The sequence below is a fragment of the Pseudomonas salicis genome, assembly GCF_057128705.1.
Window position 1 is genome coordinate 112,190 of the sequence record NZ_JBSKHU010000002.1, and the last position, 57,671, is coordinate 169,860.

49 protein-coding genes and 1 pseudogene (2 of these 50 running past the window's edge) are annotated in these 57,671 nt (G+C 59.7%); 18 read left to right on the forward strand and 32 right to left on the reverse strand.

All coding sequences use genetic code 11. From position 1 onward, the window contains the following. Window positions 1–635: the 5' portion of a response regulator gene (locus ACWKWE_RS06560; RefSeq protein ID WP_166596691.1), read on the reverse strand. The gene continues 49 nt to the left of window position 1, outside the view; only the first 635 of its 684 coding nucleotides appear in the window; it begins with the start codon at window positions 633–635; its stop codon lies off the left edge, out of view. 170 nt (window positions 636–805) lie between these two features. On the opposite strand from ACWKWE_RS06560, the gene dsbD reads away from it, so the two are divergent. The 4 genes from dsbD (at window position 806) to ACWKWE_RS06580 (ending at window position 4,848) form a co-directional block, all read left to right on the forward strand. Continuing rightward, entirely contained in the window at window positions 806–2,542 is a 1,737-nt protein-coding gene (gene dsbD / locus ACWKWE_RS06565) for a protein-disulfide reductase DsbD (protein WP_483850052.1), read from the forward strand. After that, window positions 2,542–3,375, forward strand: a complete 834-nt coding sequence (locus tag ACWKWE_RS06570; protein ID WP_483850053.1) for a TlpA family protein disulfide reductase — start codon at window positions 2,542–2,544, stop codon at window positions 3,373–3,375. Before dsbD ends, ACWKWE_RS06570 begins: the two co-directional genes overlap by 1 nt. Further along, complete coding sequence (dsbG, locus tag ACWKWE_RS06575; RefSeq protein ID WP_371928572.1) at window positions 3,372–4,139, forward strand: thiol:disulfide interchange protein DsbG; 768 nt, start codon at window positions 3,372–3,374, stop codon at window positions 4,137–4,139. Before ACWKWE_RS06570 ends, dsbG begins: the two co-directional genes overlap by 4 nt. Before the next feature lie 142 nt (window positions 4,140–4,281). Further along, a complete protein-coding gene (locus ACWKWE_RS06580) occupies window positions 4,282–4,848 on the forward strand; it encodes a TetR/AcrR family transcriptional regulator (protein WP_166596688.1) in 567 nt (188 codons plus the stop codon). Window positions 4,849–4,909: 61 nt separating this feature from the next. Here the strand turns inward: ACWKWE_RS06580 and fabF are convergent, their stop codons facing one another. The 17 genes and pseudogenes from fabF to mtnA form a co-directional block, all read right to left on the reverse strand. Then, window positions 4,910–6,184 (reverse strand): beta-ketoacyl-ACP synthase II, encoded by a 1,275-nt coding sequence (fabF, locus tag ACWKWE_RS06585; protein WP_483850054.1) that lies wholly within the window; start codon window positions 6,182–6,184, stop codon window positions 4,910–4,912. Between the two features lie 43 nt (window positions 6,185–6,227). Beyond that, window positions 6,228–7,034, reverse strand: coding sequence for an SDR family NAD(P)-dependent oxidoreductase (locus ACWKWE_RS06590; RefSeq protein WP_483850055.1), 807 nt, complete (start codon window positions 7,032–7,034; stop codon window positions 6,228–6,230). Window positions 7,035–7,217: 183 nt separating this feature from the next. Beyond that, the gene (locus ACWKWE_RS06595; RefSeq protein WP_166596685.1) at window positions 7,218–7,550 is read right to left on the reverse strand and encodes a ComEA family DNA-binding protein; all 333 of its coding nucleotides are present in this window, start codon (window positions 7,548–7,550) and stop codon (window positions 7,218–7,220) included. Window positions 7,551–7,737: 187 nt separating this feature from the next. Continuing rightward, window positions 7,738–9,732, reverse strand: a complete 1,995-nt coding sequence (locus tag ACWKWE_RS06600) for a polysaccharide biosynthesis protein (RefSeq protein WP_166596684.1) — start codon at window positions 9,730–9,732, stop codon at window positions 7,738–7,740. 103 nt (window positions 9,733–9,835) lie between these two features. Next, window positions 9,836–10,852: an MraY family glycosyltransferase gene (locus tag ACWKWE_RS06605; protein ID WP_166596683.1), complete on the reverse strand. Its 1,017-nt coding sequence runs from the start codon at window positions 10,850–10,852 to the stop codon at window positions 9,836–9,838. A 114-nt stretch (window positions 10,853–10,966) separates the two neighbouring features. Then, the gene (locus tag ACWKWE_RS06610; protein WP_483850056.1) at window positions 10,967–12,340 is read right to left on the reverse strand and encodes a phosphohexomutase domain-containing protein; all 1,374 of its coding nucleotides are present in this window, start codon (window positions 12,338–12,340) and stop codon (window positions 10,967–10,969) included. A 262-nt stretch (window positions 12,341–12,602) separates the two neighbouring features. After that, a pseudogene (locus ACWKWE_RS06615) lies at window positions 12,603–14,044 on the reverse strand (MBL fold metallo-hydrolase RNA specificity domain-containing protein). Window positions 14,045–14,228: 184 nt separating this feature from the next. Next, entirely contained in the window at window positions 14,229–14,468 is a 240-nt protein-coding gene (locus tag ACWKWE_RS06620; protein ID WP_166596680.1) for a lipopolysaccharide assembly protein LapA domain-containing protein, read from the reverse strand. Between the two features lie 19 nt (window positions 14,469–14,487). Then, window positions 14,488–14,787: an integration host factor subunit beta gene (ihfB, locus tag ACWKWE_RS06625; protein ID WP_166596679.1), complete on the reverse strand. Its 300-nt coding sequence runs from the start codon at window positions 14,785–14,787 to the stop codon at window positions 14,488–14,490. A 255-nt stretch (window positions 14,788–15,042) separates the two neighbouring features. After that, entirely contained in the window at window positions 15,043–16,728 is a 1,686-nt protein-coding gene (gene rpsA / locus ACWKWE_RS06630) for a 30S ribosomal protein S1 (protein WP_081567543.1), read from the reverse strand. A 121-nt stretch (window positions 16,729–16,849) separates the two neighbouring features. Then, window positions 16,850–17,539: a (d)CMP kinase gene (gene cmk / locus ACWKWE_RS06635; RefSeq protein WP_166596678.1), complete on the reverse strand. Its 690-nt coding sequence runs from the start codon at window positions 17,537–17,539 to the stop codon at window positions 16,850–16,852. After that, window positions 17,536–19,743 carry a bifunctional prephenate dehydrogenase/3-phosphoshikimate 1-carboxyvinyltransferase gene (locus ACWKWE_RS06640; protein WP_256665304.1) on the reverse strand — a complete coding sequence of 736 codons (2,208 nt, stop codon included), beginning with the start codon at window positions 19,741–19,743 and terminating at the stop codon, window positions 17,536–17,538. Before ACWKWE_RS06640 ends, cmk begins: the two co-directional genes overlap by 4 nt. 40 nt (window positions 19,744–19,783) lie before the next feature. Continuing rightward, a complete protein-coding gene (gene hisC / locus ACWKWE_RS06645) occupies window positions 19,784–20,896 on the reverse strand; it encodes a histidinol-phosphate transaminase (protein WP_483850057.1) in 1,113 nt (370 codons plus the stop codon). 138 nt (window positions 20,897–21,034) lie between these two features. Further along, complete coding sequence (gene pheA / locus ACWKWE_RS06650; RefSeq protein WP_166596675.1) at window positions 21,035–22,129, reverse strand: prephenate dehydratase; 1,095 nt, start codon at window positions 22,127–22,129, stop codon at window positions 21,035–21,037. Beyond that, window positions 22,129–23,214: a 3-phosphoserine/phosphohydroxythreonine transaminase gene (serC, locus tag ACWKWE_RS06655; RefSeq protein ID WP_483850058.1), complete on the reverse strand. Its 1,086-nt coding sequence runs from the start codon at window positions 23,212–23,214 to the stop codon at window positions 22,129–22,131. Before serC ends, pheA begins: the two co-directional genes overlap by 1 nt. Before the next feature lie 111 nt (window positions 23,215–23,325). After that, a complete protein-coding gene (gene gyrA, locus ACWKWE_RS06660; protein WP_483850059.1) occupies window positions 23,326–26,139 on the reverse strand; it encodes a DNA gyrase subunit A in 2,814 nt (937 codons plus the stop codon). 305 nt (window positions 26,140–26,444) lie between these two features. Next, window positions 26,445–27,521 carry an S-methyl-5-thioribose-1-phosphate isomerase gene (mtnA, locus tag ACWKWE_RS06665; protein WP_483850060.1) on the reverse strand — a complete coding sequence of 359 codons (1,077 nt, stop codon included), beginning with the start codon at window positions 27,519–27,521 and terminating at the stop codon, window positions 26,445–26,447. Between the two features lie 228 nt (window positions 27,522–27,749). Here mtnA and ACWKWE_RS06670 point away from each other — a divergent pair, with 228 nt between their 5' ends. The 5 genes from ACWKWE_RS06670 (at window position 27,750) to ACWKWE_RS06690 (ending at window position 32,834) form a co-directional block, all read left to right on the forward strand. Then, on the forward strand, window positions 27,750–29,078 hold the full coding sequence (locus tag ACWKWE_RS06670; RefSeq protein WP_483850061.1) for a TRZ/ATZ family hydrolase: 1,329 nt from the start codon (window positions 27,750–27,752) through the stop codon (window positions 29,076–29,078). A gap of 80 nt (window positions 29,079–29,158) precedes the next feature. After that, entirely contained in the window at window positions 29,159–29,857 is a 699-nt protein-coding gene (gene ubiG / locus ACWKWE_RS06675; protein WP_166596670.1) for a bifunctional 2-polyprenyl-6-hydroxyphenol methylase/3-demethylubiquinol 3-O-methyltransferase UbiG, read from the forward strand. Between the two features lie 3 nt (window positions 29,858–29,860). Beyond that, window positions 29,861–30,532 carry an N-acetylmuramic acid 6-phosphate phosphatase MupP gene (mupP, locus tag ACWKWE_RS06680; RefSeq protein WP_166596669.1) on the forward strand — a complete coding sequence of 224 codons (672 nt, stop codon included), beginning with the start codon at window positions 29,861–29,863 and terminating at the stop codon, window positions 30,530–30,532. Window positions 30,533–30,790: 258 nt separating this feature from the next. Then, window positions 30,791–31,537 carry a YciK family oxidoreductase gene (locus ACWKWE_RS06685; protein ID WP_483850062.1) on the forward strand — a complete coding sequence of 249 codons (747 nt, stop codon included), beginning with the start codon at window positions 30,791–30,793 and terminating at the stop codon, window positions 31,535–31,537. A gap of 370 nt (window positions 31,538–31,907) precedes the next feature. Continuing rightward, window positions 31,908–32,834 carry a GGDEF domain-containing protein gene (locus ACWKWE_RS06690; RefSeq protein WP_166596667.1) on the forward strand — a complete coding sequence of 309 codons (927 nt, stop codon included), beginning with the start codon at window positions 31,908–31,910 and terminating at the stop codon, window positions 32,832–32,834. Between the two features lie 6 nt (window positions 32,835–32,840). On the opposite strand, the gene ACWKWE_RS06695 is transcribed toward ACWKWE_RS06690, so the two are convergent. The 7 genes from ACWKWE_RS06695 to ACWKWE_RS06725 all read right to left on the reverse strand — a co-directional run bounded on the left by ACWKWE_RS06695 (window position 32,841) and on the right by ACWKWE_RS06725 (window position 40,944). Continuing rightward, window positions 32,841–33,638, reverse strand: coding sequence for an iron-containing redox enzyme family protein (locus ACWKWE_RS06695; protein WP_166596666.1), 798 nt, complete (start codon window positions 33,636–33,638; stop codon window positions 32,841–32,843). A gap of 36 nt (window positions 33,639–33,674) precedes the next feature. After that, window positions 33,675–36,140, reverse strand: a complete 2,466-nt coding sequence (locus ACWKWE_RS06700; RefSeq protein WP_483850063.1) for an EAL domain-containing protein — start codon at window positions 36,138–36,140, stop codon at window positions 33,675–33,677. A 274-nt stretch (window positions 36,141–36,414) separates the two neighbouring features. After that, window positions 36,415–38,202, reverse strand: coding sequence for an ABC transporter ATP-binding protein (locus ACWKWE_RS06705; RefSeq protein WP_483850462.1), 1,788 nt, complete (start codon window positions 38,200–38,202; stop codon window positions 36,415–36,417). A 43-nt stretch (window positions 38,203–38,245) separates the two neighbouring features. After that, entirely contained in the window at window positions 38,246–38,848 is a 603-nt protein-coding gene (locus tag ACWKWE_RS06710) for a DsbA family protein (protein WP_166596796.1), read from the reverse strand. A gap of 37 nt (window positions 38,849–38,885) precedes the next feature. Continuing rightward, a complete protein-coding gene (trhO, locus tag ACWKWE_RS06715) occupies window positions 38,886–39,857 on the reverse strand; it encodes an oxygen-dependent tRNA uridine(34) hydroxylase TrhO (RefSeq protein ID WP_166596664.1) in 972 nt (323 codons plus the stop codon). A 235-nt stretch (window positions 39,858–40,092) separates the two neighbouring features. Then, window positions 40,093–40,389 carry a BolA family protein gene (locus ACWKWE_RS06720; protein WP_166596663.1) on the reverse strand — a complete coding sequence of 99 codons (297 nt, stop codon included), beginning with the start codon at window positions 40,387–40,389 and terminating at the stop codon, window positions 40,093–40,095. A gap of 12 nt (window positions 40,390–40,401) precedes the next feature. Next, window positions 40,402–40,944, reverse strand: coding sequence for a DUF2059 domain-containing protein (locus ACWKWE_RS06725; protein WP_166596662.1), 543 nt, complete (start codon window positions 40,942–40,944; stop codon window positions 40,402–40,404). Between the two features lie 263 nt (window positions 40,945–41,207). Here ACWKWE_RS06725 and ACWKWE_RS06730 point away from each other — a divergent pair, with 263 nt between their 5' ends. The 3 genes from ACWKWE_RS06730 (at window position 41,208) to ACWKWE_RS06740 (ending at window position 43,657) form a co-directional block, all read left to right on the forward strand. Next, complete coding sequence (locus ACWKWE_RS06730) at window positions 41,208–42,602, forward strand: class II fumarate hydratase (RefSeq protein ID WP_483850064.1); 1,395 nt, start codon at window positions 41,208–41,210, stop codon at window positions 42,600–42,602. Continuing rightward, window positions 42,595–43,209, forward strand: coding sequence for an NAD(P)H-dependent oxidoreductase (locus tag ACWKWE_RS06735; protein ID WP_166596660.1), 615 nt, complete (start codon window positions 42,595–42,597; stop codon window positions 43,207–43,209). The genes ACWKWE_RS06730 and ACWKWE_RS06735 overlap by 8 nt, the downstream gene beginning before the upstream one ends. A 226-nt stretch (window positions 43,210–43,435) precedes the next feature. Next, window positions 43,436–43,657 carry a DUF6316 family protein gene (locus ACWKWE_RS06740; protein ID WP_166596659.1) on the forward strand — a complete coding sequence of 74 codons (222 nt, stop codon included), beginning with the start codon at window positions 43,436–43,438 and terminating at the stop codon, window positions 43,655–43,657. Window positions 43,658–43,660: 3 nt separating this feature from the next. Here ACWKWE_RS06740 and ACWKWE_RS06745 read toward each other — a convergent pair whose 3' ends face one another. Both ACWKWE_RS06745 and ACWKWE_RS06750 read right to left on the reverse strand, forming a co-directional pair. Further along, entirely contained in the window at window positions 43,661–44,251 is a 591-nt protein-coding gene (locus ACWKWE_RS06745) for a tRNA-uridine aminocarboxypropyltransferase (protein ID WP_483850065.1), read from the reverse strand. 12 nt (window positions 44,252–44,263) lie between these two features. Continuing rightward, the gene (locus tag ACWKWE_RS06750) at window positions 44,264–45,157 is read right to left on the reverse strand and encodes a LysR family transcriptional regulator (protein ID WP_166596657.1); all 894 of its coding nucleotides are present in this window, start codon (window positions 45,155–45,157) and stop codon (window positions 44,264–44,266) included. 154 nt (window positions 45,158–45,311) lie between these two features. On the opposite strand from ACWKWE_RS06750, the gene speB reads away from it, so the two are divergent. The 3 genes from speB to ACWKWE_RS06765 all read left to right on the forward strand — a co-directional run bounded on the left by speB (window position 45,312) and on the right by ACWKWE_RS06765 (window position 48,457). Further along, window positions 45,312–46,262: an agmatinase gene (gene speB, locus ACWKWE_RS06755; RefSeq protein ID WP_401145010.1), complete on the forward strand. Its 951-nt coding sequence runs from the start codon at window positions 45,312–45,314 to the stop codon at window positions 46,260–46,262. A gap of 261 nt (window positions 46,263–46,523) precedes the next feature. Continuing rightward, the gene (locus tag ACWKWE_RS06760; RefSeq protein WP_483850066.1) at window positions 46,524–47,903 is read left to right on the forward strand and encodes a sodium:solute symporter family protein; all 1,380 of its coding nucleotides are present in this window, start codon (window positions 46,524–46,526) and stop codon (window positions 47,901–47,903) included. Window positions 47,904–48,166: 263 nt separating this feature from the next. Continuing rightward, the gene (locus tag ACWKWE_RS06765) at window positions 48,167–48,457 is read left to right on the forward strand and encodes a hypothetical protein (RefSeq protein ID WP_166596654.1); all 291 of its coding nucleotides are present in this window, start codon (window positions 48,167–48,169) and stop codon (window positions 48,455–48,457) included. 161 nt (window positions 48,458–48,618) lie between these two features. Here the strand turns inward: ACWKWE_RS06765 and ACWKWE_RS06770 are convergent, their stop codons facing one another. From ACWKWE_RS06770 to ACWKWE_RS06780, 3 genes are all read right to left on the reverse strand, one after another. After that, on the reverse strand, window positions 48,619–48,744 hold the full coding sequence (locus tag ACWKWE_RS06770; RefSeq protein WP_256665300.1) for a PA1414 family protein: 126 nt from the start codon (window positions 48,742–48,744) through the stop codon (window positions 48,619–48,621). 191 nt (window positions 48,745–48,935) lie between these two features. After that, a complete protein-coding gene (locus ACWKWE_RS06775) occupies window positions 48,936–50,387 on the reverse strand; it encodes an NCS1 family nucleobase:cation symporter-1 (protein ID WP_483850067.1) in 1,452 nt (483 codons plus the stop codon). Between the two features lie 504 nt (window positions 50,388–50,891). Beyond that, complete coding sequence (locus ACWKWE_RS06780; RefSeq protein WP_166596795.1) at window positions 50,892–52,256, reverse strand: DNA recombination protein RmuC; 1,365 nt, start codon at window positions 52,254–52,256, stop codon at window positions 50,892–50,894. A 1,069-nt stretch (window positions 52,257–53,325) separates the two neighbouring features. On the opposite strand from ACWKWE_RS06780, the gene ACWKWE_RS06785 reads away from it, so the two are divergent. The 3 genes from ACWKWE_RS06785 to ACWKWE_RS06795 all read left to right on the forward strand — a co-directional run bounded on the left by ACWKWE_RS06785 (window position 53,326) and on the right by ACWKWE_RS06795 (window position 55,758). Continuing rightward, window positions 53,326–53,550, forward strand: a complete 225-nt coding sequence (locus ACWKWE_RS06785; protein ID WP_166596652.1) for a hypothetical protein — start codon at window positions 53,326–53,328, stop codon at window positions 53,548–53,550. A 277-nt stretch (window positions 53,551–53,827) separates the two neighbouring features. Continuing rightward, window positions 53,828–54,319 carry a hypothetical protein gene (locus ACWKWE_RS06790; protein ID WP_483850068.1) on the forward strand — a complete coding sequence of 164 codons (492 nt, stop codon included), beginning with the start codon at window positions 53,828–53,830 and terminating at the stop codon, window positions 54,317–54,319. A 140-nt stretch (window positions 54,320–54,459) separates the two neighbouring features. After that, window positions 54,460–55,758 (forward strand): OmpP1/FadL family transporter, encoded by a 1,299-nt coding sequence (locus ACWKWE_RS06795; protein WP_166596650.1) that lies wholly within the window; start codon window positions 54,460–54,462, stop codon window positions 55,756–55,758. Between the two features lie 378 nt (window positions 55,759–56,136). On the opposite strand, the gene ACWKWE_RS06800 is transcribed toward ACWKWE_RS06795, so the two are convergent. Together ACWKWE_RS06800 and ACWKWE_RS06805 are read right to left on the reverse strand one after the other, a co-directional pair. Continuing rightward, complete coding sequence (locus ACWKWE_RS06800) at window positions 56,137–56,688, reverse strand: glutathione peroxidase (protein ID WP_166596649.1); 552 nt, start codon at window positions 56,686–56,688, stop codon at window positions 56,137–56,139. Window positions 56,689–56,899: 211 nt separating this feature from the next. Then, on the reverse strand, window positions 56,900–57,671 hold the 3' portion of the coding sequence (locus ACWKWE_RS06805) for an MFS transporter (RefSeq protein WP_166596648.1). The gene runs 437 nt beyond the window's last position; the window shows 772 of its 1,209 coding nt (coding positions 438–1,209); its start codon lies off the right edge, out of view; its stop codon occupies window positions 56,900–56,902.

Sequence of the window (57,671 nt, forward strand, 5' to 3'; positions counted from 1 at the left end):
AGGCCGCGAACCGTTTCGATGATGCCGCCACCCAGCTTGCGGCGCAGGTGGTGAATATGGACGTTGAGGGCGTTGCTCTCGACTTCGTCGCCAAAGCCGTACACGCAGTCTTTGAGCTGTTCGCTGGAGAGCACACGGCCATTGTTGTTGAGCAAGGCTTGAAGCAGCGCCTGTTCACGGCGCGACAGGTCCACCGGCTGACCGGCAAGGCGGGTTTCGCGGCTGCTGGGGTCGTAGGTCAACACACCGTGTTCGATGACATTGACGCTGCGCCCGGCCATGCGCCGCACCAGCGTGTGCAGGCGCGCGCTCAGCTCGCGCAGGTCAAAGGGTTTGAGCAGGTAATCGTCGGCCCCGGCCTGAAGGCCATCGACGCGGTCGGTGACGGTGTCGCGTGCGGTGAGGATCAGCACGGGAATGTCGGTGCCCTGCTGGCGCAACTGGCGCAGCAATTTGAGGCCATCTTCGTCAGGCAGGCCGAGGTCCAGCACCATGACGTCGAAATGCGCCGCCGCCAGCATCGCCCGCGCTGCGGACGCCGTCGCCACCCGATCCACCGTCAGGCCTTGGGCATCCAGACCGGCCACGATACCGCTGGCAATCAGGTCGTCGTCTTCACAGAGCAGTACGTGCATGAGGCGGCCTCGAAAAAAAGGCGATTGAAACAGGGTGGGATTAAGGGTGGATTATGCACGATCCCCGCCTGCGGCCAGAAGCGGGAAGGCGTCGCGATCCCGCCCCCGTTAATCAGGCCTTAATCACCTCCCTTCACCCTCACGCCATCAATAATCGACCGAGGTTGGGCATGCGCAGGTTGTGGGTTCTGGTGCTTCTGTTAATTCCATTGTTGGCTCAAGCGCTACCGGGCGGGGATCTTTTCAACAAGAAGCCTGATTTTCTGCCGGTCGGACAGGCGTTCATGTTCAGCTCAGAACGCCTGCAATCCGGCGAAACCCGGCTGTATTGGCAGATCGCCGACGGTTATTACCTGTACCAGAAACGCCTCAAATTCGACGGCCTGAAACCTGAACAGCAACCGACGCTCCCGACGGGCGAAGACCACAACGACGAGTATTTCGGCCAGCAACAGGTCTATCGACAAGGCCTGGAACTGGTCATTCCCGCGTCTGCCACCGGCCAAGTGAAAGTCGGCTGGCAAGGCTGTGCGGATGCAGGGCTGTGCTATCCGCCGCAAAGCCAGACGGTCGACCTGGGCGGCGGCAACGCCAATGTGGTCGACGGCCAGGCGCAGGATCAGGCGCTGGCCAGCACCCTCCAGGAACGCTCGCTGGGCTGGAGCCTGTTGATCTTCTTTGGGCTGGGCCTGTTGCTGGCGTTTACCCCCTGTTCTTTGCCGATGCTGCCAATCCTGGCGGGCGTGGTGGTAGGCAGCGGTGCCCGACCTCGCCGGGGCTTCGCATTGGCCGGGGTGTACGTGCTGAGCATGGCGCTGATCTACGCCGGGCTGGGCGTGGTCGCGGCGCTGCTCGGCGGCAATCTGCAATCGACCCTGCAACAACCGTGGTTGCTGGGCAGTTTCGCCGGGCTGTTCGTTCTCTTGTCACTGCCCATGTTCGGTTTCTTCGAACTGCAACTGCCCGCTTTTTTGCGCGACCGGCTGGAAAACGCCGGGCGCCAGCGTCAGGGCGGCAGTCTGGTTGGCGCGGGGGTTTTGGGCGCGTTGTCAGGCTTGATGGTCGGTCCGTGCATGACGGCCCCACTCGCCGGCGCCTTGCTTTACATCGCGCAGAGCGGCAATGCCCTGCACGGCGCGCTAGTACTGTTCGTGATGGGTTTGGGTATTGGTCTGCCGCTGCTGCTGATCGTCACCTTGGGCAATCGCTTCCTGCCGAAACCGGGGGCATGGATGGATCTGGTGAAAGGCGTGTTTGGCTTTTTGCTGCTCGGCACGGCGCTGATCATGATCCGTCCGCTGCTGTCGGAAAGCCTTTGGCTGGCGCTGTTTGGCGGCCTGCTCCTGGTCGTTGCGTACAGCGCCGTTGTGCAGACCCGGACGTTGAAACGCGCCGCGCTGATCGCTGCACCTGTCGGTCTGGTAGTAGGGTTATGGGGCGCGATGATGTTGGTCGGCGCAGCCGGTGGCGGCGACGATCCGTGGCAGCCCTTGAAGGTTTACAGCGGGTCTCGGTCCGGCAGCAGCGCCGAACGTCACGACGCCTTCACCACCCTCAAAGACCCCGCCGCGCTCGACCGCGAGTTGGCGGATGCCAAGGCCAGCGGTCAATGGGTGCTGGTGGATTACTACGCCGACTGGTGCGTCTCCTGCAAGATCATGGAAAAAACCGTGTTCGGCAAAGACGAGGTGATTCAAGCGTTGAGCGGCGTGCGCCTGCTGCGGCTGGACGTGACGGCCGACAACGACGCCAGCCGTGAATTGCTCCAGCGCTACCAGGTGCCTGGTCCGCCGACGCTGCTCTGGCTCGGTCCCGATGGGATTGAACGCCGCGAGCGACGCATCACCGGCGAAGTCGATGACAAAGCCTTCACCCGGCAATGGCAAGCCACGCGGGAGCACGGCTGATGCTGAGCGTCGCCCTCGGTCCTTTCGTACTGGCGGTTGATCACCTGCTATTGCTCGGCGCGTTGGCGCTGGCCACGCTGGTGGGCTGGCTCGTCGGACGTCGGCGGAAGGTGAACCCCGAGCGCGCGATCTTTGGCCTGTTCGTGGTCGGCGTGCTGGTCGCGCGGCTCGGCTTCGTGATTGCCTACTGGTGCCAGTACCGGCGCCACCCCTTCAATATCATCGACATCCGTGACGGCGGGTTTCTGGTCTGGCCCGGGCTCGTGACGGTTCTGATCGGCAGCGTGATCCGGGGCTGGAACCGGCCCGCGGTGCGAAAGCCGTTGGGGGCAGGCGTGGCGAGCGGCCTGCTGTTCTGGTGGCTGGCAGGATGGGCGATGAGCGTGTTGCACGCGGATGCCCGGCTGCCTGACATGACAGTGCTCAACGCTGCGGGCCAACCGGTGCACGTCCGGGATTTTCAGGGCAAGCCGCTGGTGGTCAACCTCTGGGCAACCTGGTGTCCGCCCTGTCGTCGCGAAATGCCCGTCTTGCAGGCCGCGCAACAAGCCAGCGCCGACGTGACTTTTCTATTCATCAATCAGGGGGAAACGCCCCGCGACGTCGCGACTTTTTTCGCGAGCCAAGGTCTGCATCTGGACAACGTGTTGTTCGATGCCAATGGCCAATTGGCGGAGCACGTGGGATCAGCCGCCCTGCCGACCACCCTTTTCTATGGCCCTGACGGACGCCTCTCGGGGACGCACATGGGCGAACTGTCCAGCGCCAGCCTCCGGCATTCTCTGGACGTCATCAGCGAACCAACGCCCTCTCTTTCAAGGAGCATTCAATGAGTTTCATGCGACTTTCCGTTTTGGCCGCCTCGGGCTTGATCGCGCTGCAAGGCGCTTGGGCACAGGCCGAAGAATTGCCCGCACCGATCAAGGCGCTGGAAGCCAAGGGCGCCACCATCAAAGGCACGTTCGATGCGCCGGGCGGGCTGAAAGGCTATGCCGCGCAATACCAACAACAGGCCATGGCGTTCTACCTGACGTCCGATGGTAAACACGTACTGGCCGGGAACCTGTTCGATGAGAAAGGCGAAGACCTGAGCGAAGCGCCGCTGCAAAAACTGGTCTATGAGCCCATGACCAAAGAAATGTGGAGCCAGATGGAGAACAGCACCTGGATCGCCGATGGCGCCAAAACCGCGCCCAAGGTCATCTATCTGTTCAGCGACGCCAACTGTCCTTACTGCAACATGTTCTGGGAACAGGCGCGGCCATGGGTCAAATCCGGCAAGGTCCAGTTGCGCCACATCATGGTCGGCGTGATCCGCGAAGACAGCGCTGCCAAGGCCGCCACCCTCCTTGCCGACGCCAACCCCGAAACCGCACTGCAAAAACACGAGCAGGCTGGCCAGAGCAGCACCCTCAAAGCAATGTCCACGATTCCCAAGGACATTCAGGCCAAGCTCGACGCCAACATGAAGCTGATGACCGACCTGGGCCTGTCAGCAACCCCGTCGATTTTCTACAAGGACGCCGCCGGCCATCTGCAACAACAGCAAGGCGCGCCACGGCCCGAAGTGCTGGCGAAGATGATGGGGCCGAAGTGAAACCAACGTTCTGACGCTGACCTTCTGAGTGTGACCTTCTGACCAATGGCAACCTGGCTCGAAAAGTGGATACTGCATCGGCGCTCCATACGTGTAAAAATGTCGATCACCATTTCAAGAGCCAAAGCGGGAGGCTCGTTCAATGCGTTACGCCGAAGATCATAAAGCCCAGACCCATCAGCGCATCCTTCACGAAGCGGCTTCACGCTTTCGTCGTGACGGCATCGGCGCCACCGGTTTGCAGCCATTGATGAAGGCACTGGGCCTGACTCATGGTGGCTTTTATGCCCATTTCAAATCCAAGGACGATCTGGTCGAGAAAGCACTGCGGTGTGCCGTTGACCAATTGAATGAATCACGGGCCGCAAAGCTGGCGGGAGACGAATCCGCCGCAGCGTTCATCGACATGTACCTGGCTCCCGAGCACCGGACTCAACCGGAAGAAGGCTGCCCGTTGACCACCATGTCGTCGGAACTGGGCCAGCGCGGCCAGCCGAGCGAGATCACCGACGAACTGATCCACCGCATGCTGTCCACCCTCGAAACCGGCATGCCGAGCCAACGGGAGAGCCGCGACAAAAGCGTGATGATCATGGCGGGCCTTGTTGGGGCGATGGTGCTCGCTCGCAGTGCAAAAGACCCGCAACTGGCCGAACGCATCCTGCAAACCACCCGCGAGCAGCTGAAGCAGCAAATCGCCGAAGCTTGAAATCGCCGAAGCCTGATATGAAAAAGCCCCTGACATGACCGTCAGGGGCTTTTTCGTTGCCTCAAGGATGCCAGCGTCGGAACAGCGCGCTCGCGTTCACCCCGCCAAAGCCGAACCCGTTCGACAATGCGTACTCGATCGCCATCGGCCGTGCCTCGCCGTGCACGATGTCGATCCCTGTGGCGGCTTCGTCCGGATTGTCCAGATTGAGCGTCATCGGGGCGATCTGGTCGCGAATGGCCAACGCAGTGAAGATCGCTTCGATCCCGCCCGCTGCACCCAACAAGTGCCCGGTAGCGGATTTGGTTGAAGTGACCGCGATGCCATTCTGGTCGCCGAACAGCGTTTTGATCGCCGCCATTTCTCCTTTGTCGCCCACCGGCGTGGAGGTGGCGTGCGCGTTGAGGTGCTGAATGTCTGACGGTTTGATGCCCGCCTGACGAATCGCCGCCTGCATCGCACGACGCGCCCCGCTGCCATCTTCCGGACCTGCCGTCAGGTGATAGGCATCGGCGCTGGTGCCATAACCCACCAGTTCGACGATGGGTTTCGCACCCCGGGCCAGCGCGTGTTCCAGGGTTTCGATCACGACGATGCCTGCGCCCTCGCCCATGACAAACCCGTCGCGATCACGATCAAAGGGGCGGGACGCACGCTCTGGCGTGTCGTTGAAGTCGCTCGACAACGCCCGCGCCGCCGCAAAGCCGCCCAGCGCCACGCGATCAATACAGGCTTCAGCGCCGCCACAGATGGCGACGTCGGCCTCACCGGCCAGAATCATCCGCGCCGCGTCGCCAATGGCTTGCACCCCAGCGGCACACGCCGTCACCGGTGCGCCCAACGGACCTTTGAAGCCGTGCTGAATCGACACGTGCCCCGCGGCCAGATTGACCAGAAACGACGGGATGGTGAACGGCGACAGTCGGCGCGGGCCACGGCTATCAGTGGTGCGTACGGCATCCGAAATGGACACGAAGCCGCCGATGCCGGAGCCGATGATCGTCGCCGTGCGCTCACGCTCCTCTTCTGTCGAAGGGGTCCAACCCGCCTGTGCGACCGCTTCTTGAGCCGCCGCGAGGGCGAACAGAATGAAGCGGTCCATTTTCTTCTGTTCTTTGGGGGGCGCTGCCTTGTCGGCATCGAACCCCGCCTCGGGGTCGTCAGCCAGCAGTGGCACGACGCCGCCCACTTTGCCAGGTAAATCCGCCACGGTTTCGTCAGGCAACCGGACGATGCCGGAACGCCCTTCAAGCAATCGGCGCCATACAGCCTCGACCCCGGTGCCCAATGGCGTCACCAGTCCCATCCCCGTCACTACAATGCGACGTTCGCTCATGCGTTCACCTTTTCAGCTTTCAGTACGTAGACCCGACGCCCATTCAAGCGCCTGGCGTTTTGTAGCGCGCTGCCGCGTGCTGCAACGAAAGATTCGGACCCAGTGCCAAGCGCGCGTTGACGAAAGCATCCCAATCGGCAGCGTTGGCCAGCGATGGAATGGTCACCAGCTCTTTCTGGTCGAACCCGGCCAAGGCCGCGTCAACCATCTCGTTCACGTCCATCACCATCTCAGGGGGAAATGCGTTCAGGTCCATGCCTGCGCGCTCCCAGATTTCGGTGCGCGTCGCCCCAGGCATGACGGCCTGGACCTGCACGCCCTTGTCGCCAATCTCAGCGTTCAACGACTGGGTCAGGCTCAGCACATAGGCCTTGCTGGCGGTGTACACGGCGTTGAAGCGCTCGGGGATCATCGGCACCACCGAGGCGATATTGACGATAGCGCCACGCCCACGCGCCAGGAAGCCAGCCGCTGCGGCCGACGCCAGGTGAGTCAGGGCCACGATATTGAGCTGAATGAGGCGATTGACTTCGTTCAGGTCGGCCTCTGCCAACGGACTGTTGGAGGCCACACCGGCGTTGTTCAACAGAAGCGTGATCGAAGCGTCGTTGCGCAAGCGTTGCTCGACCGTGGAAATGTCTGACGCGTTGGTGAGATCGGCCTTGAGCACTTCAACGTTGACGGACGTGGTCTTGCGCAGATCGGCGGCCAGCGCCTCAAGCCGTGTCTGATCCCGGGCGACCAACAACAGGTCGTATCCCCGATTGGCCAACCGGTTTGCGTACGTCGCACCGATGCCTGAAGAAGCGCCGGTGATCAGGGCTGTACCTTGGGTGTGGGTCGTGCTCATGAGGTTTCTCCGTGGACAGTGAGAATAGCAACGAGCGCATATTACGCCCATAATTTAGAAAATTATATGTTGAACGACATTTTCAATGTCAACCCCTCGCTGCTCCGTTACAGCGACAAGCCCCGGGCTACGGCCAAAAAAAAAGACCGATCAATGATCGGTCTTTTCCATGTTATGCAGTGGTCAGTCGATGGCGAGTTTATCCCGATTTTTGTCCAGCAATGCCTTGCCTATACCTTTGACTTCGATCAACTCATCGACCGACGTAAACGCGCCGTTTTCGTCACGATAGGCGACGATCGCCTCCGCCTTGGCTGCACCGATTCCTGACAGCGTTTTTTGCAGGGCTTCCGCAGAGGCGGTGTTGAGGTTGATACGCTCGCTCTGCTCCGAAGGTGCAGCAACCACAGGCGCGGGGGCGTTGGGAGTTGCCGAAGTGGCGGGTGCCGCGTTGATGGCAACGGAAGTGCTGGCCAGCAGGCCGAACAGGAGGGACGACAGATAGGACATACGCATGAGTAACGCTCCATGACATCGTGGGTGGGGAAACAGCATTCCTGAGCTGCTTTCCAAACCTAGACGATGGTCATGAAGGGTCAATGCGGGGATGAGTGACGGAATGTGTACCGCCCGCAAGCCTAAGGAATACGGGCGCTACAGCGATTAAGCAGAAAAAATCACAGCGTAAGCGGAAGTGTCGGACTCACGGCTCGTGACGGCGTTGTTGGTGAATCCAGTCGACGATCTCACCTTCCGGTGCGTAGCCGCTGACCGTATCGCCGAGGATCTGGCGCACCTTGTCGTAATCATCGTCATCCAGCGCCTTGAGGAGCAGCGTCAGGCTCTGCTTGAACGCATCCCACGACAGGTGATCCTCTTGAGCGCTCATGATCATCGGGTGACTGGTCACCGCCACGTTGTCGCCGATCAACAGCTCCTCGTAGAGCTTCTCACCCGGACGCAGCCCGGTGAACTCAATGGAGATGTCGCCATGAGGGTTCTTGTCTGAACGGATGCTGAGCCCTGACAGATGAACCATCTTCTCGGCCAGTTCGATGATTTTCACCGGCTCGCCCATGTCGAGCACAAACACGTCGCCGCCCTGCCCCATCGAACCCGCCTGAATCACCAACTGCGCGGCTTCTGGGATGGTCATGAAGTACCGGGTGATCTTCGGGTGCGTAACGGTCAGGGGACCGCCGGATTTGATCTGCGAGTGGAACAGCGGAATCACCGAGCCGGACGAGCCCAGCACGTTGCCGAATCGCACCATGATGAATCGGGTCTTGTTCACTTGGTGCACGTTCGCCCGGTCGCCGAACATCACTGGCGCTGTTTCGCGACTCAATGCCTGCAAGATCAGCTCGGCCAGCCGCTTGGTGCTGCCCATGATGTTGGTGGGTCGTACGGCCTTGTCGGTGGAAATCAGCACAAAGTTGGAGACCCCCGCCTGCAACGCCGCCTGCGCCGCGTTCAATGTCCCTACCACGTTGTTGATCACGCCTTCAGCAATATTGTGCTCGACCATTGGCACGTGTTTATAGGCCGCAGCGTGGTAAACGGTGTCCACCCGCCAGGTCTTCATCACGTCCAGCAACTTGGCATGGTTACGCACGGAGCCAAGGATCGGCAGTACTTTGACCTTCAGGGACTCACGCGCAATGCGTCGCTCCAGTTCCGAGAGGATCGTATAGAGGTTGAACTCGCTGTGGTCCAGCAGCAACAGCGTGGTGGGTTTGTGCAGCACGATCTGACGGCACAGCTCCGAACCGATCGAGCCACCCGCCCCGGTCACCAGCACGCATTGATTCTTGATGCAGTGCTCCAGCAGGTCTTCCTGGGCGGGAACGGCATCGCGTCCCAACAGGTCAGCGATGTCGACTTCCTGAAGGTCATCGACTTTCACCCGGCCAGCAGCCAGATCGGAAAAATTCGGCACACTGCGCACGTGAAGCGGGAACCCTTCCAGAAATCCGAGGATTTCCCGACGACGGGCTCTGGCCGAGGACGGGATCGCCAGCAGTATCTCCTGTGCCCCGGTCACGTCGATCATTTGCTGGATGTGCTTGGGCTTGTACACCTGCAGCCCGGAAATCACCCGATTGGAGATGGAATCGTCATCGTCGATAAACGCCACTGGGCGCATCGAACGGCCCATCCGAAGCGCCGCCACCAACTGGTTACCTGCCGCGCCTGCGCCGTAGATTGCGACTTTCGGCAATCCGTCGTCCCGCGTAGCGAAAGGCACATGCTGCACGGCGGAGAACCAGTCGCCCAAAAAATACTGACGCATTGCGAGGCGCAGGCCACCGATCATCACCAAGCTCAACCACCAGTAGTTGAACATTACCGAGCGCGGCACGACGTGCTGATGGTTGCTGTAAAGATACACGACAACGCCCAGAATCAGCGCCGACAGGCTGACCGCCTTGATGATCGCCACCAGCGCGTCATTGCCGAAATAGCGCATGACCGCCCGGTACATGCCAATTCGGATGAACAAGGGAATGGCAATGACAGGCGCGCTAGCAAACAGCCAGGTGTGAATGGTCAGTGGATTGATCAGGTCGTCGATGCCGAGGCGGACCACGAAGGCCATCCACAGCGCGAACCAGACCAGGCAGACGTCTGTCGCGACCTGAATGATTCGTTTATAACGACGCGGCAACGCGAGCAACATGACGCGCAACTTTTCCATGAATCCCTCGATCACGAGTTCAATCTCCTATCGACCTGAAACATGGGTGCTTGATTCCAGCATTACGCAAGAAATACACCACCCCTGCCGCCCGACGGGGCATTCAGCTCCGTTCAAGTTGTCCTGCCCTGAACCCGATCGCCAGGATCACCAACGGGACATAAGCGACGATCAGACCGGTCGCCCCATCGACACCGAAGTGGGTGACCGCAATGGCGACCGGCAAAAGCCAGAACAGGTTGATTACACCGACTGCGGACGTCACTGGAAGGTGCTTGCCATATCTGCGCGAGGCGAATTGGTAAGCATGACTTCGGTGAGCCTCATAGATCTTGTCTCCTCGGACGAGGCGACGGATGAGGGTAACTGTAGCGTCTACGATGAAAACCCCGAGAAGAATAAGCCATGCCCAGAGTAACTGCGAGGAAATCCACGCGGCCTGCAGTGACAGAACGCCCAATATGATGCCCAAAAACCCGCTTCCGGCATCCCCCATGAAGATTTTCGCAGGGGGAAAGTTCCAGATCAGGAAACCGAAAACCGCAGCTGCCAGCAGCAACGGTTGCCACGTCATCTCGGCATGGTCGCCCAAGAGGTAGATCAGCGCGGCCCCCAGGCACACGCAGACCGCTTCGACACTGGCAATGCCATCGATACCGTCCATGAAGTTATAGAGGTTCAACAACCACACCAGATAGAGCGCCGCCAGCCCATGGCCGATCCAACTCAACTCAAACGTTGCACCGAAAAAGGTCACCGGCGGCAGTCCGCCCAGCCAGCACAATGCCCAGATGGCGGCAAAAAAATGGCCCAGAAGACGCCAACGCGCAGCGACATGCCCGTGATCGTCCAGAAAACCAAGCGCTGCGATGCCCAGACCAGCCCCCGCCATGGCCGCAAACGCCGCTGAACTCAGCACGCCTTCGCCGAACAGCACCGCGAGCGCCACCAGGTAGCTCACGACAATGGCTACACCGCCGCCACGAGGCGTCGGGACAGTATGCGAGCTTCTGCCATTGGGAATATCCAGCAGGCTTTTATGCAATGCATAGCGCCGAAGCCAATAGGTAAACGCGAAAGAACAGCCGATTACAGCGACCGCCAACCACCAATGATTCATTTTTGATCCGTTATAAAAAGGTCGACTGCCTGACTACCGCTACCACTGTCATTTCAATAAAAAAACAGCGACGGCCCTGGATGCCGGGAGCATCAGGGCCACCACCGTGTTGGATCAGCCGCCGTTGAGCAGTTGCTCGATCTCCTTGACCTTGGCCTCGACCAGCTGTGGGTCGCGTCGGCTTTCGACGTTCAGACGCAGCAGCGGCTCAGTGTTGGAGCCGCGCAGATTAAAGCGCCATTCAGGGAATTCAAGGCTGATGCCGTCCGTTTTGTCGATGTTCGAACAGATCGGGGTGTAATGGTCCAGCACTTTGCCGATGATGGCTTTGACGTCCGTCACCTTGTAGTTGATCTCGCCGCTGCACGGGTAGGCGGCCATGCGTTCATCCACCAGTTGAGAGAACGTCTTGCCGGAAACGGACATCAGCGCCGTGACCAAGAGCCAAGGGATCATGCCGCTGTCGCAGTAGGCGAAGTCGCGGAAGTAGTGGTGCGCGCTCATCTCGCCGCCGTAAACCGCGTCTTCCTTACGCATGCGTTCCTTGATGAAGGCGTGACCGGTCTTGCACAGCACCGGCGTGCCCCCCGCCAGATTGACCTGATCGATGGTGTTCCAGGTCAGGCGCGGGTCATGAATGATCTTCGAGCCAGGGTGCTGTTTGAGTAGCATTTCCGCGAGCAGACCGACCAGGTAGTAGCCTTCGACGAAACGGCCGCGCTCATCGAAGAAGAAGCAGCGGTCAAAGTCGCCATCCCATGCCAGCCCCAGGTCACACTTGTGCTCCAGCAAGGCATCACGGGTGATGCTGCGGTTTTCGGGCAGAAGCGGGTTGGGCACGCCGTTGGGGAAATTGCCGTCGGGCTCGGCGTTGATGATCACCCATTCGAAGGGCAGCTGCGACTTGATCGCTTGCAGCGCTGGGCCGACGGCGCCATTGCCAGGGTCCGCGAGAATTTTCAACGGACGCAATTCGGCGCCTTCGACATAGTTGAGCAGGTGCTTGATGTAAGCGCCTTTGTCGGGCCATGATTTGACGCTACCTGACTGCGCGGCGACCGTGCCGAGGTCGCCGGCGTCTACTCGCTGGCGAATGGCATCAAGGCCGGTGTCGCCACTGATCGGACGGGATTCGCCCTTGACCAGTTTCATGCCGTTGTAACCCTTGGGGTTATGACTGGCTGTGACCATCACCCCGCCATCTGCGACGTAGTGGCTGGTTGCAAAATAGACTTCTTCGGTTCCGCACAATCCGATGTCGATGACATCCGCGCCAGCGTCCAGGATACCTTGGGTCAAAGCTTGGGCCAGCGCCGGGCTTTCGAGACGCATGTCTCTGCCGACCACGATATTTTTGGCACCCAGTTCGACCACCATGGAGCGCCCAATCCGATAGGCGATGTCTGCGTCCAGATCACTGGGGACCTGGCCACGGATATCGTAGGCTTTGAAGCAACGGGTCTGAATAACGGGATAGTCGGGATTCATGTGTAAAAACCTATGCGACGAAAAAACCCGAAGGTTCCTCTGTTCAGTATGAAGCAGCCCATCCATCGGACTGCACGCTACCCTCGCGCACAACAGCTTGAGGCGAGGGTTAGGCAGTAAAAATCGAGTTTTGTTAATCACTGAGGCGTAATTATCTTCGAAACGGAGAAAACCGTCTCGAATGATTTGATAAAGCCATCCCACGCCATCAAAACGATACAGGCCATTCAGTGACGGTGTGATGAGCGTCGCAAGGCATTCATCACGTCACCACGGGACGATGCGAACGATGGGCGCTGCGGGCTTCCAGTTTCTGCTTAAGCTTTCTTTTCGCCTCCGGCTCGCCGTGGACCAGCCGGATTTCGGACGGCAACACGTCCATGCCCATGACGAAGTCCACCAGACCTTTTTGGTCAGCATGGGCAGAGTAGCCACCGAGGTTTTCCACACCGGCTTTTATCTCGTAACGTTGTTTGTCGAGCTCGACGTAGCCACCTTTTGGCCCATAAGCCTGAATGGCCGCACCGGGGGTGCCCTTCGCCTGATACCCGGTGAACACTACGTTGTGGCGCGGATCACCCAGCATGACCTTGAGGTAATCAACGATTCGTCCACCCGCGCACATCCCGTGACCGGCAATGACAATCGCCGGCCGCCCTGTACTCGCCAGATAATTCACGGTTTGCAGATGCTGGGCGTGGCTGTTGATCGTGATCATCTGTTTGAAGCCGAGGGGCTTACGGCCGCTGCCGAGCCGCACGACGGCTTCCTCATCCCACATGTCATCAAATGACTGATACACCTGAGTCAATCGCTGAGCCAGCGGCGAATCGAGGATCACGGGCAATAGCGGCCAATTGATCGGCAGTGCTGTGTCCACCGAGGGAGATACCTCGCTCAGGCCCAATAACGCCTTGCGGTGCAGGATATCTTCAATTTCATACAGCAACTCTTGAGTCCGCCCCACACTGAATGCCGGGATCAGCACAGTGCCATGGTCTGCCAACGCCTTGTCAATGACGGCTTCAAGACGGACTTGCCGGGTGGCGCGGTCTTCATGCTGACGATCTCCGTAGGTGCTTCCAGCACCAGCACGTCGGCGCGCTCGGGAGATTGGGGATCGGGCAGAATCGGCGTGTGGGATGAACCCAGGTCTCCGGAAAACACGACACGCCGGCGACGCTGCTCAAGGGGGTAACTGACATCGCATTCGACATAGGCCGAACCCAGAATATGACCGGCGCGCTGTAAACGGATACGACAAGTGACTGCGGGTGTTTCGACAACGCTGAACCAGGTATCGAACGGAAGCGCAATGACGCGTTCATCGATCAGTTTCAGGTAATGGGCGATCTGTTGCGTATCGCGACCCCACTCCAGTTTGAAGGCATCCTCAAGCACTAACGGCAGCAATTTGGCAGAAGCCTCACTGCAAAGGATTGGCCCTTTGAAACCCGCCGCTAACAACTGGGGTATGCGGCCCACGTGATCAGCGTGGACATGCGTCACGATCAGCAGCTTCAGGGTCTCTACAGAGAAATCGACCGCCGCCGACATGCCGAAACGTTCCCGGAGATCCGCTTCAAGACCTTGAAACAAACCGCAGTCGATCAACAGGCCGTGGGCGGCATCCAGTTGCAATTGGTGACAGGAGCCTGTAACCCCCTCCCCTGCACCGTGATGAATGATGTCTGGATAAATCATGAGCTTCCTTCCCGATCCGCTGGCTGAAAAGCGGCGCAGCTTAACCGTGCTGAATACAGGCTTCAGCCGTTAAGGTTTTGCGAGAGTTTTCGGAAGCATTCGGGAATACATTTCCTGACAGGAAATGTTAGTGCGTATGAAAGACCGCACTTCTGGAAAGTCAGGCGGCCCCAGGCCGCGATATTCAGGCCAAGCGTGACGGTTTGGGTTTGCGGCGAAGCCGTGTGGCCCACGCCAGAAAAGGACCGATCAGCATCCCCACCAAGAGTGCGAAGATCACCGGCACAGCCACCGACAGTTCAGGGGCCGCCCAGCCAAAAAACACCAACGCCACTGGCTGTTGGTTTTCAAGCATGAACACAACCGTCGCTGCCACGATCAGCAGCACGACGACAAAAAATATCAGACGTTTAAGATTTCGCATCGAGTATTCCCTCCAACGGCTATTGGAGTTCGTGTTCCTCGTCTTCGTTCACCCGGTCGCGCAGCTCTTTGCCCGGTTTGAAATGAGGGACGAACTTGCCGTCGAGGCTGACGGACTGCCCGGTCTTGGGATTGCGACCCACGCGAGGCGCGCGGTAATGCAGGGAGAAGCTGCCAAAGCCCCGTATCTCAATACGGTCGCCGGTGGCGAGGCACTGCGACATCTGCTCAAGCATGGTCTTGATGGCCAGCTCCACATCTTTGGATGAGAGCAGTCCTTGATGGGTGACAATTCGATCGATCAACTCCGACTTCGTCATATTTTTCCCTTCTTTTTCAAGCAGCTAGGTAAAGCGCTTTGAAGGTTTTAGCACGACCTAAGGTTTTTGAACAGCCCATGTTTCCACTTATGTGAACAGCGTTTCCAGGCAAGGGGCCATTATCCAGTCCAGGCCTTGTCAATCCGGGGCTTGGCGGAATACACCCATTGGCGCTTCGAGGGGCTGTTCCCCCATAAACCATCGCCCACAAAAAAGGGCGACCGAAGTCGCCCTTTTTCAACGGTCAGACAGAACTCAGTTCTGTTTTTCCATTTGAGCACGCAGCAGGTCACCCAGAGTGGTAGGACCTGTGTTCTCAGCGGTTTCAGGCTTGCTACGCAGGCTCTGAATCGCTTCTTTCTCGTCTTCAACGTCTTTCGACTTGATGGACAAGCTGATTACGCGGCTCTTGCGGTCAACGCTGATGATCTTGGCTTCGATCTCTTCGCCTTCCTTCAGAACGTTACGCGCGTCTTCAACGCGGTCACGGCTGATTTCGGAAGCTTTCAGAGTGGCTTCGATGTCGTCGGCCAGAGTGATGATGGCGCCTTTAGCGTCAACTTCTTTAACGGTACCGCGAACGATAGCGCCTTTGTCATTGACAGTGACGTACTCGGAGAACGGATCGCTTTCCAGTTGCTTGATACCCAGCGAGATGCGCTCACGCTCAGGATCAACCGACAGGATCACGGTGTCGAGCTCGTCGCCCTTCTTGAAACGACGCACGGCTTCTTCGCCCACTTCGTTCCAGGAGATGTCGGACAGGTGAACCAGACCGTCGATGCCGCCGTCCAGACCAATGAAGATACCGAAATCGGTGATCGACTTGATGGTGCCGGAGATCTTGTCGCCCTTGTTGAACTGGCCAGAGAAATCTTCCCATGGGTTAGATTTGCACTGCTTGATGCCCAGGGAGATACGACGACGCTCTTCGTCGATGTCCAGAACCATGACTTCCACTTCGTCGCCGACTTGTACGACTTTCGAAGGGTGGATGTTCTTGTTGGTCCAGTCCATTTCGGAAACGTGTACCAGGCCTTCCACGCCTTCTTCCAGCTCTGCGAAGCAGCCGTAGTCGGTCAGGTTGGTAACGCGTGCAGTGACGCGAGTACCTTCTGGGTAACGTGCCTTGATAGCAACCCATGGGTCTTCGCCCAGTTGCTTCAGGCCCAGGGAAACACGATTGCGTTCACGATCGTACTTCAGGACTTTTACATCGATCTCATCGCCAACATTGACGATTTCCGATGGATGCTTGATACGCTTCCAGGCCATGTCGGTGATGTGCAGCAGGCCATCGACGCCACCCAGATCGACGAATGCGCCGTAATCGGTGAGGTTCTTGACGATACCTTTGACTTGCTGACCTTCCTGCAGGGATTCCAGCAGAGCTTCGCGCTCGGCGCTGTTCTCGGCTTCCAGGACGCTGCGACGGGAAACGACAACGTTGTTGCGCTTCTGGTCCAGCTTGATGACCTTGAATTCCAGCTCTTTGCCTTCCAGGTGCGTGGTGTCGCGCACTGGACGGACGTCAACCAGAGAACCTGGCAGGAACGCACGGATGCCGTTAACGTCGACAGTGAAGCCGCCTTTAACCTTACCGTTGATAACGCCCTTGACCACTTCTTCAGCTGCGAAAGCGGCTTCCAGAACGATCCAGCACTCAGCACGCTTGGCTTTTTCGCGGGACAGTTTGGTTTCGCCAAAGCCGTCTTCGACCGCGTCCAGCGCAACGTGTACTTCGTCACCGACCTTGATGGTCAGTTCGCCAGCATCGTTGTAGAACTGCTCGAGCGGGATGACGCCCTCGGACTTCAGGCCAGCGTGTACGGTAACCCAGTCGCCGTCGATGTCGACAACGATACCGGTGATGATCGCACCCGGCTGAAGATTGAGGGTTTTCAGGCTTTCTTCAAAGAGTTCTGCAAAGCTTTCGCTCATTTTAATTCCTGTTGATAAAGGCGAAGAATCCGCCTATCTGCCACGCTCCAGACAACGTGGGTTTCGTTCATATGAAAGGAAGCCTGCGGGACTGTGACTGGTCTCCCACATGGCTCCTTGGTCATCCAGCGAGATCGCGAAGCGCGACTTCACTCAGGATGCGTTCCAGCACCTGCTCGATGGACAATTCGGTGGAATCCAGCTGGATGGCGTCATGCGCCGGTTTGAGCGGGGCTACCGCTCGCTGGGTGTCGCGCTCGTCGCGGACACGTATCTCATCTAGCAGACTCGACAGACTAACATCGTCCCCTTTCGCCTTCAACTGCAAATATCGGCGACGGGCACGCTCTTCGGCACTGGCCGTCAGGAAAATCTTCAGCGGCGCGGCGGGAAAGACCACCGTGCCCATGTCGCGGCCATCGGCGATCAGGCCCGGAAACTCCTGAAACGCACGCTGGCGCTGGAGCAGCGCTTCACGCACCGCGGGCAGCGAAGCCACCTGCGAGGCGCCACTGCCAATCTGCTCGTTGCGGATCGCCAGAGTCACTTCTTCGCCTTCGAGAATGATGCGCTGACCGTGATCGCCGGTCGCGGCCTCGAATTGCACGTCCAGGTGCGCCGCCAGCAGCTTGAGCGCTTCTTCGTTGGTCAGATCGACCCCATGATTGCGGGCCGCAAATGCCAGTAGACGATACAGAGCGCCTGAATCCAGCAAGCACCAACCCAGACGCTTGGCCAGCAGACCGGCTACTGTTCCTTTTCCGGAACCGCTTGGTCCGTCGATCGTAATGACCGGAGCTTGAGCTTTCACGATTGCCCCTCTTGCGCTACACGAATACCCACCTGGCCGCAGAGCGCCAGGAAATTGGGGAAAGAAGTCGCCACATTGGCGCAGTCCCGGATACGAATCGGGGCTGACGCGCGCAACGACGCGATACTGAAAGCCATGGCAATACGATGATCACCATGACCGTTGACTTCACCGCCGCCGATCTTGCTACCTTCAATAATGAGGCCATCGGCGGTCGGTTCAACCCGCACACCCAAGGCGGCCAGACCTTCGGCCATGACCTGGATGCGGTCGGATTCCTTGACGCGCAATTCCTGCGCCCCGCGCAACACCGTACGCCCCTGCGCACAGGCAGCCGCGACGAAGATCACCGGAAATTCGTCAATGGCCAGCGGCACCAGCGCCTCGGGAATTACGATGCCCTTGAGTGCCGCGTAACGGACCCGCAGATCGGCCACCGGTTCGCCGCCGACTTCACGCAGGTTGTGCACGGAAATGTCGGCACCCATCAGCCGCAAGATGTCGATCACGCCAGTGCGCGTCGGGTTGACGCCCACGTGTTCGAGCAACAGGTCAGAGCCTTCGGCAATCGACGCAGCGACCAGAAAGAACGCAGCAGACGAAATATCGGCGGGCACTTCGATGCGGGTCGCCTTGAGCGTACTGCCCGCTTCGACCGACGCTGTCGCACCATTACCTGAAACCGGATAACCAAAGCCACGCAGCATACGCTCAGTGTGGTCACGGGTGGGCGCAGGCTCAGTGACGGTCGTCGTGCCGCTGGCATACAAGCCGGCCAACAACAGACAGGATTTGACCTGCGCGCTGGCCATCGGCATCACGTAAGAGATGCCTTTCAACGATTGGCCGCCGCGAATGGTCAGCGGCGGGCGACCGTCAGCGGCGGTGTCGATCACGGCACCCATTTCCCGCAACGGCTCAGCAATCCGCCCCATCGGACGTTTGGACAACGATGCGTCGCCCGTCAGCACGCTGTCGAAACGCTGCGCCGCCAGCAAGCCGGAAAGCAGGCGCATCGAGGTGCCGGAATTGCCGAGATAGATAGGACCCGGCGCAGGCTTCAGCCCGTTGAGGCCGACACCGTGAATGGTCAAACGCCCATGGTGCGGGCCTTCAATGACCACACCCATGTCGCGGAAGGCCTGCAACGTAGCCAACGCGTCTTCGCCTTCGAGGAAGCCTTCGACTTCCGTGGTGCCTTCGGCGAGGGAACCCAGCATGATTGCGCGATGGGAAATCGATTTGTCGCCCGGCACGCGGATCTGGCCACGCACGCTGCCGCCCGGCTGAGCCACAAACGTCAGGTCATCCGCAGCCACTTTCTCGACATAAGCACGGCGTGCGAGGATCTTGCCGAAATGTTCGCGGGCCACGCGAGCACGGGTGAATACGCCGAGCAGTTGATGGCCGTCGCCCGCATCCACGGCGTCTCGCAAAGCATCGAGGTCATGACGGAAAGTGTCCAGGGTGCGCAGCACGGCCTCGCGGTTGGCGAGGAAGATGTCGTGCCACATGACCGGATCACTGCCCGCGATTCGGGTGAAGTCGCGGAAACCGCCCGCTGCGTAGCGGAAGATTTCCAGGTTTTCGTTGCGCTTGGCCAACGAATCCACCAGACCAAAGGCCAGCAAATGTGGCAGATGGCTGGTCGCCGCGAGGACTTCGTCGTGCCGCTCGACCTGCATGTGCTCAACGTCAGCCCCCAACGCCGACCACATCCGGTCAACCAGCGCCAACGCAGCGGGATCGGTTTCGGGCAGCGGGGTGAGGATGACCTTGTGACGACGGAACAGCTGGGCATTCGAGGCCTCGACACCGCTCTGCTCGGACCCGGCAATCGGGTGGCCCGGCACAAAACGCGCAGGCATCGCGCCGAACACCTCGCGAGCGGCGCGCACGACATTGCCTTTGGCGCTGCCCACGTCGGTCAGCACGGCATCACCGAGGTCGAGGGTCGCGAGTACGCCCAGCAGTTTTTCCATCGCCAGGATCGGCACGGCCAATTGAATAACATCGGCACCGATGCAGGCAGCAGCAAGATTGTCTTCACAGCGATCGACGACACCCAGTTCGACGGCCAGCTTGCGCGATTGCGGGTCGAGATCGACGCCCACCACCTCGCGACACAGGCCGCTTTCTTTCAAACCTTTGGCGAACGACCCCCCGATCAAACCGAGCCCGACCACCACCAGGCGGCCGATCATAGGCGCAGTCGATTGCACTGCCGTGACATCCGACATGACATCAACCACGCGCCAGAACCTTGCTCAAGGCTTCAAGGAAGCGGGTGTTCTCGGCGGGCAGACCAATGCTGACGCGCAGATGGTGGGGCATGCCGTAACCCGCGACCGGGCGCACGATCACACCCTCGCGCAGCAGACCTTCATAAACCGAGCCTGCTTCACGGCCCAGATCGACCGCGATGAAGTTGGCTCTGGATGGAATCCAGCCCAGGCCCATTTGGCGCAGACCGTCTTCCAGTTGCTGCATGCCGGCTTCATTCAGACGACGACTCTCTGCAACGAACGCCACATCGTCCAGCGCGGCACAGGCTCCGACCAGCGCGAGGCTGTTGACGTTGAACGGCTGACGAACACGGTTCAGTATGTCGGCCACGACCGGCGAAGACAGGCCGTAGCCCACACGCAAGGACGCGAGGCCGTAAGCCTTGGAAAACGTCCGCGACACCAGCAGGTTCGGGTAGTCGGCCAGGAAACTCAGGCCGTCCGGCAACTCAGTGCCCGAGGCGTACTCGATGTAGGCCTCGTCCAGCACCACCAGCACGTCGTCGGGTACGGCGGCGAGAAAATCGGCCAGCGCCTGCGGGCCAAACCAGGTGCCGGTCGGGTTGTTCGGGTTAGCGATGAAGACCACTCGGGTATTGCTGTCGATGGCGGCGAGCATGGCCGGGAGGTCATGCCCCCAATCCTTGGCTTTTGCCACGCGGGCATCGGCACCGACGGCCTGGGTGACAATCGGGTAGATCGCGAAGGCGTGTTCGCTGAACACCGCGTTCAGGCCGGGAGCCAGGTAGGCACGGGCGACGATTTCGAGGATGTCGTTGGAGCCGTTGCCCAGCGTCACTTGATTGGGTTTGACACCGCAACGCTCGGCCAGCAACTGCTTGAGGTCAAAGCCGTTGCCATCGGGGTAACGGGTCAGCTCGGCCAGCGCTTCACGAATCGCTGTCAGCGCTTTCGGACTGCCGCCCAGCGGGTTTTCGTTACTGGCCAGTTTGATGATGCGAGCCGGATCGATATCCAGTTCACGCGCCAGTTCGTCCACCGGCTTGCCGGGAACGTAAGGCGATAGTTTTTGCACACCGGCCTGCGCCAGCGCGAGGAAGTCGCCGCTCATTTACCGCATTACCTCTTAGTAAAACAACAATCGCGCAGTCTCAGGCCGAGGCAACCCGGCGCAGAGACGGTGGCGATTTCAAGTCCGTCACCGCCGACAAGCCGGGCTGCTACAGAAATCGTGTGCGATCAGCGCCGCTTAGAGAACGGCTTTCGGATAGGAACCCAGCACTTTAAGCGCCACGGCTTCCTGGCTGATCCGCTCCAGCACAGCCTTTATCAGCGGGTCCCGGTGATGGCCGACGAAATCGATGAAGAACACGTAGGTCCATTTACCGCTGCGCGAAGGCCGGGTCTCGATACGGGTCAGGTCGATGCCGTTTTCATGGAAAGGCACCAGCAACTCATGCAGCGCACCCGGCTTGTTGCTCATCGACACGATGATCGACGTTTTGTCGTCGCCGGTCGGCGGCACTTCCTGGTTGCCGATCATCAGGAAGCGCGTCGAATTGTCCGGGCGGTCTTCGATCTTCTCGGCGATGCGCGTGAGGTTGTACAGGCCCGCAGACATATCACCCGCGATGGCCGCGGAATTCCACTCGCCCTTCACGCGCTTGGCGGCTTCGGCGTTGCTGGAAACCGCGACACGCTCGACATTCGGGTAATGCGCGTCCAGCCACTTGCGGCACTGGGCCAGCGACTGAGCGTGGGAATAAATGCGGCTGATGCTGTCGGTCTTGGTGTTTTCGCCCACCAGCAAGTGATGGTGAATGCGCAACTCGACTTCGCCACAGATGACCATGTCGTGTTCGAGGAAGCTGTCCAGCGTGTGGTTGACCGCGCCTTCGGTGGAGTTTTCCACCGGCACTACGCCGAAATTGACCGCACCGGCGGCCACTTCACGGAACACTTCATCGATGGCCGCCATCGGCTTGCTGATCACGGCATGGCCGAAGTGTTTCAGCGCCGCCGCCTGCGTAAACGTGCCTTCAGGCCCGAGATACGCGACCTTGAGCGGCTGCTCCAGCGCCAGGCAGGACGACATGATTTCGCGGAACAGCCGCGCCATCTCTTCGTTGCTCAGCGGGCCACGGTTGCGCTCCATGACGCGCTTCAACACAGCGGCTTCACGCTCGGGGCGGTAGAACACCGGCTCCTCGCCCTCTGCCAGGCTGGCCATTTTCACACGCGCCACTTCCTGCGCGCAGCGAGCACGTTCGCTGATCAGCTCCAGAACCTTTTCGTCCAGGCTGTCGATGCGGACGCGCAGCGCCTTGAGTTCTTGTTCAGACATCAGCCGTGTTCCTTCTCGAATTCAGCCATGTAGGCCACCAGCGCTTCGACGGCGTCCAGGCCCAGGGCGTTATAGATCGAGGCGCGCATGCCGCCCACCGAACGGTGACCCTTGAGGTTGAGCAGCGCACGCTCTTCGGCACCGGCCAGGAACGCCTTGTCCAGACGCTCGTCCGCCAGACGGAACGGCACGTTCATCCACGAACGGGCGTTGTGGCTGATCGGGTTGGTGTAGAAATCGCTGGCATCGATGAAACCGTACAGACGGTCTTTCTTCGCCCGATTGCGCTTCTCGATCGCATCAACACCGCCCTGCTCTTTCAGCCACTCGAAGACGAGGCCCGACAAGTACCAGGAATAGGTGGCCGGGGTGTTGTACATCGAGCCGTTGTCGGCGGAAATCTTGTAATCGAGCATCGTCGGGCAACTGCTGCGGGCGCGACCCAGCAGGTCTTCGCGAACGATCACCACCACCAGGCCGCTCGGGCCGATATTTTTCTGGGCACCGGCGTAGATCAAGCCGAACTGAGACACGTCGATCGGGCGCGACAGGATGTCCGAAGACATGTCGACCACCAGCGGAACGTCGCCAGTCTCAGGCACCCAGTCAAACTGCAGGCCGCCAATGGTTTCGTTGGAAGCATAGTGAACATAAGCGGCGTTTTTGGTCAGGTTCCATTCGTTCTGGCCAGGAATCGCCAGGTAGTCGAACGGCTTGGCGCTGGCCGCAACGTTGACGTTGCCGAACCGACGGGCTTCTTCAATGGCCTTTTTCGACCAGATGCCGGTTTCGATGTAATCGGCCGTGCCGTTTTCCGGCAGCAGGTTCAGCGGAATCTCAGCGAATTGCTGGCTCGCGCCACCTTGCAGGAAGAGGATTTTGTAGTTGGAGGGGACGGACAGCAGCTCGCGCAGGTCTTGTTCGGCTTTTTCGGCGATGGCGGTGTAGTCGTCGCTGCGATGACTCATCTCCATCACTGACAAGCCCTTGCCGTGCCAATCCAGCATTTCAGCCTGGGCGCGTTGCAGAACAGCATCAGGAAGCGCGGCAGGGCCGGCGCAGAAGTTAAAGGCTCGCTTGCTCATATCCACTCTCGTCAACTCGTAGAATTCGAAACGGCCTGGCCACCAGGCGTGTTGCGCAAGGGCTGGCCAAAGCCAAGAGGGCCCTGCAAGGGCCCTCAAGTACAACGTCTATCAGTCCTGCGGTTCTTCATCGGAAGCAGCATCGGCTTGCAGATCGCTGGCCGATTCGTCAGCGTCAGCCTCGGACAGGTTGGCAAGCTCGCCATCCAGCACGTCGCCGTCCAACGCTTCGCCTTCCAGCTCTTCGCCTTCGAGCCCTTCACCTTCGACTTCGGACGGCTCCTGAACACGCTCCAGGCCGACCAGTTTCTCGTCTTTCGCCAGCTTGATCAGGGTCACGCCCTGGGTGTTACGGCCCAGACTTGACACTTCGTCGACACGGGTACGAACCAGGGTGCCCTGGTCGGAAATCAGCATGATCTCTTCGCCGTCCTGCACCTGAACCGCGCCGACCAGGCGGCCGTTACGCTCGTTGCTGACCATGGCGATAACGCCCTGACCGCCACGCTTGTATTCAGGGAACTCAGTGATTGCCGTGCGCTTGCCGTAGCCACGTTCAGAGGCGGTGAGAATCTCGCTGCCTTCTTCCGGGATCAGCATGGAAATCAGCTTCTGCCCTTCGGCCAGGCGCATGCCACGTACACCGCGGGCCGTACGGCCCATGGCGCGAACGTCGGATTCCTTGAAGCGGGTGACCTTGCCGCCGTCGGAGAACAGCATGATTTCCTGCTCTCCGTCGGTGATGGCTGCGGAAATCAGGATGTCGCCTTCGTCCAGCTCCAGCGCGATCAGACCGACGCTGCGCTGACGGCTGAACGCCACCAGCGGGGTCTTCTTGACCGTACCGTTGGCGGTGGACATGAAGATGAACGGGGCCTTCTTCTTGTCTGCGGCCTTGATACGCGCCTTGCGCTCTTCTTCGGTCTCGTTGCTGTTCTCGATGTCTTCGACATCGGTTTCCACGCCTTCGGCCTCTTCTTCGTCAGCCTGCTTGCGCATGGCTTCCAGATCGACCGGCAGCATGGTGGTGATGTATTCGCCTTCGCTCAACGGCAGCAGGTTGACCAGCGGACGACCACGGGCCGCGCGGGACGCTTCCGGAATCTCGTAGGTCTTGAGCCAGTACACCTTGCCCTTGCTGGAGAACATCAGCAGCGTGGTGTGGCTGTTGGCGACCAGCAGGTGAGCGATGTAGTCCTCATCCTTGACGCCGGTAGCCGATTTGCCTTTGCCGCCGCGACGCTGAGCCTGATAGACGGCCAGCGGTTGAGTCTTCGCATAACCACCGTGGGAGATGGTCACGACGCGCTCTTCTTCCGGAATCATGTCGCCCAGGGTCAGGTCCAGACGCGCATCGAGAATCTCGGTGCGGCGGACATCGCCATATTCGGCACGGATCAGTTCCAGCTCTTCGCGGATGACTTCCATCAGGCGCGTGGAGCTGTTGAGGATGCGGATCAGCTCGCCGATCTGAGTCAGGATTTCCTGATACTCGGTCAGCAGTTTTTCGTGTTCCAGACCGGTCAGACGGTGCAGACGCAGTTCCAGAATGGCCTGAGCCTGTTCCGGCGACAGGAAATACTTGCCGTCACGCAGCCCGTATTGCGGGTCGAGGTTTTCCGGGCGGGACGATTCGGCGCCTGCGCGCTCGACCATCTCGACCACGGCGCTCGATTCCCACGGCGTGTTGATCAGGCCTTCCTTCGCTTCGGCGGGGGTCGGCGACGCTTTGATCAGTTCGATGACCGGGTCGATGTTCGACAGGGCAACGGCCTGACCTTCGAGGATGTGGCCACGCTCGCGAGCTTTGCGCAGTTCGAACACGGTGCGACGGGTGACGACTTCGCGGCGGTGACGAATGAAGGCTTCCAGCAGGTCCTTCAGGTTGAGGATCCGTGGACGGCCGTCGATCAGCGCAACGATGTTGATGCCGAATACGCTTTGCAGCTGGGTCTGGGCGTAGAGGTTGTTGAGGATGACCTCAGGCACTTCGCCGCGACGCAGCTCGATGACCACGCGCATGCCGTCCTTGTCGGACTCATCGCGCAGTTCGGTGATGCCTTCGAGCTTCTTCTCTTTCACCAGCTCGGCGATCTTCTCGATCAGACGCGCCTTGTTCAACTGGTACGGCAGCTCGGTGATGACGATCTGCTGGCGACCGCCAACCTTGTCGATGTCTTCGACGAGGGAGCGGGCGCGCATGTAAATACGGCCACGACCGGTCTTGTAGGCTTCGACGATACCGGCACGGCCGTTGATGATGCCCGCTGTCGGGAAGTCAGGGCCGGGAATGTACTGCATCAGTTCGTCAACGGTCAGGTCGCCGTTGTCGATCAGCGCCAGGCAACCGTCGATGACTTCGCCGAGGTTGTGCGGCGGAATGTTGGTCGCCATGCCCACGGCAATACCGCTGGAGCCGTTGACCAGCAGGTTGGGAATACGGGTCGGCATGACCGCCGGGATCTGTTCGGTGCCGTCGTAGTTGGGCACCCAGTCGACGGTTTCCTTGTGCAGGTCCGCCAGCAGTTCGTGGGCCAGCTTGGTCATGCGCACTTCGGTGTATCGCATGGCCGCGGCGTTGTCGCCGTCCACCGAACCGAAGTTGCCCTGACCGTCTACCAGCAGGTAGCGCAGGGAGAAAGGCTGGGCCATACGTACGATGGTGTCGTAGACCGCAGTGTCACCGTGAGGGTGATACTTACCGATGACGTCACCGACCACACGGGCGGATTTCTTGTACGGCTTGTTCCAGTCGTTACCCAGTTCGCTCATTGCGTACAGTACACGCCGGTGCACGGGCTTCAAGCCGTCGCGCGCATCGGGCAGAGCTCGTCCGACGATGACGCTCATCGCGTAGTCGAGGTAAGACTGCTTCAGCTCGTCTTCGATATTGACCGGTAGGATTTCTTTGGCCAGTTCGCCCATGAGAAGCTCGATTCCTTTTTCTGGTGAAACCTCGCACATCCATCCGGGATGAACGAAGCTCGCCGCCGCCGGCGATTGCCTGGCGACGACTTACGACAAATCAGCGAGTTAAGCCATGGATTTGCGCAGTGAAGGGAGCCGCAATGCGCCCCCTTGGAAACCGCCGGATGTTACCACAATCGTCATCGGACACGCAGCATTTGAGCGCCTCGCAAACACGCCATTTCGCCATCAGCGGCCTGAGAAGCGCTCACAGGCCCCTTTAGTGCTGACCCGGCTGGCCGGTAGCGCCTGCGACAAAGTGATCAATGCAAGCGTTTACGGCACATCAGCTGGGCCATTTTTGCCGTGTCAGGACGTTCGACGATGCCTTTTTCAGTCACGATGGCGTCGATCAGGTCCGCAGGCGTCACGTCGAACACCGGATTGAACGCGTCGACCTCGGCGCCGAGGCGCTGGCCGCCCACGTTCAGAATCTCGCTGCCGTCGCGCTCTTCGAGGGGAATGTCTTCACCGGTGGCGAGGTTCAAGTCGATGGTCGAACTCGGCGCGACCACCATGAAACGCACGCCGTGGTGCATTGCCGCGACGGCCAATTGATAGGTGCCGATCTTGTTCGCGACGTCCCCATTGGCGGTGATGCGGTCGGCGCCGACGATGACCCAGGTCAGACCCTTGGTTTTCATCAGGTGCGCAGCGGCCGAATCAACGGTCACGGTCACCGGGATGCCTTCGTTGGCCAACTCCCAGGCCGTCAGGCGCGAGCCTTGCAGCCAGGGGCGGGTCTCGTCGGCGTACACGCGCTCAATCATGCCTTCTATATAGGCAGCGCGAATCACGCCGAGGGCCGTGCCGAATCCGCCCGTTGCCAGCGCGCCGGCGTTGCAGTGGGTCAGCACGGTTTGCAGGTTGCCCTGATGCTTGCGAATCAGGTCCACGCCGAGCTGCGCCATGGTCAGGTTGGCTTCACGGTCGCTGAGGTGAATCGCTGCCGCCTCAGCTTCCATGGCCGGACGCGGGTCATCACCCTCTTTGATCCGATACAAGCGCTCGCGCATGCGATTCAGCGCCCAGAACAAATTGACGGCCGTGGGTCGGGCGTTGACCAGTAGATCGAAATCCTCTTCCAGCGCCATTTGCCAATGGCCGCCCTGGGCGTAGCGCTCGAACACACCAAGAACCAGGCCATAGGCTGCCGCGATGCCGATGGCCGGCGCGCCGCGCACGACCATGCTGCGGATGGCTTCGGCGACCCCTTCAGCGGTGTGATAGGCCAGCCACGTCTGCTCGAAGGGCAGCACGCGCTGGTCCAGCAGGTACAGCGTGCCATCCCGCCACTCGATGGCCTTGACCTTTTCTGCGGCCAGTAACTGATCGCGCATTGCACACCCCACATGATGAATTTTGAAGACCAGGGCGCTCAGAACATTCGAATCATTGCGGTGATCGAACCTTGGCTTTCGCGAGCTCGCTCGCTCCCACAATTTGTTTCGGATGCCAGAAATCAAAAGGCCAGCAGCTGAAAAAGCCGCCGATTATAGCGAGCCGCCCGCCAAGACGCTCGGGTATACTTCGCCGTCCCTGTATTGCGCCACTGGAAGCCCGTTCCCATGCCTGATTCCGCTGCCCCGCTCGACCTATTGCTCCTGCCGGACTGGCTGGTGCCGGTCGAACCCGCTGGCGTCGTGTTGCCACAACACGGAATCGGCATTCGTGACGGCCTCATCGCGTATATCGGCCCCAAGGCCGAAGCCTTGCGGCAAAACGCACGGGAAGTGCGCGAGCTCCCCGGCATGCTGCTCAGCCCCGGCCTGATCAACGCCCACGGCCACGCCGCCATGACGCTCTTTCGTGGGCTGGCCGACGACCTGCCGCTGATGACCTGGCTGCAGGACCATATCTGGCCCGCGGAAGGCAAGTGGGTCGACGAAGACTTCGTGCGCGATGGCACCGACATCGCCATCGCCGAGCAGCTCAAGGGCGGCATCACGTGCTTCTCTGACATGTATTTCTTCCCGAAAGTCGCCGCCGAACGCGTGCACAACAGTGGCATTCGCGCACAGATCACGGTGCCGGTGCTGGACTTCCCGATACCCGGTGCCCGCAATCCTGATGAAGCGCTGCACATCGGCATCGAACTGTTCAACGACATGGCCCATCACGACCGCATCCGGATCGCCATGGGGCCGCACGCGCCTTACACGGTCAGCGATGAAAACCTGGAAAAAATCCGGGTTATCGCCGACGAACTGGACGCTGCCATTCACATGCACGTTCATGAAACCGCCTCTGAAGTCAGCGAGGCTGTTCAACAACGCAATGAGCGGCCATTGGCGCGGCTGCATCGCCTGGGCCTGCTGGGCCCGCGTTTTCAAGCCGTGCACATGACCCAGATCAGCGATGACGACCTGGCCATGCTGGTAGAAACCAATTCCAGCGTGATTCACTGCCCCGAGTCGAACATGAAGCTGGCCAGTGGCTTTTGTCCGGTCGAGCGGCTATGGCAAGCGGGCGTCAACGTGGCGATCGGCACCGACGGCGCGGCCAGCAATAACGATCTGGATTTGCTCAGCGAAACCCGTACCGCCGCCTTGCTGGCCAAGGCCGTCGCCGGTTCCGCCACGGCGCTGGATGCCCACCGGGCGCTGCGCATGGCGACATTGAACGGCGCACGCGCCCTGGGCATCGAAGACCAGACCGGGTCGCTGCAACTCGGCAAGGCAGCGGACATGACCGCGTTTGACCTGTCGGGTCTGGCGCAGCAGCCGGTGTACGACCCGGTGTCCCAGTTGATCTACGCCAGTGGGCGGGATTGCGTGACCCACGTGTGGGTCGGCGGCAAACAATTGCTGCAAGACAAGCGCCTGACACGCATGGACGAAGACGCGCTGATCAGGACCGCCAAGGCCTGGGGCAACCGCATCGCCGCCAAGGGCTGACGACGGGCGCACAGCTTTTTTCACGATCAGGGCCACGCGCCATGATCGGCACCGAATTTCACGTTTTAGAGGGATCACACATGAGCAACGTCGACCACGCCGAAATCGCCAAATTTGAAGCGCTGGCCCATCGCTGGTGGGACCGCAACAGCGAGTTCAAGCCACTGCACGACATCAACCCGCTGCGGGTGAACTGGATCGACGAGCGCGTCAGTCTGGCGGGCAAGAAGGTGCTGGACGTCGGTTGTGGCGGCGGCATTCTCAGCGAGGCGATGGCCCTGCGCGGCGCCACGGTAACCGGCATCGACATGGGCGAAGCGCCGCTGGCAGTTGCCCAGTTGCATCAGCTGGAATCCGGCGTCAGCGTCGAATACCGCCAGATCACTGCCGAAGCCCTGGCTGAAGAAATGCCCGAGCAATTCGATGTCGTGACCTGTCTCGAAATGCTGGAGCACGTGCCCGATCCGTCCTCGGTGATTCGCGCCTGCTACAAGATGGTCAAGCCGGGCGGCCAGGTGTTTTTCTCCACCATCAACCGCAACCCGAAGGCGTACCTGTTCGCAATCATCGGGGCGGAATACATCATGAACCTGCTGCCTCGCGGCACCCATGACTTCAAGAAATTCATCCGTCCTTCCGAGCTGGGCGCATGGAGCCGTCAGGCGGGTCTGGAGGTGAAGGACATCATCGGCCTGACCTATAACCCACTGACCAAGCACTACAAACTGGCCTCGGACGTCGACGTCAACTACATGATCCAGACGCTGAAGGGGGCCTGAGTCATGCGCCTGAGAGCGGTTCTCTTCGACATGGACGGCACGCTGCTCGACACCGCACCGGACTTCATCGCGATCTGTCAGGCGATGCGCGCCGAGCGTGGATTTCCGCCGGTCGAAGACAAGCTGATTCGTGATGAAATCTCGGGCGGCGCCAAGGCCATGGTCGCGGCGGCGTTTGCGATGTCGCCGAATGAGCCGGAATTCGAGGCGCTGCGCCTGGAGTTTCTGGAGCGCTATCAGAAGGATTGCGCCGTCCACAGCCGGTTGTTCGACGGCATGGCCGAATTGTTGGCCGACATCGAAAAAGCCAAGCTGATCTGGGGCGTGGTGACCAACAAGCCGGTGCGTTTCGCGCAGCCGATCATGGATCAGTTGGGGCTCAGCGGACGCTCTGCGGTGCTGATTTGCCCGGACCACGTGACCAAGAGCAAGCCGGACCCCGAGCCGTTGCTGCTGGCCTGCAAGATGCTCGATCTGGACCCGGCGAGCGTGCTGTTCGTGGGCGATGATTTGCGCGACATCGAGTCGGGCCGCGACGCGGGCACCAAAACGGCGGCTGTGCGCTACGGCTATATTCATCCCCACGACAACCCCGACCACTGGGGCGCGGACGTGGTGGTGGATCACCCGCTGGAATTGCGGCGGGTGCTGGACAATGCGTTGTGCAGTTGCTGACGGCCGTAACGTGCATTCGCGCGAACCGCTTTTGATTCTGCCCGGAGGGCGTGGGAGCTGGCTTGCCTGCGATCTGCCCGGGGTCGCGTCCGACCGAAGCGGCAGCAAAACCAGCGGATGCCGTACATCTGACACAATCGAGGTGTCAGATTTTACGACTGCTGCGCAGCCGATCGCGAGCAAGCTTGCTCCTACGCCTTCGGCAGAAGCAGACTGCGGCGCCCACACTTCAAGGACATACCCAAAGCGAGGCCCCTTATGTTCAATTACTCCGCCCGCCCCGAGCTGCTCAAGGACCGCATCATTCTGGTCACCGGCGCGGGCCGTGGCATCGGGGCTGCTGCCGCGAAAACCTATGCGGCCCATGGTGCGACGGTGTTGCTGCTGGGCAAGACCGAAGCGAACCTGACCGCTATTTACGATGAGATCGAAGCCGCAGGCCATCCTCAACCTGCCGTGATTCCCTTCGATCTGGAAACCGCCCTGCCCCATCAGTACGACGAACTGGCGGCGATGATCGAAACCGAATTCGGACACCTCGATGGCCTGCTGCACAACGCGTCGATCATTGGCCCGCGCACGCCCGTCGAACAGTTGTCCGGCGAACATTTCATGCGGGTGATGCACATCAACGTCAACGCAATGTTCATGCTCACTGCTGCGCTGCTGCCCTTGCTCAAACTGTCTCAGGACGCCTCGGTGGTGTTCACCTCCAGCAGCGTCGGGCGCAAAGGCCGTGCGTATTGGGGCGCCTATGGCGTATCGAAGTTCGCTACCGAAGGGCTGATGCAGACCCTGGCTGACGAGCTGGAAGACGTGGCCTCGGTGCGCGCCAACAGCATCAACCCCGGCGGCACCCGCACCGACATGCGCGCACAGGCGTATCCTGCGGAAAACCCGCTGAACAACCCGGCGCCTGAAGAGATCATGCCGGTATACCTGTACCTGATGGGGCCGGACAGTTCGGGGATCAATGGCCAGGCGTTCGATGCGCAGACGAAATAGCCATCAGCTACGGGCTGCCGCCCCCCTGTGGGAGCGAATTCATTCGCGAAAAATAGACCAGCCGATAGAGATGCTTCGGCTGGCCTACCCTTCGCGAATGATTTCGCTCCCACAGAAAGTCCCGATGCCAACCTGAGTCCGCGCGGTCGGCTCGTTGCCAACCCTCCTCTCGGCGGTTTTCCGTCGCCTCTTTGTAGTCCCTCGGCCTGTGATCCGGTACGTTAGTCAATTCCAAGGCGCGAGTGAGCTGTCCATCAGCCCCCCTTGACGCTAACCGTCTGATTTCTATGATGATCCGACTGAACGTTCGAATTGGCATGACTTTCGCTCTGTCAACGTCAGGCCCGATGAGAGGCGCAGGAGCGAAAACATGAGTTTTCCAACAAGAACCAATGCCATCGATTTTGACAGTGCAAGGCTGCAACGCTTTGGGTTCTCGCACGCGCAGACGCCTGCGCAGCCGCTTCTGGACTATGACCAGCTGCAACGTCGCCTGGCCCTGCAACTACAGACCAGCCTCGAAGCAGACAAGATTCTCTCGATGTTTTTTCACAACGTGAGCCAAGTCATCCCCCTCGACGCGCTCATCTACAAGCACCTGGGCACGGACCTGCGTCTGGAGTTCGGTGAGCGGGCACGGCACAACGCCAGCTACCGCATGACGTATGAAGGCGAGCAGATGGGCGAGTTGGCGTTTCAGCGGGATCAACGTTTCAGCGAAGACGAACTGGCCCAGCTTGAATCGCTGCTGACCAGCCTGCTGTACCCGCTGCGTAACGCTCTGCTGTATCGCAACGCCAGCCTGAGTGCTCTGCGCGACCCGCTGACGGGCGCGGGCAACCGGATTGCGATGGAGCAGTCTCTGACCCGGGAAATCGAAATAGCCCGACGTCAGCAGCAACCCCTCTCGGTGCTGATGCTGGACATCGATCATTTCAAAGGCATCAACGATACCCATGGCCATGCCACAGGTGATGAAGTCCTGAGAGCGGTCGCGGATGCGATCAAGGACCGCCTGCGCAACATCGATCAAGTGTTCAGATTTGGCGGGGAAGAATTTCTGATCGTGCTGACCAATACCGGTCGTGAGTCAGCCGCACTGGTAGGCGAACGCCTGCGTCATGCGGCACTGCAACTCACGTATCCGGTCAATGGAAGCCCGGTGGAACTGACCGTCAGCCTGGGCTGCTCGACGCTGCTGCCGGGGGAATCCACCGACAGCCTGGTGCGTCGGGCTGACACGGCCCTGTACGCTGCAAAACGCCAGGGCCGCAATCGCCTCGAAATGGCTGGCTGATCAGGCTCAGGCGCGAACAGCGAACCGGCGATCGAACGCGGGGGCTTTCGCTTCCTGCGGCCGTTCCAACACCATGCACCGTTCCAGGAACAGGTACATGTACTCATAACTCTTGCAGATCGCCATCCTGAGGTCCGCCTGCAATTGCTCGCTGGGGTGATTGCCGGCCAGCGTACAAATGATTTCCAGGGCTTCCCAAGGGTGGGAATCGTCATATTGAGCGTGCATTTTCAGCCACTTCATCGCGCGCTTTCGCAACTCCGGCGGGAACAAATCTGCGTATGTCTCTTGTGAACATACGACAGCAGACCACTCACCGGTCGCGCCTTCGATGGCATAGTTAGTCGCTGCGATCGCGACGACCAGCGGCTCCGACGAACAGCTGTGCCAGCACCAGTGATTCAGTGCGTGCAACTCCGACGGAACGCGCTGCGCTTGCAGGTCCTCCAGCGTGACCCCATGGGCCGCGCTCCAATTTACCCAGTAATCGGCATGATTGAGTTCAACCCGAATATTGCGCATCAACCAGCGACGCGCCATGTCTTCGCCGGGATGACGGGCGAAACGGGTTTTGGTCAGGTTATGCGCCATGTAAACCGCAAACTGTTCAACGACAGGCCATCCGCCAATCAAATACTGGCGCATGGTCTTCGAACTCAGCTGACCATCTCGCATACGTTGATAAAGTTCATGCCCTACCACGCGTGCCTTGGCGTCACTGCAATCCTCGATCAATTGCTGTGCCCAAGCGGGGTAACTGCTGGCATCCATCAGCGGACCGGTTCTAATGAACATATCGATCACTGTGTAGCTCCTTATGTTTGTGTTGCATCGGGTTATTCAGCGAAATGTCCCGGGTGCGCTGAATAACATTGGGGTCTGCCTCGCGGGCCGTGCGTGCAGACATTCACAGGTGAATAATTGCGGTCGCTCGATAACGTACCCCTGAGCGTAGTCCACACCGATTTCCAATAACGCCTGCTCTATCTGGGGGCTTTCGACGAACTCAGCGATCGTCTGTTTGCCCATCACGTGCCCGATATGGTTGATCACTTCCACCATCGCCCGGTTGACCGGATCGTCGAGCATGTCTTTTACGAAACTGCCATCAATCTTCAAGAAATCCACAGGCAAATGCTTCAAGTAAGCGAATGACGACATGCCTGCACAGAAGTCATCCAGAGAAAAGCGGCATCCCAGACTTTTGAGTTCGTTAATAAACCGAATAGCACTGCCCAAATTGGCGATCGCACTGGTTTCGGTGATCTCGAAACAGATAAGTTCAGGAGGAATTGCGTAGATTTGGAACTGCTGTCGCAAATATTCGAGGAAGGCATCATCGCCAATACTGGTGCCGGACAAATTGATTGCACAGACGGCCATCGGGCCCTTGCGGTGATTGTCACTCAAACACTGGGAGATGATCTTGAAAACGTTCTGCACCACCCAGCGATCCAGGGTGGTCATCATGCCGTAGCGCTCGGCAGCAGGGATGAAATTGTCGGGCAGGATCAGGCGACCCGATTCGTCACGCAACCGGAGCAGGATCTCTACGTGGCCATTGCCATGGGCCGCCTCTCGGCTTAACGGCGCAATTTCCTGCGAGTACAGGCAGAAACGGTTGTCGTCCAGTGCCATGTGCAGGCGTTGAATCCAGGCCATTTCACCAAAGCGCGTGGAAAGCTCCGAATCGTCGTCGTGATACACCTGCACCCGGTTCCGGCCTTTTTCCTTGGCCATGTAGCACGCCATGTCGGCGGAGCGCAGCGAGGCTTCCAGGGTCGTAGGCGTGTCGGAAATGTGCACCATCCCCACGCTGACGGTGGTCACGAACGGACGCCCCTTCCACACAAAGTGCAGGCTTTCCACGGTCTGACGCAGGCCTTCAGCGATTCGCTCCGCCGCGTCGGGCGCGCAATGCTCCAGCAGAATGCCGAACTCGTCACCGCCCAGCCGCGCCAACGTGTCGCCTTCGCGAATCCCCTGTTGCAGCAATGCGCAGATGTGCCTGAGCAATTCGTCGCCCGCTGCGTGGCCGCTGGTGTCGTTGACCAGCTTGAACTGATCCAGATCGAGGAACATCACGGCATGATTGCCTGGATGATGCCCGAGACCGCTTAACGCCAGCTCCAGCCGGTACTCGAATTCGCGACGGTTGGCCAGGCCGGTCAAGGCATCATGAGTGGCCTGCCACGACAGGTTGGCGATGTACTGCCGCTCCTGGGTCATGTCGTGCAAGACCAGCACGGCGCCGCTGACTTTGCCCTCCGTGCGAATCGGCGAGCCCACCAGCGCGACCGAGACCGTGCTGCCGTCCAGACGCTGGATCAATTTGGCGTTTTCGCTGCCGCCCCCCAATTTGCCGCTGAGAATGTGGTCGATGAGCGTCGCGCTCTCCTTTTGGTCGTTCTCATCGATCAGGTTGAAAAGCGCGGCCAGCGGCAGACCGGTGGCCTGCCCGGTCTTCCAGTGCGTCATTTGTTCGGCGGCGGGGTTCATGTAAGCAATGGACCCGTCGACATCGGTGGTGATAACCCCGTCGCCAATGGACTCCAGCGTAATTTGCGCGCGCTCCTTCTCGGTTTGCAAAGCAAGGGCAAACGCGTGGCGTTGTTCCAGCAATTTATGAGTGCGCAGGAGCGCGAGCAGAATCAGGAAAATCGCGGTGGTCAGGTTGACAACCACCAGAATCCGCAAGATGACCCGCGAACCCTCTCCGAGGGCATCGCTGAACGCCATCGCGGCCGGGGTGACGCCCTCGTTGATGGCGTTGATCCGGTGTCGCCACTCCATCACGTCGGCGTTGGTGGCACTGCCATCGACAATGCGCCCGTGCATTTCATGGGCGACTTCATCCAGTTGCACCAGATAACCATCGCCGATCTTCCACAGGTCGATGGCTTTTTCCAGGTAGCTGAAATGGCGGAAATTCAGGTAGAGCCAGATGATGCCCTGAGCGTCGTCGGGATGGTTACCACCCTGCAGAATCCCCGCGTTGGCGCGAGCGATGTCCGGTTCGGGTTGGTCCATCGCCACCCGCAGGTCGTGGCCGCCCTGGGGAATGGCGATGGCTTTCTGGTATTTCTGATAATTGAGTTCGTCGCGGCTGTTGGCGTAGAGGTTCAGGTAATAAATGGCGTCCTTTTGCCCTTTGGACCAGAGACTCTCTCCACCCACGTAGCTGCGCACCGCTGACATCATATAAAGGCTGACGCAACCCAAGAGCGCCTGTAACAGCACCACAGCGATAAATGGCCAAACGATGCCCAGAAGACGGGGCTTCTCGAGAATCCGCTTTTGCTTCATGGTGTCCCTTTCATCAGCACTGCCAGATACTCACTTCCCCGGCCCAGGCGCCTGCCTGAAGCTCAAGAGACTCGGCTAATTTTCCACGATGCAGCGGTCAACTCTCGCCTCTTCAAGATAGCCGCTTAAGCAGCACTCGGAGAAGCGAGAGACGTAAATATGACGCTTTTCACATTTTCATTGAACACAGCGCTCAAGCGTAGCCTAAGAATTGACGTGTTCCAGTGGCGATACGCCATTTGAGACAACATGTGAGAAAAACCGACCAGCTGTATCAGAGCTGTTGCAGGTGCCCATACAGCCGTGCATAGAGGCCGCCATCGGCAATGAGCTGCTGGTGGTCGCCGTCTTCAGCAATTCGACCACCGTCGAAGACTAATACTCGATCGGCTTGCTTAACGGCAGACAGACGGTGGGCAATGATGAGCGTCGTACGACCGCTGAGGAAGCGGTTCAGGGCTTGATGAAGGTTGTACTCGGTCGCCGCGTCCAACGCTGAGGTGGCTTCGTCGAGAATGACCACCTTGGGGTCGGCCAGCACCATGCGAGCAATGGCCAGTCGCTGCCGTTGCCCACCGGACAGCCGCACGCCGGAACGCCCGACGACGCTGTCCAGCCCGAGCGGCAAGGCGCGAATCGTGGCGTCCAGTTGCGCAATTCCCAGCGCTTGCCAACAGGCCTCGTCGGTGCGCTCGCGGCCCATTGAGAGGTTGGCGCGGACCGTATCGTTGAACAGCGCCGGGTGTTGCAGCACGATGGCGACGTTTTCACGCACCGTTTCCAGGCCAATGTCTTCGAGGCGTGCGCCGCCAAAGCGGATCGTCCCGGATTGCGGACTGTAAAGCCCCAGCAACAGCTGCACCAATGTGCTTTTGCCTCCACCACTGGCGCCGACGATGGCGACTTTTTCGCCAGGCTGGATGGACAGGTCGAGTTGGTCCAGCACGCGCTCTTCGTTGTAGCCAAAGCACACACCGTGAACATCGATACTGACGGTGTCGCGCCCCGCGAACGGGTTCACAACGCCCTCGTACTGCGGTTGGTCGGCTCGGGCGAGCAATTCGTTGATCCGGGTCAGCGCGCCGCCTGCCGCGTAAAACGCATATTGCAGGTTCAGCAGTTGCTCCACCGGCCCGATCATGAACCACAGGTAGCTGAACACCGCGAGCATGTGGCCGATCGACAGGTCGGAAAACAGCACCGTGAGCATCGCGGCGGCGCGGAAAATGTCGATGCCGAACTGAAACAACAGCCCGCTGGCACGGCTCGACGCATCACTTTTCCACTGCGAAGAAACGGCATAGTCCCGCACTTCGCGGGCACGCTCACCGAGCAAGCCGAGGAAATAGCCCTGGCGATTGCCCGCTCGGATTTCCTGAATGGCATCGAGGGTTTCGGTCAACGCCTGGGTGAAGCGCGAGGTGCTGTCGTTTTCCAGCTTCTTGAGGTGTTTGACCCGCTTGCCCAGTTTGACCGTGGCGAAAATCACCAACGGATTGAACAACAGAATCAACAAGGCCAGTTGCCAGTGCATCCACACCAGAATCGCGGCGGTACCGGTCAACGTGAGCATGGCGACGAGGAATTTGCTCAGGGTTTCGCCGACGAATTTGTCCAGCGTGTCCAGGTCGGTCACCAGATGCGCCGTCACCGTGCCGCTGCCGAGGCTTTCGTATTCGCCAAGGGAAATCCGCTTCAAACGTTCGATGAGGCGAACGCGAATGCGATAGACGATATCCTTGGCCAGCCCGGCGAACGAGCGCGCCTGAATCACGTTGAACACCAGCGCCCCGAGCCGCAGGCACAGCGTGGCGACCAGCATCAGCCCGATGTAACCCACCGGTTTGTGCAGGCTGTCCGGCAGGAAGCGCTGCATGAACAGCAACGCGGCATCGCCCTTGCTCAGCAGGACTTCGTCCACCAGCAACGGCAGCAAGAGAGGGATCGGCACCGAACACAGCACCGCCAGGACGGCCACGCCATTGGCGATCCACAAGGCTTTCTTGTGATGCAGCGCGAGTGCGCGGATCTGCGCCCAGTCGAGGCGATCGACCTGAGCCAGCGGGTTCTCGGCGGTGGGCAGTGGGCGTTCTATCTCGACGTCATCACGCACGGGTGGCGCGCTCCAGCCAACGGCTGAGCAATGGCGCCAGTGTCTCCAGAGGTTGATAGCCGTTGGTCAGCAACGCGAGCTGGCCGTCACGCTCGGCCAGCAGGGTCGGGAACCCGGCGATGCCGAGGTCTTGTACCCACGAAAAATCCGAGGCCGTCGCGGCGTGCTGTTCGGCGCTGTCGAAGGCCTCGGCGAATTCAATGCGAGGCAGCCCGGCGTTTTCAGCCAGCTCGGCCAGCACCGAGGCGCTGGTCGTGTCGCGGCCTTGCAGGTAAAACGCCTGCTGAATTTCTTTCACCAGTTTCCACGCGATGTCGGGGGCCAGGCTGCGTGCTGCGACGATGGCGCGACAGGCCGGTTCTGTGTCGTAAACGAACCCGTCCGGCAAGGCATCTTCAAATTTGAAGGTTTGGCCCGTGGTGTCCTGCACCGCGTGCCAGTGTTCGAGAATGTAACGCTTGGTGGTCGGCTCAAGGGCCGCGCCGCTGCCGGTGCGCAAACCGCCCACCACCAGATGCAACGGCACCCCGGCCGCACTCGCCTGCTCGACCAGGGCCTCGGCCACGGGGGCAAAGCCCCAGCACCAGGAGCACATCGGGTCCATTACATAAAGCAGGCGGGTGTTCATGGGATCAGGCCTCGTTCGTTTGCGTTTCGTCAGGCTGCGCGTCCAGCAGACGGTAGTTGCGGCCGATCGGGTGCGGCTGATTGCGCGCCTTCGCCAGCTCGATCTGCTTCTGCCGGTCAATGGCGCTGCGGCGGGTCTTCTCGCTCAGCGTGTCCCAGCAATGCGGGCAGCTGACACCGGGCGAGTAGTGCTCGCTGGCGCGGTCTTCGGCGCTGATCGGGGTGCGGCAGGCATGGCACTGATCGTAGTCACCTTCGGTCAGGTCATGGCGCACGGTCACGCGATTGTCGAACACGAAGCAGTCGCCGCGCCACTGACTTTCTTCCTGCGGGACTTCTTCGAGGTATTTGAGGATACCGCCCTTGAGGTGATAAACCTCTTCGAACCCCTCGCCGAGCATGTAGCTGGAGGCCTTTTCACAGCGAATGCCGCCGGTGCAGAACATCGCGACCTTCTTGTGTTTCGAAGGATCGAAGTTCGCCTTGATGTACTCCGGGAACTCGCGAAAGCTCGTGGTCTTCGGGTCGATGGCGCCTTCGAAGGTGCCGATGGACACTTCGTAGTCGTTGCGGGTGTCGATCAGCAGCACTTCAGGGTCAGCGATCAGTGCATTCCAGTCCTGCGGCTCGACATAGGTGCCCACGGCCTTGTTCGGGTCGACGCCTTCGACGCCCAAAGTCACGATCTCTTTCTTGAGCTTGACCTTGGTGCGGTAGAACGGCTGCTCGTCGCAGTACGACTCTTTGTGGTCGATGTCGATCATGCGCGGGTCGTTCTTGAGCCAGGCCAGCAGGCCGTCGATGCCTTCACGGCTGCCGGAAACGGTGCCGTTGATGCCTTCTTCGGCAATCAGCAGGGTGCCCTTGATGCCGTTGTCGACCATGGCGTTAAGCAGGGGCTCACGCAGTTCGACGTAGTCCGAGAGGGTGACGAATTTGTACAGCGCCGCGACGACGATGGGTGCGGTTTGGGTCATGTTGCGTCTCCAGGTGGTGACCCTCGCAAAGGGCCTACCGGATAAAAAATTCAGATGAACACGTGCCGACCGGGCAACGCGGCGCGGATTCTAGCAAAAATCAGAGGTCAGCAGACAGGGCGGGTGATCGGTGGGGAATTGATGCAGGTCAATAACGAGCGGCGAAGGCATGCAAGGCATCAGGATTGCCCGAACTACCGCGATGAGTGCGGTGATCATCGCTCGAAACGGGAAATCAATCATGCCCCCCGGCACAGGTCGGCGACGCAGGCGCAGCGCCGATTTTTGCCCACTCTTCCGGGGTGTAGGTGTGCAGCGCCAAGGCATGGAACTCACCCATCAGGCCACCGAGCAGGCCGTAGACCTTCTGGTGGCGCTTGACGGCGTTGAGGCCAGCGAACTGCTCGCTGACCACCACGGCCTTGTAGTGAGTGTCCGTGCCGCGACTGTGCATGTGGCTTTCATTGAGCACCTGGAGGTACTCGGGCTGAAAGACCGTCAACGCGGATTCGATTCGCTGTTGCATGCTCATGTCAGGCTTCGCTTATGGCTTCTTGGCAGGGGCTGCCGGGGCGGTACCCTTGCCGGCTGCACCGGCGGGCACCAGTTCCTTGGTCATGGACTCCAGCAGACCGGTCACCACAGGCACGGCCGGTTGCAGCTTGTCCTGGGTCATCTGGAACGATTGCTGGCTGATCTGCGGCATCTTGGCCTGGACTTTCTTGCCCAGCGGCGACTGATAGAAGGCCACCAGATCTTTCAGCTCTTGCTCGCTGAAGTTGTCGGTGTAGAGCTTGACCATGTCAGGCTGCAGCTTGTCCCAGCCAATGGCCTTGTCCAGCGCGGCGTTGGCCTGGGCCTGGTATTTTTCCAGCACGGCTTTCTTGGAATCTGGCGCTTTGGTTTCGGCGAAACGCTGGGCGAACATTTGCTGCGCTTGCATGTAGATCGGCGCACCCAACTGATCGGCGTGAGCCAGTTTGAGGAACGCAACAGCACTGGCCTCGTGGCTGGCGGTGGCAGCAAGAGCCTGGCCGCTGGCACATACCAGAGCGACCGCAGCACAGATGGCGCGAAGACGGGTCATCGAGTTTCCTTATCTAGCAGGCGAGGCTGAACCCCAAGGCCGCACATTCTGCGCCCCTTTCCGTGCTGCGCTCAACCCCCGGCGCTACGAGCGGTCGAATAGGCTCCGCACGACAATCGAAGGCAGCAAAGGTTTCACACGACCCCGCTCGCCCTTTTGTCGCACACTGACCACTCTTGTCCTTGCCGCGCAGCCGTTAGCGGGAACCGAACCGGGCTGCGGGGTACTAAACTGCGCTATTTCGATCTTAAGGAGTGAGTCCAGTGAGCCGTACCGAAACCGATAGCATAGGTCCGATCGAAGTCCCTGAAGACGCTTACTGGGGGGCGCAAACCCAACGTTCGCTGATCAATTTCGCCATTGGTCAGGAGCGCATGCCATTGCCGGTCCTGCACGCGTTGGCGCTGATCAAGAAAGCCGCTGCGCGGGTCAATGACCGCAATGGCGACTTGCCCGCCGACATCGCCCGCCTCATCGAACAGTCCGCCGACGAAGTACTGGGCGGCAAGCTGGACGACCAGTTCCCGCTGGTGGTGTGGCAGACCGGCAGCGGCACGCAAAGCAACATGAACGTCAACGAAGTGATCGCCGGGCGCGCCAACGAGCTGTCCGGCAAGGGTCGCGGCGGCAAATCGCCGGTGCACCCCAACGATCACGTCAACCGCTCGCAAAGCTCCAACGACTGTTTCCCGACGGCCATGCACATCGCCGCCGCGCAGGCCGTCAAAGAGCAGTTGCTGCCCGCGATTGCCGAGCTGTCTGCAGGCATCTCCGAGCAGTCCTCGCGCCACATGAAGCTGGTGAAAACCGGTCGCACCCACATGATGGACGCCACGCCGATCACCTTCGGCCAAGAGTTATCAGCCTATGTCGCGCAATTGGAATACGCGGAGAAAAGCATTCGCGCCGCCCTCCCCGCTGTCTGCGAATTGGCACAAGGTGGCACCGCCGTCGGCACCGGTCTGAACTCGCCTCACGGTTTTGCCGAAGCGGTTGCCGCCGAGCTGGCCGCGCTGTCAGGCCTGCCGTTCGTGACGGCACCGAACAAGTTCGCTGCACTGGCGGGGCATGAGCCACTGACGGCCCTCTCTGGCGCGCTGAAAACCCTCGCCGTGACGCTGATGAAAATCGCCAACGACCTGCGCCTGCTCGGTTCGGGCCCGCGCGCCGGTCTGGCCGAGGTCAAGCTGCCCGCCAATGAACCGGGCAGTTCGATCATGCCGGGCAAGGTCAACCCGACCCAGTGCGAAGCGCTGTCGATGCTGGCCTGTCAGGTGATGGGCAACGACACCACCATCTCGTTCGCGGCGAGTCAGGGTCACCTGCAACTGAACGTGTTCAAGCCGGTGATCATCCACAACCTGCTGCAATCGATCCGCCTGCTGGGCGATGGCTGCCGCAACTTCAACGAGCATTGCATCGCAGGCATGGAGCCGGACGCAGGCAAAATGGCCGAGCACCTGGAACGCGGCCTGATGCTGGTGACGGCGCTGAATCCGCACATCGGCTACGACAAGTCGGCGCAGATCGCCAAGAAGGCGTACAGCGAAGGTTTGACCTTGCGCGAAGCGGCCTTGCAGTTGGGGTTCCTCACCGACGCCGAGTTCGACGCGTGGGTACGTCCCGAGAAGATGCTGGAGGCCGGCAGTAATGGCTGAGCCGATCAGCGGCGCCACGCCACTGGAGGGCTATGGCAAACGCATCCTGATGGTCATCGGTTCGCCGAAGACCGCCAGCCTCTGCCACGCTCTGGGCGATGCATACGCCCAGGGCGCACGCAGCCAAGGCCACGTGGTGCGGGTGCTGAAGCTGGAAGAACTGGACTTCGATCCGACGCTGCACAACGGTTATGCATCCAGCCAGACACTGGAACACGACCTGCTGGAAGCCCAGCGCGAGATTCACTGGGCGCAGCATCTGGTGTTCGTCTACCCGGTCTGGTGGGGCGGGCTGCCGAGCCTGCTGAGCGGCTTCTTCGAGCGCGTGTTCATGCCCGGTTTCGCGTTCAAAGCCCACGGCCGTCATCACCCGTCCAACGAACTGCTCAAGGGCCGAACCGCAGAAATGCTAGTGACGCTGGACACGCCTTCGCGGTACTTCCGCTGGGTGTTCAAGGCGCCTGCCCATCGTCAGATCAAGCACGCGATTCTGGAATTCTGCGGGATCAAGACCACGCGCTTGACGGAGTTTTCGCCGGTCAGGACGGCAACGGAAGAACAACGCCAGCAGTGGATTCATCAGGCCGAGGCGTTGGGTAAGCGCTGAGGGTGTTTTTGGGGTGGGTCAATGGATTCGTCAGTTGACTGATCCGACGCTTTCGCGCCAGGTCAGCCAACGCATTCCCACCTGACCCGCCGCATTCTTTGGAGTAAAGTATCGAACGTTCAGCCAACCTTTCCGTCTCACGCTGTGGAAACGTCATTTGGCTGTCGTACCCCAGGTTTAGCCGTCCTGAATCGTTTCCGAACAGACTCCCAGACCGGAGAAGGCTATGTTGAGCAAGCGTGAGCAAGACCCCGAGACCGCCGTGCGTTTCCGCAGCGACCGCGTCTCCCGCGTCAACGGCATGTATTTCTTCAGTACCCGCGAAAATACCCTTGAAGGCCCCTTCTTCACCAAGGAAGACGCCGAGCGGGAAACCGACGCCTATATTCGGCGCATGCAGGCCGGGCAGCTGTCTTCGTCCGAGCCGCCAACGTCGTTGAATGGCTGACGGTCAGCTGTGATTGCGGCGAAAGGTGTCTTCACCCATCGCCGCGATTTGTCCTTCGATCAAAGCCTCGAACGGCCGCAACAACGCCGCAAATGAACGATCCGGTTCCAGCGTGTGCAGGGCGTGGATGATCGCTTCCAGCGTCGACAACGCATCCGGCCCCGGCGCCTTGCGCAAGCGGTAACGGGATGACGGCATGTTTTCCAGCGTGACCCTCGGCAGTGCCGCCAACAGCGGGTTCAGGTGCAGCAACTTGCGGGCCTTGCGCCATGTGCCGTCGGGCACCACCAGCAGCGTGGGCGACGAATCCGACGTCTGGGCCGTGAGCGCCACAGCCTCTTCGCCAGGAAATAACAGCCGGGCCTGATAACCCGGCACGTTCAACAGGTCCGCCAACCCTTCGAACACCTCCCCCACCACCAACTGGGCGTTACTCAGCCCCAGCGCCGCCAGCCGTGCCGTGTTCAGCGCGTGATTGACCTCACTGGGATGTTGCAAAATCAGCACGCGAGCTCGGCTGTCCAGACGGGGAATCAGGGCGCAGAGGCAATGATCTTGAGGGCGAAGACAGCGGTCGCAGCGGGCACGGGACATGTTCGGGCCCTCCTAGAGCGGGTTGAGCTGCGCTTTGAGCAGGTCGCGGAAGGTCTGGATCAACGGCTCGCGACTGCGTCCCCGACGCAGGATCATCGAGAACGGCGCCTGATAGCCGAATGTGGCAGGCAACAGCACGCGGAGGTGCTCGGAATCGACCCAGGATTGTGCGTAATGCTCGGGCAAATAGCCGATGTACGCACCGGAAAGCACCAGAATCAGCTGGGCTTCCATACTTTCCACGGTCGCAGCGCTGTGCTTGAAGCCGTGTCGCGCCAGTTCCGCCTGACTCCAATAACCACGCCCGACCATGCGCTGCTGGGTAATCACCGGCTCCGGAATGCGCCGCTCGTTGAACAGCGGATGCCGATTGCTGCAATACAGCCAGTGCTGTTCGCGGTACAGCGGCTGATACAGCAGGCCGTTCATGCGGGTGGAAAACGAGCCGATCGCCAAATCCAGCCGGTTATCCAGGACCCCCAATTGCAACTCGTAAGGGCTCATGACCGAGAGGTGCAAATGCACCGCCGGATGCTCTTCGCTGTATGCCCCGATCACTTCGGCGAACGGCAACGCCCGGTCGCTGACGGTGGAGTCCAGCACACCCAGGTTCAGCGTCCCGCGCAGTTCGCCCTTGAGTGCGGCTGCGTAGAGTTCAAAGCCTTCCAGCTCCCCCAGCAGGCGCAGGGTTTCCTGATGAAACAGCTCGCCCTTGCTCGTCAGGCTGAACCCGCCACGGCCGCGATGGCACAGCACGATACCCAGCGTCGACTCCAGCTGACTCATGTAAGTGCTGATCGCGGAGGTCGACAGGTTCAATTCTTGCTGCGCACTGGCGAAGCCCTGATGGCGGACCACGCAGGTGAAGATACGCAGCAGTTTCAGATCGGGTAATGCGCTGGCCATGATGCATCCAGGTATCGAAGAACGGCCAGCTTACCCGATACTTCAGAAATCTCTGAACTAAGTATTTTGCCTCAGCGATTGTTCACCAGGCCCTCGGTTCGCAGAATCCGCCCATTGCTAACCACTATTAATCACTCACCGATGAGGCAATCCCGTGGACAAGATTTTCCACCAACCACTGGGCGGCAACGAAATGCCGCGCTTCGCCGGCATCGCCACCATGATGCGTCTGCCCCACCTGCAAACGGCCGCTGGCCTCGATGCCGCCTTCATTGGCGTGCCGCTGGACATCGGCACCTCGCTGCGGGCAGGCACCCGTTTCGGACCTCGTGAAATCCGCGCTGAATCGGTGATGATTCGCCCTTACAACATGGCCACGGGGGCAGCGCCTTTCGATTCGCTGTCGGTTGCCGACATCGGCGACGTCGCCATCAACACCTTTAACCTGCTGGATGCGGTGCGCATCATCGAAGAGGCCTACGACGGCTTCCTCGAACACGGCATTATCCCGCTGACCCTGGGCGGTGACCACACCATCACCCTGCCGATCCTGCGTGCCATTCATAAAAAGCACGGCAAGGTCGGTCTGGTGCACATCGACGCCCACGCGGACGTCAACGATCACATGTTCGGCGAGAAGATCGCCCACGGCACCACTTTCCGTCGCGCCGTGGAAGAAGGCTTGCTGGATTGTGACCGCGTGGTGCAGATCGGCCTGCGTGCGCAGGGCTACACCGCCGAAGACTTCAACTGGAGCCGCAAACAAGGATTTCGCGTGGTGCAGGCCGAAGAGTGCTGGCACAAGTCGCTGGCGCCACTGATGGCCGAAGTGCGCGAGAAAGTGGGCGGCGGTCCGGTGTACTTGAGCTTCGACATCGACGGCATCGACCCGGCCTGGGCGCCAGGCACCGGGACCCCTGAAATCGGCGGCCTGACCACCATTCAGGCCATCGAAATCATCCGCGGGTGTCAAGGGCTGGATCTGATCGGCTGCGACCTGGTGGAAGTTTCGCCACCGTACGACACCACCGGCAACACCTCGCTGCTGGGGGCCAACCTGCTGTACGAGATGTTGTGCGTGCTGCCGGGGGTTGTTCACCGGTAACGCTCGGAGTTTGCCTTTTGCTGGGGTTTGCTGGCGAAACCCTGGCCCTCTGTAGGAGCGAATTCATTCGCGAAGAACAGTACAGACGATGGAGATGCATTGTCCGCACAGGCCTCTCGCGAATGAATTCGCTCCTGCAGGTCCAGCGCATACCCCATGTTCTTATATCAACTGAATAACAAACTCACCCGCTGACTGCCTGCGTCACTTCAGCCGGATGATTCGCGACTCACTATAAAAACAATGATCGGAGACACCTCCATGGCTTTAGATATTTTCGTCGTGCTGATTTACGCGGCCGGCATGCTGGTACTGGGCTGGTACGGCATGCGCAGGGCCAAGACCCACGAAGACTACCTCGTTGCCGGACGCAACCTCGGCCCTAGCTTGTACATGGGCACCATGGCCGCCACCGTGCTGGGCGGCGCCTCTACTGTCGGCACCGTACGTCTCGGCTACGTCCACGGCATTTCCGGGTTCTGGCTCTGTGCCGCGCTGGGCGTCGGCATCATCGCGCTGAACCTCTTCCTCGCCAAACCACTGCTCAAACTGCGCATCTTCACCGTTACGCAGATCCTCGAAAAACGCTACAACCCCATGGCCCGCCAAGCCAGCGCCATGATCATGCTCGCCTACGCGCTGATGATTGGCGTGACCTCGATTCTCGCCATCGGCACGGTCATGCAAGTGCTGTTCGACCTGCCGTTCTGGGTCTCGGTGATTTTGGGCGGCGGCGTGGTCGTGGTGTACTCCACCATCGGCGGCATGTGGTCGCTGACCCTCACCGACATCGTGCAATTCGTGATCAAGACCGTGGGCCTGATGTTCATCCTGCTGCCGATCTGCCTGTACCGCGTCGGTGGCTGGGACGAACTGGTCGCCAAGCTGCCCGCGTCGAGCTTCAGCTGGACCACCATCGGCTGGGACACGATCATCACCTACTTCCTGATCTACTTCTTCGGCATCCTGATCGGCCAGGACATCTGGCAACGCGTTTTCACCGCACGCACCGAGAAAGTCGCCAAGTACGCAGGCTCCGTTGCAGGGGTGTACTGCATCGTCTACGGCCTGGTCTGCGCACTGATCGGCATGGCCGCTCACGTGTTGCTGCCGGACCTGGCCAACGTCAACACGGCCTTTGCCGCCATCGTCAAAGCCTCATTGCCGGACGGCATTCGCGGCCTGGTGATTGCTGCCGCACTGGCCGCGATGATGTCCACCGCCAGCGCAGGCTTGCTTGCAGCCTCCACCACCTTGACTGAAGACCTGTTGCCAAAACTGCGCGGTGGCAAGCAATCGAGCCTGGGCATCAACCGCCTGTTCACAGCATTGACCGGCCTCGTGGTGTTGGCCATCGCGCTGGTGGTGAACGACGTGATCAGCGCGCTGACCCTGGCCTACAACCTGTTGGTGGGCGGCATGCTGATCCCACTGATCGGCGCCATCTATTGGAAGCGCGCCACCACGGCGGGCGCCATCACCAGCATGAGCCTGGGCTTCATCACTGCGCTGGCGTTCATGCTCAAGGATGGTCTGGACGCCAACACCCCGATCTACTACAGCCTGGCGGTTGGCCTGGCGAGTTTCGTGGTCGTCAGCCTTGTGTCGCCTCGCTCCGTAGCCGTGGCACGGGCGGTCTGACTGGAATGGCTCCAGACGTAACGTTACTGAAACAGATCAAGGGCGCCTTCGGGCGTCCTTTTTTATGGGCAGTTACACAATTTCATCTTGAACCCGTCATTCGACTCGGCGAAATCTGGGCTAGCCTTAGCCAAGACAGCACTGGAGGCAATGTGCCTCAACGGGGTCATATCAAGGAGCGAAGCACGATCCAGCTGTCAGGCCGCAAACCTCTGTGAATGAAGTCGGGGTTAGTTCGAACACAATCAGGCAGAGGCTTCCCCATGAACCGCAGCGAAATCCAGCAGCACATTTTCGATACACTCGGGAAAATCCTCGTCGACAAATCGATCATCCAGGAACAAGCCGATCCGATGGTGAGCGAACTCTTTCTGGACGAAGAGGACTTTGGCAATTTCTTCGAAGACCTTCAAACCGACTTCAATATCACCCTACCCTCTCGCGTCAAATCCGAGCTCTCACACCTTCCAGAAAACCCCGATTACAGCCAACTGACGCTGCAAGGCCTTGTCGATCTGATTCTTGTGCAAATGAAAAACAGGAAACCGCACTGAATTGGACGCGTCAGCACGGAAAAAGATGAGGGAGGGATACAGCGAAGCGCCCATGGTCGGGCGTGACCCGTGAGGTACAGCCGAAAAAAATCGAGCGGGCTATCGTGCGATAGCACCGCTGTTCACGGGTGGGTCAATCGAAGGTGACGAAGGCCGAAGGCTTAGCGGCGCGGGCGGCGACGCTGGTCATCGTCGGTGCGAACGGGAATGGGCTGCAGCTTCGGCCGTTCGATCAAGCCTAGAGCAACACCTACATCGTGAAGCCATTCTTGCAATTTGCTGTTCATATAACGCCCCCTTCAGGGAAATGCCGGCAGCCAACTTCTGGTCCGCTTACCGCAGATCATAGTGCTAAGTCGCACTTTACGCCTGCTACGGAGTGTCGCGGCAGGAAATTTTCGCTTTCTTTACGTTGAGACATTTCAAAGCGGCCATCCCCAGCCTTCACCCGACCAACGGCACTCCCTCAAGCGCCCGATCAGTTGGCCACGGCAGGCGTCAGTGCAGCGGATTCATGGGCCTGAGTGCGCCGGGCGAAGACAAAGAACAACGCCCCACCCAAAAAACATCCGGTAAACCATGCAAAGTTCGCCATCGGTTGCAAGGCCGGTACGAAGGTGATCCCAATGCCCACCAAGGTCGCCAGAACAAGCGCCTTGACCGCCGTGTAATTCACGCCTCCGGTGTACCAGTAGCGACCGCTGGGGCCGTCGTTGAACAGCGAATCCACGTCGATCTGCTGTTTTTTGATCAGGTAATAGTCCACCAGCAGAATGCCGAACAAGGGGCCGATAAAGGCCGCCAGTACATCCAGGGTGTAATGGATCACGGCCGGGTTATTGAAGAGGTTCCACGGCGTGATGAAGATCGAGGCGACAGCGGCGATCATCCCGCCCACACGCCAGCTGATCTTGCTCGGTGCGACGTTGGCGAAGTCAAAAGCCGGAGAGACGAAGTTGGCGACGATGTTGATGCCGATGGTCGCCGTCACGAATGCAAAGGCCCCCAGGAGCACAGCCACGCTGTTGTCGATGCGGGCAACAGTGGCAATCGGGTCGTGCAGCATCTCACCGAACACCGGCAAGGTGCCGGAGACAATGACGACCGTGACCAGAGAGAACGCGAGAAAATTAACGGGAAGGCCCCAGAAATTGCCGCGACGCACCTCGGACATGCTCCGGCAGTAGCGACTGAAATCACCGAAATTGAGCGTAGGACCAGAAAAGTACGACACCACCAGCGCAGTAGCCATGATCACTTGGGCCATCGCGTCCCAGCCGGTCAGGGACTTCTCGGACAGCGTAAAACTGATGTTGGCCCAACCGGCTTTCCAGACGATCCAGCCCGCCAGCAGGAACATCACGGCGTAGACCACCGGCCCTGCCCAATCGATGAACCGACGAATCGAATCCATGCCGGTCCAGAACACCGCAGCCTGTACCAGCCAGAGCGCGAGGAAACCGAACCAGCCGAGGTAGGACAACCCAGCGAAATGCGGTTCCGCGTAGACCGACATCTGTGGGAAAAATCGCAGAACCACGATGATCAACGCACTGGAGGCCAGGTAAGTCTGTACGCCATACCACGCCACGGCGATCAGGCCGCGAATCACAGCCGGGATATTCGCGCCGAAAACGCCGAACGCCAACCGACAGATCACCGGATAAGGCACTGCCGCCTGCTGGCTCGGTTTGGCCAGCAGGTTGGCAATCACTTGAATGATGCAGATCCCCAAGAGCAGCGCGATCAGTACCTGCCAACTCGCCAGCCCCAGTGCAAAGAGGCTCGCAGCGAACACGTAACCGCCCACGCTGTGCACGTCACTCATCCAGAACGCAAAAATGTTGTACCACGTCCACTTCTGCGGCACGGGTCCCAGGTCTTGGTTATACAGGCGGGGGCTGTAGCCCTTGGGCATTGGCTCGGTCATCGCATATCTCCCTGAGAGGACAGGCTGGCTCCCGAGCCAGAGAGGTGGAACACACTGCGTACGGGAGCAAGCGCGTGTTGTATACGAACCAATAGGCAGAATGCGTGCCATCGGTATTTTAGCGAGCGCATGAGAATGCTAAATCGCGGTTTTATAAGGGATGAAAGCGAGGGCAGTAGCAGAAAGACAGTATTGTTTAGGGGACCGCTTGCGCCCACTGACAGTGCAGTGGTGCCTGATCGGGGTGCGTTTTCAGCACCAAAGATTGCCAGTGATTAATATGTATACAAACTGCAGATTTATTGTCCTGTATAAGTTTCACGTGTGAGCGTCACTTATGTAGGGAGCGGACTCATTCGCCAGGTATCGTCCAGCCGATAGACATACGTCGCCTGCCCCGGCCATTCGCGAATGAATTCGCTCCCACAGTTATGTCCGCGTAAAGCCCCGCGTTTCGCGACTGCTTTGGAGTTCGCTCCCAGAGATGTTCAGCGTCGCCTCAAATCACTCCGGCAACTGCACGACGCCGTCTTCATCGGTGAGGGCTCGCTCCAACAGGTCGGCCGGCAGGTTTTTACTCGCCCTGGCCCCCAGGAGTTTGAGTTGCTCACTGCGGCTGACCAGGTTGCCACGCCCTTCGACCAGCTTGTTGCGCGCCGCACCGTAGGCTTTGTCCAACTGCTGCAAACGGCTGCCGACTTCATCGAGGTCCTGAATAAAGAGCACGAACTTGTCGTACAGCCACCCTGCCCGCTCGGCGATTTCGCGAGCGTTCTGGCTCTGGCGTTCCTGCTTCCACAAACTGTCGATCACGCGAAGCGTGGCCAATAGCGTCGTCGGGCTGACGATCACGATGTTGCGATCAAATGCCTCTTGGAACATGGTCGGTTCTGCCTGCAACGCCGCCGAAAACGCCGCTTCGATGGGCACAAACAGCAACACGAAATCCAGGCTGTGCAGACCTTCAAGCCGCTTGTAATCCTTGCCCGACAACCCCTTCACGTGGTTGCGCAACGAAAGCACATGCTGCTTGAGTGCGACCTGACCGATCACTTCATCCTCGGCCGACACGTACTGTTGATACGCCGTCAGGCTGACTTTGGCGTCCACCACCACCTGTTTGTCGCCGGGCAGCATGATCAACACATCAGGCTGGAACCGTTCGCCATCCGGCCCTTTCAGACTGACTTGAGTCTGGTACTCGCGGCCTTTTTCCAGCCCGGCATGTTCCAGTACTCGCTCCAGAATCAGCTCGCCCCAGTTGCCTTGGGTTTTCTGCCCTTTCAGCGCACGCGTCAGGTTGGTGGCCTCGTCGCTCAAGCGCTGATTCAGCAGCTGGAGGCGCTCCAGCTCCTTGCCCAGCGAAAAACGCTCGCGGGCTTCCTGTTGATAGCTTTCTTCCACGCGCTTTTCGAAGGACTGGATGCGTTCCTTGAGTGGGTTGAGCAACTGGCCCAATTGCTGTTGGCTGGTCTCGGCGAAACGTTGCTCACGCTCGTCGAAGATTTTGCCCGCCAGTTCTGCAAACTGCGCCCTCAACTCATCGCGAGAACCTTGCAAGTCGTTCAGGCGCTGCTGATGACCTTCCTGCTGCTCGCGCAACTCGGCGCTCAGCGACGCGCATTGCGCGTCCAGCCGACGCAGTTCTGCTTCTTTAAGCGTGCGCTCATGACCCCATCCTTCCTGAGCCAACCGCGCCGCACCGTGCTGCTGCCGCAGCAATTCCACTTCACGCCGCAATGCGGCCAGATCGGCCTGCTTCACAGCATTGGCCTGACCCAGGTCGCTGATTTCGTCTCGGCAGGCATCAAGCTGGGCATTAAGACCGTCTTGTGCCATCTGCGCATTGCTCAAGCGCTCGTCGAGCAGCGCGACCTCCGCTTCGCGCAGGGTGATCCGACGTTGCAACTGCCACGCCAATGCCAGCAACGGTACCGCCGCTGCCCCCAACCCCAGCAACAGGCTGGTGAGGTCCAAAGCCATAAACATTTCCCGACTCCACAATCGATGCTGGCGGCATTATGCGCACAAGCGGCGCTGTCGTCAGATCAGGATCAAGGGTTCGATGAGGCGGGGGTCGCCACTTTGTCAATTCGCAGAGCCGCGGGCTAGAGCAAGCGCTTGGGACAATCCACAGAACCTGTGGATAACTCAGTGGACAACACCCCCTGAACCCCCGCAAACGTAGGCAGAATGGGGCCTGCGTTCAAACTGACGATTTTTTCACCAATGCAAAAAAGCGATGATTTTCATTGACTTAATAATTCGATACATGAAATCAAGCTGTTAGGGCCGATTGTGACAGTGAGATGGCAGCTAACCGATCTAATGTGCACAAGTCAATTTCCAATCGCTATATAGCCACCCCGAAAACATGCCTAAGCGTGTAGGATCGGTCTGAAAAGAGGCAGACCGCCAGCATTCAGTCCCTTCCTCATAGCTGAACCTGCGCTGAACCGAATTTGCGCTCTAGGGATCGGACTTGCTTTGTCTCCCCGCATCGGATAGCATTGCCGCCGTTAGTACCAAGCTGAAAGTCAATTCTGATCGAACAAATCCCTCAATCCACATTTGCCAAACTGCAGATGGACTGAAAAAAGGGATCGATCACCTCGATGGTTTACAGACATGAACTCGCACAGCCTGCCGAACGATCGGAGGTGTGGAGAAGCAATCATGGCCTGCTCAAACCAGCCTGCAAATTGATCAGGATCTTCACCCCGAGCATCGAACCTTTGCTCCTGTTGTGTCGCCTGCCCTCCGAAGTACCTACCAGTCAGCCCAGCGCCACATGATAACCGCGCTTCAACTGGCTGCTTTTGTTCCAGACAGGTTCTGCGCCCTGCCCTGACTCGCCTTCGAGCATCGGCCCGCGTTTACTGGAACGTTTTTATTTTGCACGCCTCTTATTGCGTGTCGATTCAGGAAACACCATTACATGACTACTCATATCCAGACTCAGGATGCTATCCGCACCCTCACCAATGCCTTTGCTCCGATGGACTGCCTGATCATGGCCGCCCGCAAAGGCTGCTTCAGCTTCACTATCGTCAACGAACACGGCATCGCCCGTCACAGCGAACGTCTTTACCCGGATCAGTACTCCAGCGCCGAACCGCTGCAAGCCGTGATCGACCGTACACGTCAGGCGCTGATCGCCTGATACCGTTCGTCGGGTAAAAAACGCACGCCAAGCCTCACCCCTAAAACGGTGGGGCTTTTTTGTGCCTGTTTTTCATATGAAAAAGCGGCTGCGTTCATTGCCAGATGAAATATGCACAGCGTTACAGATCGGGAAATATTTTAAAAACAGTCTTTTACATCGCAAATATGAGACTACGCTTCAACTCAAGCGGTCTGAGCCGCTTCCGGTGGGCCCGGATTCCATTTCCGCTGCCAAGCGTCAGGGTCCGCCGGCTCATTAACCTCCCGAGGGTGTTATGGGAATCGCCGCCAGTGAATTGCGCCGTTATGTGATCCGCCCCACGCTGATCTATCTCGGTCGCCAGCATCCAGGAGCAGAAGCCTTTCTGCTCGCCGTCGCCGCCAGTCAGTCCGCACTGGGCGCAGCGCTGGACACCCAGCGTGGACACGGGCTTTACGGCATTTCCGACGCACGCCACTACCAACTCTGGGATGGCTACCTGGCCAAAGACCCCGAGCTCGCCAGCCTGGTCAGAGGCCTCGCGAGCCAGCATGCATTTCTCACCGGACCGGATCTGGAGCTCACCGTCAACCTTCGATACTCCACGGCCATCGCCTGGATGATGGTTGAGGCCAGCCGACTCACCCTGCCTGCCGAAACCGATGTGAAGAGAATGGCGCGTATTTGGCGCAGGATATTTCAGCCTCAGGGCCGCCTGCAGGATTTCATGACGGCCTGGCAAACCACAGTTCGCCCTTTATATAAGGGCGAACCAGCCATTTTGTGACTCAGCGGTTTCGCTGGAGATCGCAGCACGTTTACTCGGATTGTCCTACAAAAACTGCTCTAACTCGGGTGATCCAGCCTATAGCGCGCTATGAAAAATATTGGTAATTTCCGCGCGGTGATCAACAAGGAGTTCTAACAATGAAAAAAACAATGATCAAATCCAGCCTCAGTCTCGCCATCACTCTTGCCTCCACCCAAGTTTTCGCATCCGGTTTTGCCCTGAACGAACAAAGCATCAGCGGCATGGGGACCGGCTTCGCGGGCCGTTCCTCGTCCGTCGACGACGCCAGCATCGTTTATGGCAACCCGGCCGGCATGTCGCGGCTCAAGGGCCAACAAGTCACCGTCGGTGTCGCCGCCATTGATGCGTCGACCGACATCAAGGATGTCAGCGGTCGCAGCTCCGGTACCAATAAAGGCGACATGGTGCCGTTCACCGCCGTTCCCATGGGTTTCTACGTCAATCCTGTGGATGATCACTGGGCATTCGGCTTGGGCGTCTACGCCCCGTTCGGCCTGGTGACCGATTACGAAAGCAGCTTCCAGGGCCGTAACTTCGGCAGCAAGAGCATTGTGAAGGTCGTGACCTTCCAGCCGACCATCAGCTATGCCTTCAACGATAAAGTGTCGATCGGTTTCGGCCCGACCATCAACCGCATCTCCGGTGCGTTGGAGTCCAACCCGAACCTGAGCGGCGTGACCGCGCCAATCACCGGCCGTCCTGCGGGCGACGGTCGCGTGCAGGTCAAAGGCGATGACGTGGGCTACGGCTTCAACGCCGGTATCCTGGTCCAGGCCACCGACACCACCACGCTCGGTCTGACCTACCACTCGAAAGTGACCTACAAACTGGAAGGCCACACTGAGGTGACGCCAGGCGCTGGCGTACCGCCTGCCCTGCTGAGCGCAGGTCGTTATGACGCCAAATTGAGCCTGGACACCCCTGAGTCGGTGGACTTCTCGGTCACGCAGAAAATGAACGATGCGTGGAAGCTCTACGCCGGTGCGACCTGGACCCGCTGGAGCCGCCTGCAAGACATCACCGTCAAGAACTCGGGCGTGAGTGGTGGTGCACTGGCACCTCGCCTGTTCGGCACCATTACTGAAGAGCAGAACTGGCATGACACCTGGGCTTACGCCATCGGCACGTCGTATCAGTTGAACAAGGCATGGGTGCTGCGTACGGGCCTGACCTTCGATCAGTCGCCAACCAACAACGACAACCGTTCTCCGCGCATCCCGACGGGCGATCGGACCATCTTCAGCCTGGGTGCCGGTTACAGCCCTACCGACAACATCACGATCGATGTCGCCTACTCGTACTTGAAAGAAGAGTCTGTGAAGGTTCGTGACGTCAGTCCGCTGGGTCAAACGTACAACGCCAAATACGAAAACAGCGCCAACGGCTTCGGCCTGGGCCTGACTTACCGCTTCTGATGCAGTTGGCAGGACAGGCCGATCACCTGTTCGCCATACAGAAAACCCCGCAGCCAGCGATGGATGCGGGGTTTTTCGTTCAGGGGTGCCAGCGGTCAATCGGAAAAATCGGCTAGCAGCGTAGCGTGTCGCGATGGGCCATCTTCGCGGTGTGTGCCATGTGCGAGCCTGCACCCTTGCACGACCCCCACTGTGGGCGAATTCATTCGCGAAGAGCCGATACATTCGGCGCATCGCCATCGCCTGAACGTCATTCGCGAATAAATTCGCTCCCACAGGGATTCGGCGGCGTGCCGGAAATCGGGGAACGACACGGTCCTGCTGCAAAGCAGGACCGCGATCAGCATCAACCAACGCATCCACACACGGCCTCAAACCTCACGGCTTCGAAGCAATCGCTTTTTCCACAGCCGAAATCAGCTCAGGATCATCCGGTTTGGTCATGCTGGAAAAACTCGCCACCACGTTCCCCTTCCGGTCCACCACGTACTTGTAGAAATTCCACTTCGGCGCATTGCTCTGTTCCGCCAGCACCTTGAACAGGTTGATCGCATCTGAACCCCGCACCGGCTGCGGCTCGGTCATGGTGAAGGTCACGCCGTAATTCACGTAACAGACTTTGGCGGTCTCGGCGGCGTTATCCGACTCTTGCTTGAAGTCATCCGACGGCACGCCCAACACTTCCAATCCCTGCCCTTTGAACCGTTGATTCAACGCCTCCAGCCCTTTGAACTGCGGCGCGAAGCCACAAAAACTCGCGGTGTTCACCACTAGCATCGGCTTGCCCGCGAACTGTTTGCACAGGTCGATATCCTGCTTGGCTCGCAGCTTGGGCAGCTCGCCTTGTAATAAAGGAGGGCAATCCGCAGCCATGGCGACACCGCCCATGGCGAGCAGAAGAACAGGAAGGGAAATCCAGCGAAGGTTCATGTCGGCATCCATTCAAGGCAGAGAGTCGGGCGATAGAAACCACACGCTACTCTCTGTCGTCATCGATGCCTAGGGACGACCAAGAACGCCCAGGCTCAGCAGGTCATACCCAATTGCAGAGCGCCCAGCCCAACGCTGTGCCAGCCCCACCAGGCCAGCGCCAGCAGCGTCGCCACAATGGCAACGCCTGCCAGCCAGGGCGTCAACCGGGTCACAGCGCCACCGGCTGGAGCTGCAGGCGCGCCACGGGCCGCTCGCGTACCGGCCAGTTGAGGGCGGCCGCCATCAGGCTCAACGCAATCGAGACGTGCCAGATCATGTCGTAACTCCCGGTATGGTCATACACCACGCCCCCCAGCCAGCCGCCCAAAAAGGCGCCCAACTGGTGGAAGAGGAACACGATACCACCGAGCATCGACAGGTTACGCACGCCGAACAGCGTGGCGACGGTGCCATTGGTCAACGGAACGGTGGACAGCCAGAGCAGCCCCATCGCCATGCCGAACAGGTAGGCCGTGGTCTGGGTCAACGGCACCCAGAGGAACAGCACGATCACCACCGCTCGCAGCAGGTACAGCGCCGTCAGCAGTCGCGGCTTGGACATCCGCCCGCCCAACCAACCCGCGACGTAGGTGCCGAACACGTTAAACAACCCGATCAAGGCCAGCACGGTGGTGCCCACGGTGGCGGGCAAATGCTGGTCCACGAGATACGCAGGGAGGTGAACGCCGATGAACACCACTTGAAACCCGCAGACGAAGAACCCGAACGCCAGCAGCCAGAAACCGGAATGCGTGCAGGCCTCTCGCAAGGCCTCCTTCAAGGTCTGCTCACCTGCAACGACGGGCGCGGGTTTGTCCTTGAGCATCGCCACCAACGGCAGGATGAACGCCACCAGCAAGCCCAACGCGACCAGCGCCATGGACCAGCCCAGCCAGCCGATCAACCCCAGGGTGCCGGGCAGCATGGCGAACTGCCCGAAT

Bases quoted from the DNA above. Each gene is read 5' to 3' on its own strand.
- ACWKWE_RS06725 (WP_166596662.1), bottom strand. From the start codon at position 40,944: ATGACCCGTCTTCGCGCCATCTGTGCTGCGGTCGCTCTGGTATGTGCC.
- pheA (WP_166596675.1), bottom strand. From the start codon at position 22,129: ATGTCTGAACAAGAACTCAAGGCGCTGCGCGTCCGCATCGACAGCCTG.
- ACWKWE_RS06735 (WP_166596660.1), top strand. From the start codon at position 42,595: ATGGCTGAGCCGATCAGCGGCGCCACGCCACTGGAGGGCTATGGCAAA.
- ACWKWE_RS06610 (WP_483850056.1), bottom strand. From the start codon at position 12,340: ATGAATCCCGACTATCCCGTTATTCAGACCCGTTGCTTCAAAGCCTAC.
- ACWKWE_RS06605 (WP_166596683.1), bottom strand. From the start codon at position 10,852: ATGAATCATTGGTGGTTGGCGGTCGCTGTAATCGGCTGTTCTTTCGCG.
- ACWKWE_RS06620 (WP_166596680.1), bottom strand. From the start codon at position 14,468: ATGCGAAATCTTAAACGTCTGATATTTTTTGTCGTCGTGCTGCTGATC.
- ACWKWE_RS06720 (WP_166596663.1), bottom strand. From the start codon at position 40,389: ATGAGCATGCAACAGCGAATCGAATCCGCGTTGACGGTCTTTCAGCCC.
- ACWKWE_RS06760 (WP_483850066.1), top strand. From the start codon at position 46,524: ATGGCTTTAGATATTTTCGTCGTGCTGATTTACGCGGCCGGCATGCTG.
- gyrA (WP_483850059.1), bottom strand. From the start codon at position 26,139: ATGGGCGAACTGGCCAAAGAAATCCTACCGGTCAATATCGAAGACGAG.
- ACWKWE_RS06750 (WP_166596657.1), bottom strand. From the start codon at position 45,157: ATGGCCAGCGCATTACCCGATCTGAAACTGCTGCGTATCTTCACCTGC.
- hisC (WP_483850057.1), bottom strand. From the start codon at position 20,896: ATGAGCGGCGACTTCCTCGCGCTGGCGCAGGCCGGTGTGCAAAAACTA.
- ACWKWE_RS06600 (WP_166596684.1), bottom strand. From the start codon at position 9,732: ATGGAAAAGTTGCGCGTCATGTTGCTCGCGTTGCCGCGTCGTTATAAA.
- rpsA (WP_081567543.1), bottom strand. From the start codon at position 16,728: ATGAGCGAAAGCTTTGCAGAACTCTTTGAAGAAAGCCTGAAAACCCTC.
- mtnA (WP_483850060.1), bottom strand. From the start codon at position 27,521: ATGCGCGATCAGTTACTGGCCGCAGAAAAGGTCAAGGCCATCGAGTGG.
- ACWKWE_RS06570 (WP_483850053.1), top strand. From the start codon at position 2,542: ATGCTGAGCGTCGCCCTCGGTCCTTTCGTACTGGCGGTTGATCACCTG.
- ihfB (WP_166596679.1), bottom strand. From the start codon at position 14,787: ATGACGAAGTCGGAGTTGATCGATCGAATTGTCACCCATCAAGGACTG.
- ACWKWE_RS06640 (WP_256665304.1), bottom strand. From the start codon at position 19,743: ATGATCGGCCGCCTGGTGGTGGTCGGGCTCGGTTTGATCGGGGGGTCG.
- ubiG (WP_166596670.1), top strand. From the start codon at position 29,159: ATGAGCAACGTCGACCACGCCGAAATCGCCAAATTTGAAGCGCTGGCC.
- trhO (WP_166596664.1), bottom strand. From the start codon at position 39,857: ATGACCCAAACCGCACCCATCGTCGTCGCGGCGCTGTACAAATTCGTC.
- ACWKWE_RS06795 (WP_166596650.1), top strand. From the start codon at position 54,460: ATGAAAAAAACAATGATCAAATCCAGCCTCAGTCTCGCCATCACTCTT.
- serC (WP_483850058.1), bottom strand. From the start codon at position 23,214: ATGAGCAAGCGAGCCTTTAACTTCTGCGCCGGCCCTGCCGCGCTTCCT.
- ACWKWE_RS06785 (WP_166596652.1), top strand. From the start codon at position 53,326: ATGACTACTCATATCCAGACTCAGGATGCTATCCGCACCCTCACCAAT.
- ACWKWE_RS06790 (WP_483850068.1), top strand. From the start codon at position 53,828: ATGGGAATCGCCGCCAGTGAATTGCGCCGTTATGTGATCCGCCCCACG.
- ACWKWE_RS06590 (WP_483850055.1), bottom strand. From the start codon at position 7,034: ATGAGCACGACCCACACCCAAGGTACAGCCCTGATCACCGGCGCTTCT.
- dsbG (WP_371928572.1), top strand. From the start codon at position 3,372: ATGAGTTTCATGCGACTTTCCGTTTTGGCCGCCTCGGGCTTGATCGCG.
- ACWKWE_RS06580 (WP_166596688.1), top strand. From the start codon at position 4,282: ATGCGTTACGCCGAAGATCATAAAGCCCAGACCCATCAGCGCATCCTT.
- ACWKWE_RS06775 (WP_483850067.1), bottom strand. From the start codon at position 50,387: ATGACCGAGCCAATGCCCAAGGGCTACAGCCCCCGCCTGTATAACCAA.
- ACWKWE_RS06690 (WP_166596667.1), top strand. From the start codon at position 31,908: ATGAGTTTTCCAACAAGAACCAATGCCATCGATTTTGACAGTGCAAGG.
- ACWKWE_RS06710 (WP_166596796.1), bottom strand. From the start codon at position 38,848: ATGTGCTCCTGGTGCTGGGGCTTTGCCCCCGTGGCCGAGGCCCTGGTC.
- fabF (WP_483850054.1), bottom strand. From the start codon at position 6,184: ATGAGCGAACGTCGCATTGTAGTGACGGGGATGGGACTGGTGACGCCA.
- mupP (WP_166596669.1), top strand. From the start codon at position 29,861: ATGCGCCTGAGAGCGGTTCTCTTCGACATGGACGGCACGCTGCTCGAC.
- ACWKWE_RS06770 (WP_256665300.1), bottom strand. From the start codon at position 48,744: ATGAACAGCAAATTGCAAGAATGGCTTCACGATGTAGGTGTTGCTCTA.
- ACWKWE_RS06765 (WP_166596654.1), top strand. From the start codon at position 48,167: ATGAACCGCAGCGAAATCCAGCAGCACATTTTCGATACACTCGGGAAA.
- ACWKWE_RS06685 (WP_483850062.1), top strand. From the start codon at position 30,791: ATGTTCAATTACTCCGCCCGCCCCGAGCTGCTCAAGGACCGCATCATT.
- ACWKWE_RS06670 (WP_483850061.1), top strand. From the start codon at position 27,750: ATGCCTGATTCCGCTGCCCCGCTCGACCTATTGCTCCTGCCGGACTGG.
- ACWKWE_RS06700 (WP_483850063.1), bottom strand. From the start codon at position 36,140: ATGAAGCAAAAGCGGATTCTCGAGAAGCCCCGTCTTCTGGGCATCGTT.
- ACWKWE_RS06745 (WP_483850065.1), bottom strand. From the start codon at position 44,251: ATGTCCCGTGCCCGCTGCGACCGCTGTCTTCGCCCTCAAGATCATTGC.
- ACWKWE_RS06595 (WP_166596685.1), bottom strand. From the start codon at position 7,550: ATGCGTATGTCCTATCTGTCGTCCCTCCTGTTCGGCCTGCTGGCCAGC.
- ACWKWE_RS06740 (WP_166596659.1), top strand. From the start codon at position 43,436: ATGTTGAGCAAGCGTGAGCAAGACCCCGAGACCGCCGTGCGTTTCCGC.
- ACWKWE_RS06800 (WP_166596649.1), bottom strand. From the start codon at position 56,688: ATGAACCTTCGCTGGATTTCCCTTCCTGTTCTTCTGCTCGCCATGGGC.
- dsbD (WP_483850052.1), top strand. From the start codon at position 806: ATGCGCAGGTTGTGGGTTCTGGTGCTTCTGTTAATTCCATTGTTGGCT.